Annotated in this window: 56 protein-coding genes and 1 pseudogene (1 of these 57 running past the window's edge); 29 read left to right on the forward strand and 28 right to left on the reverse strand. The window is 68.9% G+C overall.

The features are described from left to right. The 7 genes from ACIBX3_RS09720 to ACIBX3_RS09750 all read right to left on the reverse strand — a co-directional run. The coding region (locus ACIBX3_RS09720; RefSeq protein ID WP_397116360.1) for a helix-turn-helix domain-containing protein at window positions 1–164 on the reverse strand (164 nt) is incomplete at its 3' end. A 673-nt stretch (window positions 165–837) separates the two neighbouring features. Further along, window positions 838–1,488, reverse strand: coding sequence for a DinB family protein (locus ACIBX3_RS09725; protein WP_397115047.1), 651 nt, complete (start codon window positions 1,486–1,488; stop codon window positions 838–840). Window positions 1,489–1,937: 449 nt separating this feature from the next. Continuing rightward, window positions 1,938–2,537: a response regulator transcription factor gene (locus ACIBX3_RS09730; protein ID WP_397115049.1), complete on the reverse strand. Its 600-nt coding sequence runs from the start codon at window positions 2,535–2,537 to the stop codon at window positions 1,938–1,940. Further along, the gene (locus ACIBX3_RS09735; RefSeq protein ID WP_397115051.1) at window positions 2,534–3,640 is read right to left on the reverse strand and encodes a sensor histidine kinase; all 1,107 of its coding nucleotides are present in this window, start codon (window positions 3,638–3,640) and stop codon (window positions 2,534–2,536) included. The genes ACIBX3_RS09730 and ACIBX3_RS09735 overlap by 4 nt, the downstream gene beginning before the upstream one ends. Window positions 3,641–3,669: 29 nt before the next feature. Then, window positions 3,670–4,398 (reverse strand): ABC transporter permease, encoded by a 729-nt coding sequence (locus ACIBX3_RS09740; protein WP_397115053.1) that lies wholly within the window; start codon window positions 4,396–4,398, stop codon window positions 3,670–3,672. Beyond that, entirely contained in the window at window positions 4,395–5,321 is a 927-nt protein-coding gene (locus ACIBX3_RS09745) for an ATP-binding cassette domain-containing protein (protein WP_397115055.1), read from the reverse strand. Before ACIBX3_RS09745 ends, ACIBX3_RS09740 begins: the two co-directional genes overlap by 4 nt. Beyond that, complete coding sequence (locus tag ACIBX3_RS09750; RefSeq protein ID WP_397115057.1) at window positions 5,321–5,755, reverse strand: hypothetical protein; 435 nt, start codon at window positions 5,753–5,755, stop codon at window positions 5,321–5,323. The genes ACIBX3_RS09745 and ACIBX3_RS09750 overlap by 1 nt, the downstream gene beginning before the upstream one ends. Before the next feature lie 44 nt (window positions 5,756–5,799). Here ACIBX3_RS09750 and ACIBX3_RS09755 point away from each other — a divergent pair, with 44 nt between their 5' ends. Then, complete coding sequence (locus ACIBX3_RS09755; RefSeq protein WP_397115059.1) at window positions 5,800–6,063, forward strand: hypothetical protein; 264 nt, start codon at window positions 5,800–5,802, stop codon at window positions 6,061–6,063. A gap of 22 nt (window positions 6,064–6,085) precedes the next feature. Continuing rightward, window positions 6,086–6,304, forward strand: a complete 219-nt coding sequence (locus ACIBX3_RS09760) for a hypothetical protein (RefSeq protein WP_397115061.1) — start codon at window positions 6,086–6,088, stop codon at window positions 6,302–6,304. A gap of 716 nt (window positions 6,305–7,020) precedes the next feature. Here the strand turns inward: ACIBX3_RS09760 and ACIBX3_RS09765 are convergent. Then, window positions 7,021–8,142: a hypothetical protein gene (locus tag ACIBX3_RS09765; protein ID WP_397115063.1), complete on the reverse strand. Its 1,122-nt coding sequence runs from the start codon at window positions 8,140–8,142 to the stop codon at window positions 7,021–7,023. Between the two features lie 114 nt (window positions 8,143–8,256). Between ACIBX3_RS09765 and ACIBX3_RS09770 the strand changes: the two genes are divergently transcribed. The 4 genes from ACIBX3_RS09770 to ACIBX3_RS09785 all read left to right on the forward strand — a co-directional run bounded on the left by ACIBX3_RS09770 (window position 8,257) and on the right by ACIBX3_RS09785 (window position 12,360). Continuing rightward, a complete protein-coding gene (locus ACIBX3_RS09770; RefSeq protein ID WP_397115065.1) occupies window positions 8,257–8,655 on the forward strand; it encodes a hypothetical protein in 399 nt (132 codons plus the stop codon). Between the two features lie 248 nt (window positions 8,656–8,903). After that, a complete protein-coding gene (locus ACIBX3_RS09775; RefSeq protein WP_397115067.1) occupies window positions 8,904–10,046 on the forward strand; it encodes a hypothetical protein in 1,143 nt (380 codons plus the stop codon). Between the two features lie 160 nt (window positions 10,047–10,206). Further along, window positions 10,207–11,493, forward strand: a complete 1,287-nt coding sequence (locus tag ACIBX3_RS09780; protein ID WP_397115069.1) for a hypothetical protein — start codon at window positions 10,207–10,209, stop codon at window positions 11,491–11,493. 135 nt (window positions 11,494–11,628) lie between these two features. Next, the gene (locus tag ACIBX3_RS09785; RefSeq protein ID WP_397115071.1) at window positions 11,629–12,360 is read left to right on the forward strand and encodes a hypothetical protein; all 732 of its coding nucleotides are present in this window, start codon (window positions 11,629–11,631) and stop codon (window positions 12,358–12,360) included. A gap of 412 nt (window positions 12,361–12,772) precedes the next feature. On the opposite strand, the gene ACIBX3_RS09790 is transcribed toward ACIBX3_RS09785, so the two are convergent. Continuing rightward, the gene (locus tag ACIBX3_RS09790; protein WP_397115073.1) at window positions 12,773–14,422 is read right to left on the reverse strand and encodes a WD40 repeat domain-containing protein; all 1,650 of its coding nucleotides are present in this window, start codon (window positions 14,420–14,422) and stop codon (window positions 12,773–12,775) included. A 550-nt stretch (window positions 14,423–14,972) separates the two neighbouring features. Here ACIBX3_RS09790 and ACIBX3_RS09795 point away from each other — a divergent pair. The 9 genes from ACIBX3_RS09795 (at window position 14,973) to ACIBX3_RS09835 (ending at window position 25,566) form a co-directional block, all read left to right on the forward strand. Beyond that, on the forward strand, window positions 14,973–15,422 hold the full coding sequence (locus ACIBX3_RS09795) for a hypothetical protein (protein ID WP_397115075.1): 450 nt from the start codon (window positions 14,973–14,975) through the stop codon (window positions 15,420–15,422). 73 nt (window positions 15,423–15,495) lie between these two features. Then, the gene (locus tag ACIBX3_RS09800) at window positions 15,496–18,981 is read left to right on the forward strand and encodes a protein kinase (RefSeq protein ID WP_397115077.1); all 3,486 of its coding nucleotides are present in this window, start codon (window positions 15,496–15,498) and stop codon (window positions 18,979–18,981) included. A gap of 120 nt (window positions 18,982–19,101) precedes the next feature. Continuing rightward, window positions 19,102–20,385 (forward strand): BTAD domain-containing putative transcriptional regulator, encoded by a 1,284-nt coding sequence (locus ACIBX3_RS09805; protein WP_397115079.1) that lies wholly within the window; start codon window positions 19,102–19,104, stop codon window positions 20,383–20,385. A 575-nt stretch (window positions 20,386–20,960) separates the two neighbouring features. Further along, a complete protein-coding gene (locus ACIBX3_RS09810; protein WP_397115081.1) occupies window positions 20,961–21,539 on the forward strand; it encodes a PadR family transcriptional regulator in 579 nt (192 codons plus the stop codon). Then, entirely contained in the window at window positions 21,532–22,458 is a 927-nt protein-coding gene (locus ACIBX3_RS09815; RefSeq protein ID WP_397115083.1) for a TIGR01777 family oxidoreductase, read from the forward strand. The genes ACIBX3_RS09810 and ACIBX3_RS09815 overlap by 8 nt, the downstream gene beginning before the upstream one ends. Before the next feature lie 232 nt (window positions 22,459–22,690). After that, window positions 22,691–22,837: a hypothetical protein gene (locus ACIBX3_RS09820; protein ID WP_397115085.1), complete on the forward strand. Its 147-nt coding sequence runs from the start codon at window positions 22,691–22,693 to the stop codon at window positions 22,835–22,837. Then, window positions 22,834–24,237, forward strand: a complete 1,404-nt coding sequence (locus ACIBX3_RS09825; RefSeq protein WP_397115087.1) for an ISL3 family transposase — start codon at window positions 22,834–22,836, stop codon at window positions 24,235–24,237. Before ACIBX3_RS09820 ends, ACIBX3_RS09825 begins: the two co-directional genes overlap by 4 nt. Before the next feature lie 177 nt (window positions 24,238–24,414). After that, window positions 24,415–25,197, forward strand: coding sequence for a hypothetical protein (locus ACIBX3_RS09830; protein ID WP_397115089.1), 783 nt, complete (start codon window positions 24,415–24,417; stop codon window positions 25,195–25,197). A gap of 87 nt (window positions 25,198–25,284) precedes the next feature. Next, window positions 25,285–25,566: a hypothetical protein gene (locus tag ACIBX3_RS09835; protein ID WP_397115091.1), complete on the forward strand. Its 282-nt coding sequence runs from the start codon at window positions 25,285–25,287 to the stop codon at window positions 25,564–25,566. Between the two features lie 220 nt (window positions 25,567–25,786). Here ACIBX3_RS09835 and ACIBX3_RS09840 read toward each other — a convergent pair whose 3' ends face one another. The 3 genes from ACIBX3_RS09840 to ACIBX3_RS09850 all read right to left on the reverse strand — a co-directional run bounded on the left by ACIBX3_RS09840 (window position 25,787) and on the right by ACIBX3_RS09850 (window position 28,196). After that, window positions 25,787–25,993, reverse strand: coding sequence for a hypothetical protein (locus tag ACIBX3_RS09840; protein WP_397115093.1), 207 nt, complete (start codon window positions 25,991–25,993; stop codon window positions 25,787–25,789). Window positions 25,994–26,333: 340 nt separating this feature from the next. Beyond that, a complete protein-coding gene (locus tag ACIBX3_RS09845) occupies window positions 26,334–27,062 on the reverse strand; it encodes a hypothetical protein (protein WP_397115095.1) in 729 nt (242 codons plus the stop codon). 738 nt (window positions 27,063–27,800) lie between these two features. Further along, the gene (locus tag ACIBX3_RS09850; protein WP_397115097.1) at window positions 27,801–28,196 is read right to left on the reverse strand and encodes a hypothetical protein; all 396 of its coding nucleotides are present in this window, start codon (window positions 28,194–28,196) and stop codon (window positions 27,801–27,803) included. A gap of 459 nt (window positions 28,197–28,655) precedes the next feature. On the opposite strand from ACIBX3_RS09850, the gene ACIBX3_RS09855 reads away from it, so the two are divergent. Further along, the gene (locus ACIBX3_RS09855) at window positions 28,656–29,279 is read left to right on the forward strand and encodes a TetR/AcrR family transcriptional regulator (RefSeq protein ID WP_397115099.1); all 624 of its coding nucleotides are present in this window, start codon (window positions 28,656–28,658) and stop codon (window positions 29,277–29,279) included. Next, entirely contained in the window at window positions 29,267–30,184 is a 918-nt protein-coding gene (locus tag ACIBX3_RS09860) for a hypothetical protein (protein ID WP_397115101.1), read from the forward strand. The genes ACIBX3_RS09855 and ACIBX3_RS09860 overlap by 13 nt, the downstream gene beginning before the upstream one ends. 196 nt (window positions 30,185–30,380) lie before the next feature. On the opposite strand, the gene ACIBX3_RS09865 is transcribed toward ACIBX3_RS09860, so the two are convergent. After that, a complete protein-coding gene (locus ACIBX3_RS09865) occupies window positions 30,381–31,295 on the reverse strand; it encodes an NAD(P)-dependent oxidoreductase (RefSeq protein ID WP_397115103.1) in 915 nt (304 codons plus the stop codon). A 38-nt stretch (window positions 31,296–31,333) separates the two neighbouring features. On the opposite strand from ACIBX3_RS09865, the gene ACIBX3_RS09870 reads away from it, so the two are divergent. The 3 genes from ACIBX3_RS09870 (at window position 31,334) to ACIBX3_RS09880 (ending at window position 32,454) form a co-directional block, all read left to right on the forward strand. Further along, on the forward strand, window positions 31,334–31,912 hold the full coding sequence (locus ACIBX3_RS09870) for a TetR/AcrR family transcriptional regulator (protein WP_397115105.1): 579 nt from the start codon (window positions 31,334–31,336) through the stop codon (window positions 31,910–31,912). A gap of 171 nt (window positions 31,913–32,083) precedes the next feature. Continuing rightward, entirely contained in the window at window positions 32,084–32,305 is a 222-nt protein-coding gene (locus tag ACIBX3_RS09875; RefSeq protein ID WP_397115107.1) for a molybdopterin cofactor-binding domain-containing protein, read from the forward strand. Further along, the gene (locus ACIBX3_RS09880) at window positions 32,293–32,454 is read left to right on the forward strand and encodes a hypothetical protein (RefSeq protein WP_397115109.1); all 162 of its coding nucleotides are present in this window, start codon (window positions 32,293–32,295) and stop codon (window positions 32,452–32,454) included. Before ACIBX3_RS09875 ends, ACIBX3_RS09880 begins: the two co-directional genes overlap by 13 nt. 28 nt (window positions 32,455–32,482) lie before the next feature. Here ACIBX3_RS09880 and ACIBX3_RS09885 read toward each other — a convergent pair whose 3' ends face one another. Beyond that, entirely contained in the window at window positions 32,483–32,629 is a 147-nt protein-coding gene (locus ACIBX3_RS09885; protein WP_397115111.1) for a hypothetical protein, read from the reverse strand. A gap of 15 nt (window positions 32,630–32,644) precedes the next feature. Here ACIBX3_RS09885 and ACIBX3_RS09890 point away from each other — a divergent pair, with 15 nt between their 5' ends. From ACIBX3_RS09890 to ACIBX3_RS09900, 3 genes are all read left to right on the forward strand, one after another. Further along, the gene (locus ACIBX3_RS09890; RefSeq protein WP_397115113.1) at window positions 32,645–32,959 is read left to right on the forward strand and encodes a helix-turn-helix transcriptional regulator; all 315 of its coding nucleotides are present in this window, start codon (window positions 32,645–32,647) and stop codon (window positions 32,957–32,959) included. Window positions 32,960–33,089: 130 nt separating this feature from the next. Further along, on the forward strand, window positions 33,090–33,524 hold the full coding sequence (locus ACIBX3_RS09895) for a hypothetical protein (protein WP_397115115.1): 435 nt from the start codon (window positions 33,090–33,092) through the stop codon (window positions 33,522–33,524). Window positions 33,525–34,593: 1,069 nt separating this feature from the next. Beyond that, on the forward strand, window positions 34,594–35,100 hold the full coding sequence (locus ACIBX3_RS09900) for a DUF2690 domain-containing protein (RefSeq protein ID WP_397115117.1): 507 nt from the start codon (window positions 34,594–34,596) through the stop codon (window positions 35,098–35,100). Between the two features lie 500 nt (window positions 35,101–35,600). Here the strand turns inward: ACIBX3_RS09900 and ACIBX3_RS09905 are convergent, their stop codons facing one another. Beyond that, window positions 35,601–36,791, reverse strand: coding sequence for a cytochrome P450 (locus tag ACIBX3_RS09905; RefSeq protein WP_397115119.1), 1,191 nt, complete (start codon window positions 36,789–36,791; stop codon window positions 35,601–35,603). A 109-nt stretch (window positions 36,792–36,900) separates the two neighbouring features. On the opposite strand from ACIBX3_RS09905, the gene ACIBX3_RS09910 reads away from it, so the two are divergent. Next, window positions 36,901–37,545 carry a TetR/AcrR family transcriptional regulator gene (locus ACIBX3_RS09910; RefSeq protein ID WP_397115121.1) on the forward strand — a complete coding sequence of 215 codons (645 nt, stop codon included), beginning with the start codon at window positions 36,901–36,903 and terminating at the stop codon, window positions 37,543–37,545. A 129-nt stretch (window positions 37,546–37,674) separates the two neighbouring features. Here the strand turns inward: ACIBX3_RS09910 and ACIBX3_RS09915 are convergent. From ACIBX3_RS09915 to ACIBX3_RS09945, 7 genes and pseudogenes are all read right to left on the reverse strand, one after another. Beyond that, window positions 37,675–38,193 (reverse strand): annotated as a pseudogene (locus ACIBX3_RS09915) (integrase core domain-containing protein); the annotation flags it as partial. 567 nt (window positions 38,194–38,760) lie between these two features. Next, window positions 38,761–40,731 carry an FAD-dependent oxidoreductase gene (locus ACIBX3_RS09920; RefSeq protein WP_397115123.1) on the reverse strand — a complete coding sequence of 657 codons (1,971 nt, stop codon included), beginning with the start codon at window positions 40,729–40,731 and terminating at the stop codon, window positions 38,761–38,763. 13 nt (window positions 40,732–40,744) lie between these two features. Continuing rightward, a complete protein-coding gene (locus tag ACIBX3_RS09925) occupies window positions 40,745–41,284 on the reverse strand; it encodes a nuclear transport factor 2 family protein (protein ID WP_397115125.1) in 540 nt (179 codons plus the stop codon). A gap of 20 nt (window positions 41,285–41,304) precedes the next feature. Beyond that, window positions 41,305–42,801: an aldehyde dehydrogenase family protein gene (locus tag ACIBX3_RS09930; RefSeq protein WP_397115127.1), complete on the reverse strand. Its 1,497-nt coding sequence runs from the start codon at window positions 42,799–42,801 to the stop codon at window positions 41,305–41,307. Between the two features lie 15 nt (window positions 42,802–42,816). After that, window positions 42,817–43,917: an ABC transporter permease gene (locus ACIBX3_RS09935; protein WP_397115129.1), complete on the reverse strand. Its 1,101-nt coding sequence runs from the start codon at window positions 43,915–43,917 to the stop codon at window positions 42,817–42,819. Further along, window positions 43,914–45,440 carry a sugar ABC transporter ATP-binding protein gene (locus tag ACIBX3_RS09940; protein ID WP_397115131.1) on the reverse strand — a complete coding sequence of 509 codons (1,527 nt, stop codon included), beginning with the start codon at window positions 45,438–45,440 and terminating at the stop codon, window positions 43,914–43,916. The genes ACIBX3_RS09935 and ACIBX3_RS09940 overlap by 4 nt, the downstream gene beginning before the upstream one ends. Then, complete coding sequence (locus tag ACIBX3_RS09945; RefSeq protein ID WP_397115133.1) at window positions 45,441–46,586, reverse strand: sugar ABC transporter substrate-binding protein; 1,146 nt, start codon at window positions 46,584–46,586, stop codon at window positions 45,441–45,443. A 236-nt stretch (window positions 46,587–46,822) separates the two neighbouring features. Here ACIBX3_RS09945 and ACIBX3_RS09950 point away from each other — a divergent pair, with 236 nt between their 5' ends. Genes ACIBX3_RS09950 through ACIBX3_RS09960 form a run of 3 tightly spaced genes read left to right on the forward strand, consistent with a single transcriptional unit; the run spans window position 46,823 to window position 47,982 of the window. Continuing rightward, window positions 46,823–46,954, forward strand: coding sequence for a hypothetical protein (locus ACIBX3_RS09950; protein WP_397115135.1), 132 nt, complete (start codon window positions 46,823–46,825; stop codon window positions 46,952–46,954). 33 nt (window positions 46,955–46,987) lie between these two features. Then, window positions 46,988–47,791, forward strand: a complete 804-nt coding sequence (locus ACIBX3_RS09955; RefSeq protein WP_397115137.1) for a FadR/GntR family transcriptional regulator — start codon at window positions 46,988–46,990, stop codon at window positions 47,789–47,791. After that, window positions 47,782–47,982 carry a hypothetical protein gene (locus ACIBX3_RS09960; RefSeq protein WP_397115139.1) on the forward strand — a complete coding sequence of 67 codons (201 nt, stop codon included), beginning with the start codon at window positions 47,782–47,784 and terminating at the stop codon, window positions 47,980–47,982. The genes ACIBX3_RS09955 and ACIBX3_RS09960 overlap by 10 nt, the downstream gene beginning before the upstream one ends. Here the strand turns inward: ACIBX3_RS09960 and ACIBX3_RS09965 are convergent. After that, window positions 47,961–48,998 (reverse strand): Gfo/Idh/MocA family protein, encoded by a 1,038-nt coding sequence (locus ACIBX3_RS09965; protein WP_397115141.1) that lies wholly within the window; start codon window positions 48,996–48,998, stop codon window positions 47,961–47,963. The two genes, ACIBX3_RS09960 and ACIBX3_RS09965, sit on opposite strands and share 22 nt — an antisense overlap. Before the next feature lie 811 nt (window positions 48,999–49,809). After that, window positions 49,810–50,178: a nuclear transport factor 2 family protein gene (locus ACIBX3_RS09970; RefSeq protein WP_397115143.1), complete on the reverse strand. Its 369-nt coding sequence runs from the start codon at window positions 50,176–50,178 to the stop codon at window positions 49,810–49,812. A 122-nt stretch (window positions 50,179–50,300) separates the two neighbouring features. Between ACIBX3_RS09970 and ACIBX3_RS09975 the strand changes: the two genes are divergently transcribed. Beyond that, a complete protein-coding gene (locus ACIBX3_RS09975; RefSeq protein ID WP_397115145.1) occupies window positions 50,301–51,446 on the forward strand; it encodes an AAA family ATPase in 1,146 nt (381 codons plus the stop codon). Window positions 51,447–51,628: 182 nt separating this feature from the next. On the opposite strand, the gene ACIBX3_RS09980 is transcribed toward ACIBX3_RS09975, so the two are convergent. From ACIBX3_RS09980 to ACIBX3_RS09990, 3 genes are all read right to left on the reverse strand, one after another. Further along, window positions 51,629–51,769, reverse strand: a complete 141-nt coding sequence (locus tag ACIBX3_RS09980; RefSeq protein WP_397115147.1) for a hypothetical protein — start codon at window positions 51,767–51,769, stop codon at window positions 51,629–51,631. Between the two features lie 184 nt (window positions 51,770–51,953). Then, on the reverse strand, window positions 51,954–53,120 hold the full coding sequence (locus ACIBX3_RS09985) for a serine hydrolase domain-containing protein (RefSeq protein WP_397115149.1): 1,167 nt from the start codon (window positions 53,118–53,120) through the stop codon (window positions 51,954–51,956). 45 nt (window positions 53,121–53,165) lie between these two features. Beyond that, complete coding sequence (locus ACIBX3_RS09990; RefSeq protein ID WP_397115151.1) at window positions 53,166–54,281, reverse strand: serine hydrolase domain-containing protein; 1,116 nt, start codon at window positions 54,279–54,281, stop codon at window positions 53,166–53,168. Window positions 54,282–54,578: 297 nt separating this feature from the next. Between ACIBX3_RS09990 and ACIBX3_RS09995 the strand changes: the two genes are divergently transcribed. Further along, entirely contained in the window at window positions 54,579–55,307 is a 729-nt protein-coding gene (locus ACIBX3_RS09995; protein WP_397115153.1) for a helix-turn-helix domain-containing protein, read from the forward strand. A gap of 647 nt (window positions 55,308–55,954) precedes the next feature. On the opposite strand, the gene ACIBX3_RS10000 is transcribed toward ACIBX3_RS09995, so the two are convergent. Continuing rightward, a protein-coding gene (locus tag ACIBX3_RS10000; RefSeq protein ID WP_397115155.1) for a HoxN/HupN/NixA family nickel/cobalt transporter crosses the window boundary here: on the reverse strand, window positions 55,955–56,495 show its final stretch. It continues 551 nt past the right edge of the window; the window shows 541 of its 1,092 coding nt (coding positions 552–1,092); the start codon falls outside the window, past its right edge — the gene reads right to left on this strand; the stop codon is at window positions 55,955–55,957.

Here is a 56,495-nt window from a genome sequence, read left to right on the forward strand (position 1 = left end):
ATCGACCCCTTACCCGGCCGCTGATACTTCGGCGGCTCCTCGGCCGCCAATGCCCTTCGCACCGTGTTCCTGGCGACGCCCAGATGCCGCGCGATTGCCTTGATCGGCATGCCCTCGGCCCGGTGCAGCCGACGGATCTCCGCCCAGTCCTCCACCTTGATCACCCTCCAGAGAGTGGAGGGGTCAACATTCAGCCGTCGCCTGGGGGTCAGTATTCACGCGTCGTCGACAGCGGGCGCGGTCGGGCAGTTCGCCGAGCTGCCCGCGCGCCTCGCGGATGCCCAGTTCCCGCCCAGGTGGCTGGCCGCCCGCCTCGGGTGGCGCGGCCGCGCTGGCGGCCGGGTCGCTGTCGCTGTGAGCCATAGGGCATAGGTGTACACAATGCACACCTTGTGTCGCAGGCGTTTCCGCCAGGGCGCGGCCGTCGCGGTGCTTGTCTGCGGGATGTCCACGGCGATGTGCAGGTGGATGTCCACGGGTACGTCGGGTGGACATCCACCCCCACGCGTACGTGCGTGCCGGGTGGAGGCGGGGGCGGAGGGGCGCCTGCAGCAGGCAGGAGACTCATTGGCGGTGCGCAGACGGCAGGCCTTATCTAGGGTTGGAGGACCCTTCCAGCGGGTCAGAGGACGATGATCTCTTCTTTCACGTAGGCCAAGTTGACCGAACGCAGCCCGGACCCAAGAAGAACCGAGCGTGCGGAGAGCGCCTCGAGGTCGTTAAGGGCGCGTCGCAGCACTCCGACATGTGGCGTTTAAGTGATCTTGCTGGTGGGGGCGGAGGCGAACCGTGGCCCCGCAAAGGGCGCGGCCACGGTGGCGCGATTGTGGTTAAGCCTTAATTGGTGCGGGCCGCCCTGGCGGCCTGCTCGATCTTCGCGCAGTAGGCTGCACGGGCTTCCTCGTCGATCTGCTTCTCGTATTCGCGCAACCCGGTCCGGCCGTCGAGGCCCTCGCGCAGGATATCCGCGTGCCCGGCATGCCGGGTGGACTCGCCGAGGACATGGACCATGATGGCGAACAGGTTCGTGTGCCAGGCCGGCGTTGACTCCGGCCACCATGGCACGTGGCCGGGGGCGTCGAGGGGAAGCTCGTTGATCGTCGCGTCCGAGTGTTCCCACGTGCGCCGGTAGAACCCGATGATCTGATCGCGGGTCTCGTCCTCGGTCGCCCACAGATCGCTGCCGTCGGAGTCCTGCCAACGGGGCAGCGGTTCCAGGGAAGGGCGGTCGAAGACCTCGCCGAAGTACCTGGCCTCGACGGTGGCCACGTGTTTGACCAGGCCGAGGAGGTTGGTCCCGGTCGCTGTCAAAGGTCGGCGGGCGTCGTATTCGGACAAGCCGTCGAGTTTCCAGAGCAGCGCCTTGCGGTCCCGCCGCAGTCTCTCGTGCAGGTTGTCTTTCGCGAAATCCAGCTTGATCCCGCCGTCCTGCAGGACCGCATCGACCTGAATGTGTGCCGGCAAGACCGGCTCGACGGAATCTTTCACGAGTACTCACATGCCGCTTGACCTGCATGGACGTAGTTTTCAGCAGCGCAGAAGTCTGTGTGGAAGGCGTCGCTGCCGGTCGCAACCCGCGGCTGAGCTGCAACCGCGGCCTCATCCCGGAAAGCCGGCAACGCCTCAAAAGGCCACAGCAGCGCACTGGCAGCCAGGACGACACCGGCGAGACGGTACCGGACCAATCCCGAACGGGGAAGAGGGACGCTGGCGATCTTCGCGGAGGAGGACAGTCAGGCAAGAACTGGGTTACCAGCCCCAAAGCAACCATACGCAATCAGGAGCTCCCAATCGAGACTCTTTGCCTCCTGGCATGGTCGACCGGCTCCGGATTTTGGAGCTTCGGCGGTGACTGCGAGACTACACGGCTTGACCAAGCCCGCCGATTGAGTGGTCTGGCCGACCGCTCATTTCAGGGGCCGTGATCGGCGAGCTTGTCACAGCCAGCCGTGCTCCGTGGCCAGCCGCACGGCCTCCGCCCTGGTCCGTGCGCCTGTCTTGCCCATGGCGGAGGATAAGTGGTTACGCACGGTGCCTTCGGACAGGCGAAGACGCCGCGCGATGTCAGCGACCGTGCCACCGTCCGCGGCGGCGTTCATGACCTCCACCTCGCGGACGGTGAGAGGACTGATGCCGGTGCTCAGCGATGTGGCGGCCAGGTCCGGGTCCACGACGCGCAACCCGGCGTGAACCTTGCGTACGGTGTCGGCCAGGTGCTCGGGTTTGGTGTCCTTCACGACGAAGCCGGCCGCGCCGGCGGCCATCGCGCGGGCCAGGTAGCCGGGACGGGCGAACGTGGTCAGCATGATCACTCGGCAGCCCAGGCCGCGGAGTGCCGCGGCCGCGGACAGCCCGTCGCCGCCCGCCATCTGAATGTCCAGCAGGACGACGTCGGGCCGGGCGGCGCGGGCGGCGTCGATCGCCTCCGGGGCGGAGCCTGCCTGGCCGACCACCTCGATGTCGCGTTCCAGGCTCAGCAGCGCGGCCAGGGCACCACGCACCAGCGCCTGGTCGTCGACGAGCAGCACCCTGATCATCGCGGGCACTCGGCGCGCAGGCGGTAGCCGCCACCGGGCAGGGCGCCTGCTTCCAGAGTGCCTCCGATGTCACGCAGCCGCCTGGCCAGCCCTGCCAGCCCGTGGCCGCCACCGTCGCTGGTGCCGGCGCCACCGCCGGTGCCGGTGCCGTCGCCGTCGTCGGTGATGTCGATGAAGGTGGGACCGAGCCGTACCTGGCAGTGGCGTGCCCGGCTGTGCTTGACCACGTTGGTCACTCCTTCTCGCACCACGTAGGCGAAGACGCTTCGGTAACGGTCGGCCACCTGGTCGGCTCCTGTGGGGAGGCTGGCCTGGATGCCCGCCGCGTGCAGCACGGCGGCGGCGTCGGCGAGCGCGGTGTCCATCGACAGGTGGTGTGTGGCGGTGACAGCCGCCCGGACGTCGGCCAGTGCCTGCCTGCCCAGCACCTCGATGTCTGTCACCTCGGCGTGGACCGGCTCGTCGGCGTGGCTTTCCAGCAGCCGCCTGGCCAGGCCCGCCTTGACGGTGATCGTGGTCAGGGTGGAGCCGATCACGTCATGCAGGTCTCTGGACATGCGCTCGCGGTCGCGCAGGACGGCCAGTTCGGCGATCGTGGCGTTGGCGTCGACCAGCGCACGGTTGGAACGCCACAACGCGGCGAGCGCGACCGAGGAGAGCACCACGAGGAGGAAGATCATCGTGGTCGACCTGCCGTCCGACGCCGACAGCACCCCTGTGACGATCATCAGCACGATGGCCGCGGCGGCCAGGCCGAAGGCGGCCGTCCATGGCAACATGAAACCGACGATGGCCAGCGCATAGCTGAGATTCCACACGTGCTGGCCGTAGACCAGGACTAGCGGAGCCGACACGGCGGCGGCCAGCGCACACAGAGCCAGCCGCCACACCAGCGGCCTGTCGATCGTCAGGCCGATGCCCGCCACGTAGCAGGCGACGTAGACCGCGATCAGCAGGGCATGGCCGATCTCGCCCACCGACAGCGCCTTTACCAGGTCGAGCCAGAGCACGGCGGTGAACAGCAGGGCGAAGATCCACCACGTTCGGGGGTGTCGAAACGGCCAACTGGTCGAGGAGGGCCGGACAGAAGGGGGCGCGGACATCAGGGGACAGCGTAGTGCCCGCGCCTGGCTCAGATCCGAGCGGCCTGTCGCCGGTAGAGGCTGATCACCACACCGCCCACGGCCACCAGCCACGTGACGGCCACAGCGATGCCCAGCGGCTGGATGGCTGTGCCGGTGAGCTGAATCCTGGCGTTCTCCGCCAGCCAGTAACTCGGCAGCACCTTGGCGAGGCCGGCCATGAAGCCGGGCAAGGCCTCGACGGGGACCCACAGGCCACCGAGCATGGCCATCGGCAGGTAGACGGCCACGCCGGCACCGCTGGCCGCATCAGGCGCGACGGCCAGGCCGATGGCCAGGCCGATCACGCCAAAGGGCAGCGCGCCCAGCCAGGCCGCGGCAACCAGCGCCACCCACTGCCCGGCGGGCAGCTCGACTCCCTTGATCACCAGCCCGGCGACAAAGACCAGGATGATCGCCGGTAGCGCCATCGCCATGGCCACCACCACCTTGGCGACCAGATACGACCAGCCGGGCATCGGCGTGAGCCGCAGCTGCCTGTGCCACCCGGCCTGCCGCTCCAGGCCCACCCGGGTGCCGACCGCGATCGACACCGAGATGGCGGCGAACGCCGCCATGCTCACCATCATGTAGCGCGGCATGTCCAGGCCGCCCGTGCCCAGTCCGCCGAACACCTCGGACATGACCAGGAAGAACACCACTGGGAAGCCGATAGTGATCGCCAGGAAGGTGACGCTACGCGCCAGGACCTTCAACTCGGCGGTGACGAGGCTGATCATGACACTTTCTCCTCGGCGGTGAGTACGGCGAAGGCGTCCTCCAGCGACATCGGCGTCACCGAGATGTCGCACGCGGACGGAACCTCCGCCAACAGGGCGCGCAGCGCGGCATCGGAATCGGAGCAATGCAGTTCCACCACATCGCCGCGCCGCTTGACCGCGCTGACGCCCGGCAACAGGGCGAACGAGTGCTCGCCTGCGGCCCTTGCCATGATGGTCCTGGTGTCGATGGCCGCGCACACCTGGCTGACCGAGCCGTCGGCCACGATCGCGCCCTGGCGCATCAGCACGACACGATCGGCGAAGTCCTGCGCCTCGGCCAGGTAGTGGGTGGCGAACACCACCGTGCGCCCGCTGCCGGTGAACTCCCGCATCGCCGTCCAGAACTCCTGGCGGCCCCGCACGTCCATCGCCACCGTCGGCTCATCCAGCACGAGCAGGTCGGGATCGCACACCAGGGCGGCGGCGAACCGGACCCGCTGTTGCTGCCCGCCCGACAAGTCGCCGTACCTGCGCTTGGCGAACGCGGACACGCCCGCCCTGTCCAGGGCGTCGCCCACCTTCAGCGGCCTCGGGTATTGCGCCGCGATCACCTTGACGATCTCCCTGGGCGTCATCTCCCTCAGGAAACCGCCTGCCTGGAGCATCGCGCCGACGAGCCCTTCGGCCACCGCGCGCGCTGGCACGCGGCCGAACAACGCCACCTGACCCGCATCAGGCGTGGTCAGACCGAGCAGCATCTCCATCATGGTCGTCTTGCCCGCACCGTTGGGCCCGAGCAGCGCCACCACTTCACCGGGCGCGATGAGCAGGTCCACATCGCCGACCGCCTGCACTTCGCCGAACGCCTTGCGCAAGCCACGCAGGCTCACCGCGGCGCCAGCCGTCACCAGATCCTTCATGACGCCGACTCTTCCGGTCATCACCTGGGCATACATCGCTCGTCTGTCACGAGTTGACCATGACAGATGTCATGGTGCGCGCGTCTTGGGGTCCCGGACTGGAGCAATGAAGAAATATCCGTGCGCCCAGCAGAACGGAGGTGAAGGCGTGACGTCGCGGTGGATCTTGTCGCCGTACGCTCGTCGTCGCTTGCCGGTGGAAGTCCGGCCCGCTTGGCCAGGCGGCAGAACAGCTCATAGGCCGTCCCGTACGACATGGCCTTGCCCACCGGCGCATGGAACAGGTTCACGAACACCATGTCCCCGGAGTCCCCGGAGTCCCCGGAGTCCCCGGAGTCCCCGGAGTCCCCGGAGTCCCCGGCGATCTCGGCCCGCTCGAACTGGTAGCGCGCATAGAGCTCGATCGTGACCTCGTCCACCGGGATCGCCCGGGGCTGCCGGGCCTTGGCGAACACCCCGTTGGCGTTGACTCGCCACCGGACATGAACATCGGCCCTTCGTGCCGGCAGCCCAGCACGCGAGAATCGGGCAGCAGGTGCATGTCCTCGCGGCGCGGCCCGAGCGCTTCGCCAATCCGCATGCCGGTCTGCGAAGGAAGCTGGATGAGGAATTTGTCGCGCTCGTGCCGGGCCAGGCCGAGCAGCACGTCGATCTCCGCATCCGTCAGCCACTCATAGCCCGGGATCACGACCCTGTACTTGATCGCGCGGGCCTTGATCGTGCGGTGCTGACCGTCCTCGCCCGGATCGAACCCCGCCGGTAGGTAGCGCAGGAACTTCGGCTGAGTGAGCGTGTTGACCACCGTCGGCGGCACCCAGCCCTGCAGGCTGCACCACGACAGGAACTCCCCGACGGTCCCCATGATCGCGTTCGCGGTGCCTTCGCTGCGATACCGCACCGGAGCTCCCGGTTTGCGTGATCGCGCCGGCATCGGCTCGTCCACCAGCCAGCGCATCATCGCCATCAGCTGCGGAAGGCTCGGGCTTGACCAGTCCACGCCATGACCTCGGCAGTACGACAAGTACAAGGCGATCCGGCCCGCGTAGGTCTTCTCGGTGTTGAACGCCCGGCCCGCCCCGCCAGGTACGCGCACGCCTCGACATGCAGCCCGAGATCCTCGTCGACAACCACCCACGACACCGACTCGTCGGCGGCCACCGCTCGTTCAGCCCGGTAATGCCGACCGGCCGCTGACCTGCCCAACATGCCGTACGAACCCCCAGATACTGTGCGTCAAGCAGCCGCCCACGCTACTTGAAGTACTTGCTGCACGACTGAGAGTCACCAAAGATAACGTACGAAGCAGTCCCACGCTCGTGACTCGTCGAGTATCACCCTGCCTGGGGCGAGCCTGCCCTTCGCGGGCAGGTCAGCCGCCTGTGGCTGACCTGCAAGGCGCGGAGCCGGCCGATCAGCCTGGCGATGCGGCGTTCACCCATGACGAGAACCTCGACCCGCTGGAGCCGGACGACCCCACGAGCCATAGCGCCATCGCCATCGCGAGCGCGTTCTTGGAGTCCGGGGGCCGGATCTCAGCTCGAGGTCACTCTCGACGATTGGTTTCCTTCCGAAAGATTGACCTGCACCAACGCTCCACTTTGGGGCACATCGCAGTTACCCGAGCGCAGGGCCTGGTCCGGAGGAGGCATCCAGCTCGGAAACGGCGTAGAAGGCCCCTGGTTCCAGGAGCTGGCGACGTCGATTCTCCATGCTGCGCACGTCAGCGGCTCAGGCCGGGTCCGTGGTCGACGCTGCGGCCGGGTGATGGCCGATTGGGCTGCTGACGTTCTCGTTCACGCTCCAGCTCAGGTGTCGACCGGACTGGGCCGCCCTGCCGGATGGCCACCTCGCGCTGGCGCTGGGCGTGCTCGGCGCGGGCGGCGCGCTCGATGTCGCGCCGGTCCGGTGGCAGGTCGACGCGGCGTGTTTCCTCTTCCTTGAGGGTGGCGAGCTCCTGCTGGAGTCCGGCTTGGGCGGCCCGAGCCTCCTGGGCGCGCAGGGCGGCTTCGGTGACGTCGCGGCTTCGAGCGCCGCGCTGGGCTGAGTCGAAGTCGCGTTCCAGGTCGGCGTGGCGGCTCCGTACCAGCGGCCAGGTGACTTGTGCTGGGGCGTGTTCGGCGGCCTGGCGGGCCGTCTGCTGCCGTTCCGTGCCGAGTTCGAGGACCTCGTTGAGGCGTTCTTGCTGGCGGGCCTGGCGGTCGCGGACCGCCGACAGCTCGGTGTCCAGTTCGCGGCGGCGCGCTCGGTTCCAGGGGCGCAGGGTGTCGAGCTCGCTGGTGATGGACTGCTCGCGCTGGCGCAGTGCCTCTAGCTGCTGGCGGGTCTCGGTGATGCTCTGGCGGGCCTGCCTGAGCTGGCCGGCTGCCTGGGCTGCGGCTTCGGCCAGCCGCACCTGCTCGGCCAACCGCTCGCGTTTGGCCAGCAGTTCCCGTTCGGCTCGGCCGCCGCCCTCGCGGGCGAAGCGGTCCTTGTCCTGTTCGGCGGCCTGAGCTTTGGCGGCCGCGGTGGCGATCTGCTCGGTCAGTTCCCGCATCCGCGCTATCAGCTCAGCATCCGAGAGCAGGCCCACGCCGTAGCGGGACTGCGACAGCGTGAGCAGGGCGGTCGCGCGGCGCACGGAGGTCAGCGCCTCCTGCTCGGCCTCGACCGAATCCGCCCGCGGGGTGTCACCTGGTGGGCTGGGGGCGCCCGTGGCGAGCCTCTGATCGAGAAGATCGAGATGCTGCAGGTGCAGGCGACACATCAGCGCGTGAGGCTCATCGAAGCGGCCTTCCAAGACCATCGACAGGTCACCGATCTTGGCGCGCATCCGGCCCAGCGCCAGCTCGGGCCAGGGCCGCACCGTGTCGTTCCCCAGCGATGCTCCCCGCGCTCTCAACGAATACTCAACAAGTTCTCAACACCGCCTGGCGCACCATGTGGATCGCCCGTTGATCAACAGGACAAAGGGGGCAAGATGCGATTCGGGATCAAGGCGGTAGGAATGCTGGTTGCGACCGGCGCGATCATGGCGGCGACACTCGTGAACGGGCCGGCCGCGTCGGCCACCCCGTCTCCGTGTTCCGTGTACGACTCTTCCATCTCTAACCTGGACGGCGGCTACGGCGTGATGAAGGGCTCCTACAACCTCAAGAAGGGGCCCTATGCGGACCGGTGCGGGAACGTGACCAGGCTCGGCAGGGGCCGGGTCATCTACCTTCACTGCTGGGTTCGGAACGGGCGTGGCCACCTCTGGGTCTATGGCCGGGTGAAGGGGACGGGGACGTACGGCTGGATGTCCGTCGACAACTTCAGTTCCATCCGTCATTCGAACTACGAGACGTGCAGGCCGGATGCCGATCGCGACCACTCGTAGAAGTACTCCTTGGGAGAATCAGGAACCAGCGGCCATCACCTCCATCCTGGCGGCGGGTCTGCTCACCCCCGGACCAGGAATGCTTGGGCTTGCGGCAAGGCGGAAAGCGGCGCAGGTGCGCCTTTCCGACCGACGCCGCAACCTCGGCCTTGTCGCGGACCAGTCGCTTTCATCGGCGAGTTGATGAGGTGACGGCGCGTCAGAGCCCTTTGTGCGAAGCGGGCCGGAATTGGATAGGGGACAGACGAATGGTTGACACGCCGAGAGCAACGGCGTCCCTTCTCGGGCTGGTCTTGGCAGCAAGCCTCGCTGCCTGTTCATCAGACGGAGACCAGCCCGGGGCGGGAGCGGACGCCGGCCACAGGTCTTCGGAGACTGGCACCAGTGGAGACTTCACCCAGCAGAACATGATCATTACGGCTGTCTGCTCGCGGGGGAACGGCAGCGGCGGAGTCATCAACGTCGATGGCTGGAACCCGCAAAGCTGGAAGCACCTGGCGCATGCGGAGTTCCAACTGCCGGACACGGCGATTGTCGAGTACGACAGGCCCGAGCCCAACACCGCCGTGAGGCAACTGTGCGAGCCCGATGAGCTGCCCGCTGATGCCGAGGATGTGACAGCCATCAGATCGCTCTTCGACCAGGACTTCACGAAGATGGCCGTGGTCACCCAGGACCCGCAGATCGCGGCGACTCATGTCGGCTACGTCGACCGTGCGGGCAAGTTCACCGACCTGACCGGGAACGGGGACTTCGGCAACACTCCGCACGAGCACAACGCGGCCTTCTCCCGGGACGGGAGCGCGGTCTGGTTCACGTACGAGGTGACCGACCAGCCGGGGATCTCAACCAAGGACCGGGTCGCGAGCCGAGCGCTTGCCGGAGACCACAAGGCGGTCGACCAGTTGGAGGTCAGGACTGCCCAAGAGCTCATCATGGTGGGGAGAACTCCGAGCAGGGCCGTGGTGGCCAGCAGCGCCTTCCTCTCGCCGGACGGCAAACGCCTTCTGGCGAGAGGTTACGTCCTGGACGTCCCGGCGGAGGGCCAAGGGGTGAGCCCGGACCTCGTGGAGAAGGGCAGATACATCTCTTGTGGTGGTGGCTGGCTCGACAACGACACGGTGCTGTGCAGCGCGGACGGCAGGTTCGCCGCGCTCGACATCGCCTCGGGGGCGAAGCCTGGAGCGCCCATACTCCCCAGCAACGACCACGACAACCACGCCATGGTGATCTCCCCTGACGGTCAGAGATTCGCGTTTCTCTCCCAGAAGGGGGCCGCGATGGATTACTACCTCTGCGACACCAAGCCGGGATCCACGCCTCAGAAGGTCGAGCGAACCGGGAAGTTCTCCGCGCTCGGCGACACTGCCGCATTCATCGAATGGCGCTGAAGCACGTGCCTCCAGCGGGGACCGTCACCATGATCAATAACGTCACCGTGGCCCGTGCGTGGCAGTGGGCACTGGGTGAGAGCAACCGCGCCGGATCGGAACCTTGCGGCGATCTCGGCAGCCGAACCGACCGACGCGTTCTGCTGAATGGAGGATTCGTGTGAATCGGCCCAGGTGCGTACTCGTGGCGGTGGTGGCCGCTGGCCTTCTCACTTCCTGCGGAGGAGGCGCGGGAAGCGATGACTCGGGAGGGTCGCATGGATCTCGGACCGGCACGGCTACGCCGTCCTCGTCCGCCTCGCCTGAGCATGTCGCGCCCAGAACACAGCTGTCGGTCCCCAGCCTCTATGACACGTCCCGCGGCTGGGAGTCAGATCTGCCGGGGGACCAGCTCACCCTGCCGCACTCCGGGGCGGTCGCCGTCTTCCGGCAGGGCGGCAAGAACGACGGCACCTTCACCGTGCTCGATGTGACCAGCGGCAAAAGCCTGTGGAAGGCCGAGGTGAAGGGCCCCGGACTGATGTCAGCGTTCTCGGTCACCGTGCAGGGAAAGGACTACCTGGTCGCCTCAGCGTCCGGCTTTCAGGGCACCGACGTGGTCAGCAAGGGCCGACAGGTCACGACGATCGACATCTTCCCCGCCCGTGCCGCTGGAGACGGCGTCAAGTCGGCTCACCATCTCGAACTGGACGGCGAGGGCGCGGTCAGCAACGGCGGTGGCGGACTGCTGGTGGAGCTGGACAACGACGTGGTGGTGACCGTGGATCCGGCCACCGGCGCGACGAAGACGTACGACCTCAAGAAGATGGAACCCCCAGCCAGCGAGTGCAAGCTGTGTTTCGCTTCGACCGAGGCCGTAGCGGTCACGTCGCGCGGGCCGCTGCTGGCCACCAACACCCAGCCGCGCCGCCACTACTGGGTGCCGGGAGCCTGGTCAGGCGGAACTCTCACCACCAACAGCGAGCACAAGATCTTCATCGCCCCGGTCAAGGACTCCCTCGTCGCACAGTGGCGCGACGAAGGTGCGCCCAACGACACGTGGGCCGTCCTGGACCCCGCCACGGGAAAGGCCCGCGCCAAGGTCGACTGCGCACCGGATCAGCGCGTGACGGCCGACGACTCCAAGGGAGCCTCCCTGTCCGCCAACGGACGCTATCTCGTCCGCAGCCACACGGCCTTCGACCTGGACAAAGGCACCGGCCACTGCTTCGAGGAGACCGACCAAGACAAGCCGGTCCATCTCACCGGTGTGACCGATGCCGGCGTCGCCTTCGGTATCGGCGCCTCGACCGCCGACCAGGCCGACCCGCGGGTCACCATCGACCTCGCCACAGGCCAGGTCCAGCTCGGCGACTACATCGTGGCTCCCTTCGGCGACTACTCCGGATACGGTCTGTTCTGGGACGACTCCACAGACACCATGGTCGCCTATCCACACGCCAAGTGACCTCATGCGTAAGAGCCCGATCGCGCTCAGCGGTACAGCCGGCACAGGCCCCTGGATGCGCCGTACCTGATGCTGGGGCGAACCGAGAGAAGACCGGAACCTGCGTGAAGGCCGCTGCATGCGAAGGATCAGGCCGTGAACGAACTATTTGACGTCATCGCCACATGGTTCGACGGCCGTTCGACCACGAGCATGGTGGTGTGGGGGTGGCCCATGCTGGTGTGGGGCCGCGTCGGGAAGGTCATGTTGTACTTCGCCGCGCTGTCCATCGTGTTGGACCTTCTCGACCCCCACAAGCTGCGAATGCGGGGCGGCGAATTGAAGGTCCGCGCTACCGGCGCTCTCGCTTGTGCCCGGCTCAGGCTGTCTCAAGCCGGCGTGGCCCGCCTCAACACGAATGTCCGGGAGCAGTTCATGCACGGACACGCCTATGATCAGTGGGGCATTACCTACTACGCATTGGCTGAACGTAGCCGTCCGGGCTACGTTCCCCGCGCACTGGGCTGCTCGCTTGAGGAGTACCAGGCCTTCCATCAGAGCGTCATCGCAGAGCTGCCCCGCGTCCACGCGGGGGACGACGGCAATCCATGCGACCGCGAGCACGACGCTCTGTGCGCCGGACAGCGTCGTCACATTTCTCTGCGGATCGACGCGTTCCTGACGGAACATGTGCCCGCTGATCGGCAGCGGTTCTTGGATGGAGGCTGGAGCTGGCTGCTCGCCAAGGCAGCGTGGTGGGCTGTGAGGGGCGCTTTCGAGCTGCTTCTCGGCGCGCTCCTGTATCGCACTCGGCCGCTGCATCTGTTCCGCTGGGCGGCGTTCGCCCTGGTGCTTGTCGGCGGACCGCTCGACACGCTCGCCGCATGACTGCCGGTAAGGAAAATCAGCCTCATGCCCACCGAACCGGACTGGTGATCATCGCACGGTGAGCGCTTTCCCGCGCCCGCATCACTTTCACCGAGTCGCATCGGCCGACCCTGCGTGGTCGGCCCGGGCCGAGTCGGCCGCCCTGCGCCGCCTGGTGGCCGACGGCGTATCGGTCGCCGAAGCCGCCCGCACGCTCAAAATCCGGCCGCTCCACCACCTACACGGCACTCACAGAACACTGACCAGCCATTACCTCAGCCCGCGGCCGTTTCTGCCGCCAGTTTGGCACCCCACATGAGGAGTGAGCTGGGAGCGGGTCATGCTTGTCGCCGGGCGACAGATGTTCAACGCCAGGAGCAGCAGGACCGTTGCGGCCGGCCTGATCGCTGTCCACCGTGTCACCTGATCTCCCTCAACGCGGTCCATGGGACGTCGAAGGCGGGCGAACGCGCGCCAGGTCGCTGCCGAACCCAGCGATCAGATCTCCGTCGCCGGTCACTACGAGAGCGATCGGTCTGGTCGGCAGGATTATCGGGTGGCAGAGATCGTGTCCCGTCTCCAGGTCGGTCAGTGAGATGGTGCCGTCCGCGCGGCCGACGTAGACGGCCGGCCACGCCCGTTCCGTCGCCGTGGTGACTTCTGTCGTGCCCCGGATGTCCGGGCCGATCCGGGTGCCGGAGACACTCCAGACGCGGACCGTGTCCGGCCTGCCATGTCCCGGGACGGTGTGCGCGGCGACGACGCCGGGGCCAGCAAAAGCGAGAACAACGTCGTCGTCGGCGTCAGGGATGGTGATCGACGGGGCGGTCAGGTCGTCGAGGGCGTGCAGGGTCATGGGCCGGCCGTAGCCGGACAGCGCCGCGAACGGCCTGCCGTCGATGACGCCGGTCGCGAACCCGGTGATCCTGGTAATGACCGCGGTCTGGGCTTCGTCAAGGAGTATGCCGTCGGTAGGGTGCCAGATCTTGATCCGGCCGTCCCGGCCGAACGTGACGATGACTTCCCGCCCTCGCAGCACGATGTGGGAGAGGCCGTGCACAGACGTGGGATGCGCGAAGATCGGCGCCCCGAGGGGGAGGTGGCTGCTCAGATTCCAGCGTCGCAGGTTGCCGTCCTTGAGGTAGCGCGAACCGGCGCCCGTGGCCACGATGGCGTCATCGCCGTCGAGCCAGACCGCGGCCGCGCGAGTGCCATCGACACCGCTTTTCAGCGGCGCGGCCAACGGCCGCCCGTCCAGGCTGTGGCGCACCACGATCGTTCCGCCCTCGTCGACGCTCGCCACTACGTCCGCGGATTCGGCCGAGGAGACGGCGCTGATGCGCTCGTCGTGTCCGGGTTCGGGGTCAACCGGCCGGTCGAGGTCCCACAGCGCCACCACTCCTTCGTAGGCCGAGCTGGTGAGCAGCAGGTCACGATCCTGCCACCGCACGGCGCGCACGGCTGCGCGCGAGGCCGGCCACGCGAGCGGTGGGTCCTGCTGCTGCGAGGTGCTGAGATCCCATAGGCGCACCCGCCAGGGCGTGGGCACCGCGAGCCTCCCTGACATCGTCGCTAGCCTCGGATAAGGATACGAATCTGACCACATGTCCATCAGCCCATGCGGGTGGCGGTTGAGATGGGCGGTGATGTCGACACTCGTCCGGGCGCCGGTCGCTGGATCGAAGGTGACGATGGAACCGCGCTCTTCGATCACGGTGACGAGGTCGCGACCGTCCGTCGTGGACAACAGGGTCCGTCGCACTGTCCCCAGGTCAGGCGGAATCCTCATACTCAGCCGCCCACCGCCGTCCAGATCCCAGAGCGACAGATCGCCACCGTCGGTCAGCAGGACATGCCTCCCGTCGGCCAGCCTGCCCCCGTACATCGAGTACGTGCGGGACGCGCTGAAGTCGGTCACGTGGCGACCGATCGGGAGCGACCAACCGCTGACGCGGCCTTCCAGATCTTGAGTCACCATCCGCCCGGCAGGGCCGGAATCCACCACGTGCAGATCGAGTAGGTCCGCGTCACCGATCCTCAGCGTGTGCCGCAGCGACGCGTCCGCGACGTCCCAGATGCCCACCAGCCCCGATCGTGACCGGAGACGAGCAGGGGGTACTCACCGGCCGTTGAGAACGCCAGGCACCGGACGGGTTCCGCGCACGGCAGCAGACTTGACTGACCGGACGGCACATCCCACACTCGCAGCCGGTACCGCCCCTCGGTCTCACGCCTGTCCTTGGCGCAGACGGCTAGCGACGGACGATCCCCCAAGATCCCCCAGGCCACGCTGGTCACCGGCCCGACATGCAGCTTCAGGACGAGCCGCGGATCGAGATCGGTGCCGCTCGCCCAAGAGACCCGCCACAACTCGGCGCCACCGCGCACCCGAGCGCGAGCTGGGTCATGCAAGCGATCAGGAACCTGGTGATGGATCTGGACGATCCGGTTCACCCCCGGGGCGTCACCCGAGCAGAGGCGTTCGCAGAAGTTGGCATCGGTTGGTGCCCGTGGCACGATCGACCCCTGTCAGGGCGATCGTGGCGGTCGGGTTCGGGAGGGGGATGAGCGAGTTATCGGCGGGGCCACGTGGCCATCAGAGCGGGGCCCATCGTGCGGCCCGCGTTGGGCTGGTGGCGGGGCTGTCCGCTGTGGTCGTTTCGGGATTGCTGCCCTGGGTCGCGCTGGCTCGGTCGGGAACGGCCGTACAAGCCGAGGGATTCGTTCCGGGTTTCGGCCAAGCCGTGGCCGGCCATCTGGGACTGTCCTATCTGGACGTTCATCGCGCTGTTCCGGTGATGATCCTGGTGACGTTCGCGTTCGCGGGTGGCGCGATCATCGCGTCGTCGCTGGCGGCGATCGCCCTGATCCGGCCGTCAGGTGGCGTTCATGTGCTGGGCGCCGCACTCGCTGCAGCGGACGTTGTCGCGTGCGGTGCGGCCATCCTGCCGTCTCATCCCGATTTAGTCCCCAGTATTGGGCCTGTGGCGGGCTCGATCGGATTCTTCGCGCTCGCGACCTGCCAGGCCGTGCTGGCGCGGGGGGCTCCACGCCGATGTTCAGCATCCGGCAGATGCCCTTGACCTTCAGCCCATCCGGAGTTTCCCCGAAATGGCACGCTCAATGCTTCCTCTCACCCCATCCGATCCGCGGCGTTTGGGTCGTTACTGGCTGGCCGGCCGGCTGGGCGCGGGCGGCCAGGGCGTCGTCTACGAGGGCTACGGGGAGACAGGAGAGCGGGTCGCGATCAAGATCCCCCGGTACGACAGCGCCGAATCACGCGCCACACTCGCGAAGGAGGCGGCGGCGGCCCAGCGGGTGGCCTCGTTCTGCACCGCCAAGGTGATCGAGGCACAGGTCGATTCGGCGCCGCTGTACATCGTCAGCGAGTTCGTGCCAGGGCCGAGCCTGAGGCGGGTGGTGGCGGAGTCGGGGTCATATGAGAAGGACGCGCTGCGCCGGCTGGCGATCGGGGTGGCGACCGCGCTGACCGCCATCCACCAGGGCGGGATCGTGCATCGCGATCTCAAGCCGGACAACATCATCATGGGGCCGGACGGGCCGCGCGTGATCGATTTCGGTGTGGCCCGTGAGGTGGGGCCGACGACGAGCGGGCCGATCATGGGCACGCCCGGATACATGCCGCCGGAGGTGTTCTCGGGGCGGGGCGTGAGTGAGGCGGCCGACCTGTGGGCGTGGGCGATGGTGGTGCTGTTCGCGGCCCGGGGCAAGGACGTGATTGAGGCGGGGGATCCGGCCGCCGTCATTGGGCGGGTGATGGAGTTCGAGCCGGACGTGTGCGGCCTGCCTGAACCCCTGGATGCGTTGGTGGCCGCAGCGCTTGCCCGGGATCCCATGGAGCGGCCGGCCGCCGGGGAGGTGCTGCTGCGGCTGGTGGGCCATGGCGGCGAGGCGCTGCTCCGCCGCGGCGATGACCTGCTCGAACGCGGCCTTACGCAGGCGGGTGCTCTGACCGGACGGCCCGAGCCCGACCTGGGTGCGATCGCGGAGGAGCTCTACTGCGAGCTGACCGAGGCCGAGCGGGCGACCGTGCCCGAGGTGTTCCTGCGGATGATCGACGGCGACGAACTCCGGCTCGTCAGCAGAGACGAGTTGCCGGACTCGCAGGCCGTGGACGCGATGCTCACCGTGTTCGGCGCCGCGGGCCTGGTCACGCGGTCCGGTGCCGCGTACGAACTGGCCACGCCCGGCCTCCTGCACGCCTGGCCCCGGCTGCGCGACTGGGTGGCGGGCAACCGCGAAGGGCTGCCCGTCCACCGGCGACTCGCCGAGGCGGCCGCGCTGTGGAATGAGCATGGCAGAAGACCGGCCGACCTGCTGCACGGCTCGGCACTCGACCGGACGCTGCAGTGGGCCGCCACCGCGCACAAGGACCTCACGCTGGGACGGCGCGAACGCGAGTTCCTCGACGAGGCGGTGAGCCTGGCCCGTAGGAGGGCGAGGAGACGCCGTCTGGTCGCGGCGGCCCTGGCCGTACTCCTCGTGGTCGCGCTCGGCGGGCTCGGCGCTGCGGAGTACCTGCGCAGGGAGTCGAGCCGCCAGCGCGACGACGCGCTGGCGCGGGAGCTCGCGCTGCGAGCCGCCGACCTGCGGCAGAGCGATCCTCAGGTCGCGAAGCTGCTGAGCGTGGCCGGTTGGCGGCTGAGCCCGGAACTGCCCGAGACCCGCGGCGCGCTCTACGACTCGCTCTCTCAGACCACGACCTCCGTCTTCCTCGACCCCGACTACACGGCCGCGACCGTGCAGAACCTCGGCCAGGACGGCCGCGTGCTCGTGTCCCTGGACGGCGGGACAGCCAGGATCTGGGACATCACCGGCCAACGGCGGATCGGCGTGCTGTCCGGGGTGAGCGCGGAGGTGTCCCAAGCCGCGCTCACCCCCGACGGGCACACCCTGGCCCTCCTCGACCGCGAGGGGGTACGGCTGTGGGACACGCGCACCGGAAGACCGCTCGGCGCCCCCATCGCCCGTCAAGGCAGGCAATCGGCGGGCGGCACACTCAGCTTCGACGGCTCCGGGCGCTACCTCGCCATCCCCTGGGGAGCGAAAGCCCTGCCCGAATGGTGGGACGTCGCCAAGCGCAAGCAGCTCACCGCTCCCTCGGGAGCCGCGCTCAACGCGATCAGCCGGGACGGCCGCTTCGGCTACGTGGTGAAAGGCCATGAAGCGGAGTTGTGGGACCTGCGCCGGGGCAAGAGGACGCCGATCCCGCCGACCGAGCGGGACAAGGGCGTCATCAACCAGACCACCTTCAGCGACGACGGCAAGATGATGATGACCACGGAGCTTGTGCATTCGAAAGAGACGAGCAGGATCCGTATGTTCGAGCTGCCGTCCGGTGAGGAGGTAATGACCCAGGAGGGCGGGGTGGGCCCGGGGGGCGGAGTGGGCCCGGAGGCCGGTTTCGTCTTCGGCGACGCTTTCATCGCCAACTGGGGCAGCCGGGAGCGACTGACCTTGCAGCGGCGCTCCACCCCTGACACGGTGTCCAACCAGGCCCTGCCCGCCTTCTACAACACGGTGTACAGCCAGGCCCTGCCCGCCTTCGTCGGCGGGCTCCGCTTCGACCTCGCCGGCCGGGCCGTCCGCTATCTGGACGGACACGGCGCTGTCCACACCGAGGATGTCTCGATGGTGTTCGACCCGCCGGGCGGCGGCGGCAGCGAGAGCGGGAACGTACGGCTGGCCCCCTCCACGCGCGTGCTGGCCGCGATCTGGGAGGATCGGATAGAGGTCAGGGACGCGGCGACGGGCCGCGCTTTGATGAAACTGATCAGCCGGTCGGGCGGTGGCGGCGCGACTGCCTTCAGTCCCGACGACCGCCGGCTCGCCTTGGCCGCCGACGACACGGTCCACATCGTGGATCTGACCGGGTTTAAGGTGTCGGCCCGGCTCAAGCTGGGGGGCGGCGTCGAGCAGGGCGCCCAGGCGCTGGCGTTCAGTCCGGACGGACGCACGCTGGCCGTGTCGCGCTACGGGCAGCACGGTCGCGTCGAACTGTGGGACCTCGAACGCGGATCTCAACGAGCGGAGACCGGGACGGGCGCGAACGACCTCGCCTTCCGCCCCGACGGACGGCTGCTCGTGACCGTAAACCCGCTCCAGCTCATCGATCCGGAAAAGGGCGCCACCCGGCCTCCCGAACAGGGCACCGGGCAGCTCGCCGGCGCCTTAGCCTTCAGCCCGGACGGCCGGCAGGTGGCCTTCTCCGGGCCCGGCCGACTCACCCTGTGGGACGGCGACATCAGGACCAAAATCGCCGAGTTCCCCGCGGTGCCGGGCAGCGAGGCCGCCAGGCTGGCCTGGTCGCCTGATGGGCGCACGATCGCGACGTACGAGCAGGGCTCGCGCGTACGTCTCTGGGACGTGCCGAGCCGGCGACCTCTGGGCCTCGTCTTCGACGGCAAGCAGGCGGCGGACAGCGCCCACAGCGGGTGGGTGGCATTCTCTGCGGACGGCACGAAACTCCACACCGCCGCCCCCGACGGCACGATCCGTGTGTTCGACGTGGACGAGCGGCACGTGGCCGCGACCCTGTGCGTGCGCGCCGGTCGTACGCTCACCGCCGGTGAATGGTCCCGCCACCTGCCTGGCATCGAACCGTTCACGATGTGTCCCTAGCCAGTACGGCCTTGGTGAATACCGGAGCAACCAGTGAGAAAGCTCCATCCTGTTTTCGCACGTAGATGTGGCTGGTGTGGTGGCGATCAGGTGTGAACGTCGTGGTGGCGGGGCGAGATCATGGAAGTGGATCGTCTGTCAGCGGGTGACTTCGAGGCGGGTGAGCACCAGCAGGCGGTGGATGCAGTGTCGGCGTACCTGCCTGGGCTGAAGGTCGTGGCTGCCCTGGATGACGCCATCGACTACTTGGAAGAGCAGTTCGTGGCCCGTCGGCGGATCCTGCGCGACTCGGATGCCGACGACATCCCCGGTCTCCGCGGCAGCCATCCCGGCGAGCCGTTGCCGGCGCTCTTGCTGGTCGCTCGCCTGGACGAGAGCGACCACTCCTATCTGGAGACGCTCATGGGACTGGCACACAGGTACGGGATAGGGGCGTTGCTGGCGGGGGAGTGGCCGTGCGGGACCAGTTGTGACGTGAACGCCGATGGGGTGGTGGCGACAGATTCCGGTGAGCTGGCGGATGTCACCTTGTTCCACGTGCCTGTGGCTAACGCCGAGAGCCTGCTCCGGACGCTCGCTGCCGGAAAGGGATTCGTCGAGGACGTGCCACAGCGCGAACCGGACCTGGCCGCGCCACCACCCAGTAAGGCGGAGGTGCCGGTTCGATTCGGCATCGTTGGGAAGCCAGTCCTCGAAGTCGAGGGCAAGGTGGTGGGCATCTCGGGACGGACCAAGTCCCAGGAGTTGTTCGTCCTTCTCGCCTTGCATCCTCAAGGGCTCGATCGAGAGAAGATCTGCGCGCACCTTTGGCCCGACGTGGAGGAACCCCAGGCGGGATACCGCTTTCACGCCGCGCTCAAGGATCTCAGAGCCACGTTGCGCGAAGCGACTGGGAGAACGGACAAGGAGGCCGCCTTCGTCGAGGCCGACGGCAAGATCTACCGCATCGAGACGCGGAACGTGGCCGTCGATCTGTGGACCTACCGCCGCAGCCTCGACGCTGCTCGCACTGCCGCTGACGCGGAAACCAAACTGGTCGCGTTGGAGGGCGTCGCGGCACTTTGCCGAGGGCAATTGGCAGAAGGTGCGGACTATTGGTGGATTGAGCAAGACCATCGGTGGCCTCTCACCGTGACCAGCATCCGGGCCCTACTCCAACTAGGAGCGGTACACGAGCAGAGAGGACGGCTCGAACGGGCAGTGGAGGTCTTCGAGCAGGTGTGTGCCCTGGACCCGGATGTTGAGAGTGCGGCCGTGGGCACTGTCCGGCTTCTCCTCAAACTCGGCCGTCGTGATGAGGCGATGCTACGCGGCCGCCATCTCAAGAAACGCCTCGATGCGTTGGGGGTAACACCGTCCGCGGAAGCGCAGGCCGTATTTGGTCGCCTCAACCATCGGACCTAGTCACCGGCTGACTACGAGTAGCTCAAATCGGCTGATCCCCGGCACGAAGACATCCCGAAGGGGGGCACGCCAGCGAGCTCCTTATGCGCTGGCGATCGACTCGCCCCTTGCACCGCCGCCCTGGAAGCCAGGTGTCGGGCGTGTCGATTCGGGAGAGTGTGCTGCGTGCCGGGGGGGCGACGTCCACGACGACCACGCCTGTGGTGTGCTCGTTTGTTGAGGTCGTCGACATTAGCCATGTGCGATCGGCTCAGGTTGTCCACATGGAACTTGCCTGCCCAAGCTGGCAAGCCGCTCTACTTTGGGCCCATCTCCTCGATGCGGTGTTGCCAATCTCCCACGACCGTTTTGATGGCGAGAGCTAGCCCGAGGGCCACCCCGGCGACGATGGCGGTGATGATGACCCATTCGGGCTCTTCGAAGTTAGGCGGGGTTGAGGTCCCTGCGGTTCTTGCGGGTTGTGGTGGCGCAGCGCGTGCGGAGCCGCTGACTCCTCAGCGGTCCGGCGGGATCCGTCGTCCACGTTCAAGGCATGGCTGTTGCTCATGTACAACTACTCGTGTTTGACTAGTCTCGTGAGTTCGATCAGATTGTTCATTCTCGGCGAGCTGGCCCGCAAAGGCCCGATGCACGGCCACCAGATCCGCCGGGCGGCGCAGCTCGACCACATCGACGTGTGGACCGACGTCAAGCCCGGCTCCCTGTACGGCGGGCTGCGGCGGATGACGGCTGAAGGGCTGGTACGGCAAGTGCGTACCGAGCGTCCGGGAGGACACCCCGAGCGCACCGTGTACGAGATCACCCAGGAGGGCCGTCACGAGCTGGAAATCCATCGATCCGCGGCGCTTCGCGACGCCCGGCTTCGTCCCGACCCGGTCGATCTCGCGCTGACGCACGCGCAGGACATGCCCGCCGACTCTGTACTCGCCGCGGTACAGGAACGCCGAGACTCGCTGGAACACCAGCGGCAATCACAACTGCGCCTGCGCGATCAGGCCGAGCCCTATCTCACCGACCTCGAACGGCTGATATTCGACCACAGTCTGCGGCGCCTGGGTGCCGAGTTGGACTGGCACGACCAGTTGCTCAGCCACCTCCCCAAGGTGCTCGCCACCGGCGATCAGGAAGCGAACGATGGAAGCCGTCATGAGTGACCGCATCGCTGTCACCGGCGCGACCGGGCTGGTCGGGCGCGCGGTTGTCGCGGACTTGATCACGCGCCACCATGAGGTCGTGGTGCTGGCCCGTGACCCCGGCCGTGCCCGCAACGCCATCCCCGGCGCCGCCGATTACGTGGCCTACCAGCAGGAGCACGTGGGCGACTGGGCACGCTCACTGACATCGGTCGACGCCGTGGTGAACCTCGCCGGCGCACCGCTGTTCCGCCCCTTCACCGGACGCAGATACTTCCGAAAGGTAACCCGTCAGCGGGTGGAGGGAACCCGTCACCTGGCCGCGGTCCTGCGCTCGGCCGCACGACCGCCCCGCCTGCTCATCAATGCCTCATCTGTCGGTGTCTACGGATTCGGCCCACCCTCAGACGAGGTGGTCGAGGAGGACACGGCACCACTGCCGGGCCGGCACGCACCGGGGTCGCTGGCGTGGGAAGCCGAGGCATCGCAGGTCGCACCTTCCACCCGGGTGGTGCTCCTGCGGATGGGGTACGTGCTGTCCGCGGACGGCGGCGGACTTCCGTACCAGCTTCAGCAGGCGCGCAATGGCAAGGCCGCCTACTTCGCGCCCGGGACGCAATGGCTGCCGTGGATCCATCTGGCCGATGTCGTGAACTTCGTCGCCCACGCCCTAGCTGAAGAACACTGGCGCGGCGCCTACAACCTGGTCGCGCCCCAGGAAGTACGGAGCCGGCAGTTCGCCGAGACACTGGCCGGGGTAGCGCAGGCGGATCCGCCGAGGCCGACGCCGGCCGTGCTGGCGCGCTTGTTCGTCGGAGCCGGCGCCGACATCATCCTGGGCGGCCGACGGGTCGTCCCCGCACGGCTGACCCAGGCCGGATATGAGTTCATCCATCCGGACCTGCACGGCGCCGTGCAAGCCTGCGCCCACGCCGGGTAGCAAAGTCCCGCGTGCGCGGAGAGCATCCTCCGGTCAACGTGTGGAGCTCTCACAGCCACGTCGCCCCCGCCTGCCTGAGATCGTCCACACGAGAGGCGCACCCCATTCGGGCTCTTCGAACTTGATCAGGGTTTGAGGTCCCGCCGGGCCCAGGAGGCTTGAGAGAGCTCGTGGCTCTCAGTGATTCTTCTTGTTGTCGAGGCAAGAAGATCACAACAGAGAAGCCACGAGCATGGTCAACGATACGACGCTGCTGCTCGGCCTGGACGGGGTGACCGTCACCAGGGTCGTCGCCGCAGGCGAGGAGCCACAGGATGAGCCGGTGGTGCACCTGGCCACCGACGATGAACGGGCCAGATTCTGCCCGCAGTCCGGATGAAGGAATGGGTGACCACCCGCCCGCGTGACCTGCCGGTCGGCGGGCGGCGGTGTGCGTTGCGCTGGCGTAAGCGTCGCTGGTGCTGTGACCAGGCGTCTTGCCCGCGCCAGACATTCACCGAACAGGTGCCGCAGATCCCCGCACGCTCCCGGCTGACCCGGCGATTACGCCAAGCCGGCGGTGCCGCCGTGGGAGATGGCGGGCGAACGGTGATCCAATCGGCGCGGGATCACGGGGTGTCCTGGCCGATCGTCTCGGCCGCTTTCACCGAGCACGCTCATCGGGTCCTGCCCGCCCAGCCCGAGCTCGTCACCGTGCTGGGCATCGATGAAGTCCGCCGCGGCCGGCCGCGCTGGATGCTGGACGAGGCCGCCGGCACGTGGACGACGGCGGTGGATCGCTGGCACACCGGGTTCGTGGATCTGTCCGGCGAGCAGGGCCTGCTCGGCCAGGTCGAGGGCCGCACCATCGCCGCCGTGACCGGCTGGCTCAACCAGCGTGACCCGGCCTGGCGGCAGCAAGTGGCCTTCGTCGCGATCGATATGTGCACCATCTTCAAAGCCGCCGTACGCGCCGTGCTACCGCAGGCCACGCTGGTGGTCGACCACTTCCACATCGTGCAGTTGGCCAACCAGGCCCTCACCGAGGTCCGCCGCCGCGTCACCGTCCAGATCCGCGGCCGGCGCGGGCGCAAAGGCAACCGCGAGTGGGAACTGCGCAACCGGCTCACCCGCTCCGCAGCCCGGATGCACGGCTCTCAACTGGATCCGATGGTCGATGACCTGCATGCCCTGCCCGCACGACTGGGCAGACCGATTCTGACCGCGTGGAACGCCAAGGAAGACCTTCTGGACCTGCTCGCCCTGGCCCGCACTCACCCCGACCGGAGCGTCATCGCCGACCGGCTGTATCGCTTCTACAACCGCTGCGCCGCCTCCGGCCTGCCCGAACTCGAACGCCTGGCCACCACCGTCGAGAGCTGGTGGCCCGAGATCCTGGCCTTCATCCAGACCGGCATCACCAACGCCGGCTCCGAAGGCACCAACCGCGTCATCAAGACCACCGCCCGAGACGCCTACGGCTTCCGCAATCCCGAGAATCAGCGTCTACGCACCCGATGCGCCACCACCCGACGCGGCCGTGGATATCTCAACCCCGCTCAACTTCGAAGAACCGGCATGGTGACTATCCTCAGCCACCACCCTTGGGGCATCACGGTCAAGATCCAGGGATATGACAAGGTCGGCGCGTCCTTGGACATTATCCGGCGTGGCAGTGAACCCGAAGTCCGCCGACTGGCCCAAGATCTTCCGCCAGCGGGAACCACAATCGAACTACTCGTCGGCGAGGTGAGGATATGGCACCAGGATCCCGGGATCTGGGTGGACCTCACCGCCTGAACAGAGAGTCCAGAGCACTCACACGTGCCAACTCACGACACGTCGATACGCGATGGCGTCAGTACGTCGGCGATGTGACCTTGAGCTGAAGGCGACCGCCGGAGACTGGCCTGCCTACCGGCATCGCCTTGTGCTGGATGGCTGGTCGTCGTGACGCTGGTGGCGCATCGTTGAGGGATGACGATGTCTCCGCTGCTGCCGCGTCACTCTCTCCTGCCCGACCTGCAGCATTCCCGAGCGGTGCTGGTCGGCTGTGGCGATTACGCGCCCGGCTCACCTGGATCCTGGCGCCCAGAAGAGATGGCCCGCGACCTTGCCGGGGCACTCACCTCGCCCGACGCGGGCATGGCATTCGACGCCGCGCACACCTGCGTGCTGGTGAACCCTGAACGTCCTGCCGAGGTGTGCGACGCCGTCCGGATGGCGGCCGGGGAGGCGTCCGACACCCTGCTGTTCTACTATGCCGGGACCGGTTCACGGCACCAGGGGTTCAATGCCGCCGGGGCCGCCGGTCTGGATGGGCTGGAAGTGGTCGCCGGGCTCCTGGGCACCAGCCGGGCGGAGCGGTCCGTCGTCATCCTTGACGGTGCGGACGTGTACCGGTTCAAGGAACTCACCCCCACCTCGTTCATTCTCGCCGGTTCGAGCTTCGGGTCGGGCGATCAGCTGGTTCCGTTCACGCCGACGCTTGTTCACGCCTTGTGGCATGGCGTCTTTGACGGCCCGCAACTGCTGGACCTGGTGACACTCCGGTACGCGATCGAGGCGTCCTTCTACGAGGCGCGGTACTTCATCGAAGACCATTGGGTCCTGGGACCGGCCAGCCTGACGATGCGTCACCCGCACCGGTTCCGCATGGTGGCCCTGGGGATCAACCCGTCCTTCGGCGTCACCGACCGCGCCGGCACGGGCGCGCTGCCGCGCGACGAGGCCGCCCTTCACGAGGAGTACGGATGGTGACGAGGTCAACACCGTTGCCAGCGTCGGCATCGCGAACGTCGGTAGGCCCATCTTCGGCGGGGGTCGGCTTCGGCAAGGACGGCGTCTATGTGCCGTCTCCCTGGGGGCGGCGTCTTCGAGCCGGCGACGTTGCGGCCGGCCAAATTCGGCGTCAACTCCGGTCTCGGCACGTTCGGGTTCTTCTCCAGGGACGTCAACGCCGACAACCGCAGCGACGTGATCGGGATCAGCGAAGGCCGGGTCGTGATTCCCTTCCCGCAGCGGCGGCGACGGCGGCTTCCACGCGCCGTAGGCAGCGACCTGGCAGTACACGTACACCCAGCATTCCTCTGTCCGGGTCGTCGACGTGACGGGGGGCGGGCGCGCTGAGATTCTCGCGGAAACCAGCCACGGTGTGGTCAGGTCCACCCGGATAGGCATCGACGTACTGCTGCTGCCCGGTGGATCCGTTCCTTGTGATGCCAGAAACATTAGCGGCCACATGCGCGAATATCTGCCACAGCGAATGCAGATTTTCGGTTCCGGGAACGGTAGCCTTCGGCCCGCGCCGTACCTGCGCGGACGCTCACTCCGTGCATGAGCGCCGCGATCAGGGCAGCATGGGCCAGACTCGCCGCGCACCCGTCGCCAGCTGCCGCAGGCCACCGGCAGCGCCGTCTGGGTGGCGACGCAGGAAGTCTGGGTGGCGACGCAGGAAGGCGCCAAGCTCTGCGACGGCCCAGCCGGGCAGGACCAGGGCCAGCACGGCTTCCATGACGCAGCCAGCCACGAGCGCGAAGACAATGGAAGTGATCACTGCGACGGCTCCGTGCGCCGTCGACCAGGCGTTATCGATGGGTTCACTGTCCCGAGCCTAGATTCGTCCCTCGCGCCGAGCTGGCCGTGCACCGCTGAGCAGAGCGGATCTTTGCCGTGCTCGCCACGATCCTTTGTCCGGCGCGGGTTTAACCGGCGATGGGCCGCGAAGGCAGGGCAGTCCCGTCCCGCAGCAACCCAGAATGGAATATCTCCGGCCGATGCCTCATCTCAAGGCATCGATTTGCCCTCGTGCGGCACGTCGGTGACCGGCAGCCGACGCTTGGCGGCGCCGGGTCTCAGCCGCTGGCCGCGGTGTGCTGGAGCCGGGATCATGGTCCCTATCGCAAGGCGGTTTCGGCTGCCGGGGAGGGGAGCGCACTCGGCGGCGGCTGTTCAGAGGTCGCCACGGTGGAGGGTGTGGCTGTCGGCTGTTCGGGGCTGGTGGTCGCTGGAGGGCTGCCTGTGGGTGCAGGCGTGACGGACGCCGTGCCGCTGCTCAGGTCAGGGGTGGGAGTGGCTTGCGTACCGGTCGCAGACGGCGTGGGCGACGGGGAGGCCGATGGAGAACCGGATGGCGTCGGCGTGGCCGAGCGGGGCTGCTGCCAGCGCACGGCGGGCTCCGCACGACGCTCCTTGGGGCCGTGCCGTTTGCCCGGCCCGGCCTTCTTGCCGATCGTGCCGTTCACCTGGTCGGCCACGGTATGACCGGCCAGAACCTGATAGATCAGGATGCCGCCGAAGCTGATCATGAACACCAGTGCGGCGGCCGCGCCCAAGGAAAGCCGGCCCAGCCGTCCGCGCGGCGCGTGCGGCACAGCGGCGGGCGCACCGTCCATCTGTTCTGCCACCTCGGGCCTGGTCGGGCGCTGCCGTCGGCCGGTTGGGGTGTGCTGCTTGACCTTGGCGCTGGTGCGCCGCAGGTAGTGGGTGTAGATGTCGGTGCCGACCGTGGTGGCCACGCTCATCACCGCCGCACCGATCACCGTTCCCGCCACCCCGAGAGAGGAGGCCGCGATCGCGGCGGTGAGCGCGGCCAGGGCCCCGCCTGCGATCTGAACAACGCTCAACCGCACACCGCTCGCCTTCCCGCCCACATTCCTGCGGTTGCTGTTGCTGGTGCTCCTGCTTTTGGCCGGGGTCTGTTGCCTGCCGGTCATGCCTACGCTGGCCAGCCTTTCCTGGTATCGGGCGCGGTGCGCCGCTGCGCGTTTCGTGGTGCTGGCGCCCGCCCATGGAAGATCCATCGAGGGTCCGGAACCCGGGCCGGAGCCAGATCATCGGCGTGATGGACGGCGCGGCGACCAGGCCAGTGACGGCTGCCGATGACGGCCGAGCGACGGTCTGCGGGGGCGCTGGTGGAACGGCCACGATGACATACCAGGGCAAAGTCGCCGACACCGACGCGCCTGATGATGCCAGACCCTGATCAGGACGTTGCCATCTGCGGACATTCGTCGCTCCCGGCTGATTGAGCCCGGCGATCGAACTCGTCCCGGGTGCTGTCGCTGTCCGGGTGCCTACCGGCCCGGGGGCTGAATGCTGCCCGCGGCTGCCTTGTCCATGGGCGTGTGCTACTCATGTGTGCCGTACCCGTACGGAGACAGCCAGAGGGAACAGCGCACTCCAAGTCTTCGGCAAGGCCACATCGCGCACCCGCAGTGCTATGGAACGGAATCCGGCGTTGACCATCTTGGAAGAGGCGAGCGAGAAGGCTCACTGACCAGCGGGAACCGCGTTAATGCCGGATTCCGTTCCAAATCTCTCTGGCCCCGACGTCCTGGCCGAACCCGAGTGGGCCGCCCTGCTCACCCCTCCGGAGCGCTCGGGGCGAGGGCGGCGACTCGGCGTTTCGCTGCCGGCGTTGCTGATGAGGTTGCTCTGGCGAGCGGAACGAACCCGATGGTGGCCGTGCTGCTCCGGCTGGCCGCGTTCGGCGCGCAGATGCTCGCGGCCTGGTACTCACCCACAGGCCGCCGGTCATGGACCGGGTCCATCTCGGGCTGGCCCAGCAGAACGGCATCACCGCGATGATCCTGGCCTTCGAACGGGACTTCCCCGGTTTCGTAGCGATAATCGCCCCGGCGATCCTTAACCAGCAGCTCAGCGACGACCGTCGCGGTCGCCAAGTCGAGGTTGGAGCACGGGTGGGCGTTGCCCAGCGCGCGGGCGATCGCGGCGCGCTGCTGCTCTCCGCTGGGCAACGCCGTGGCAGTTCTCCGGCGTGCGCGGCGATCCCGACCCTTCCAGTAGCTCCATCGTCTTAAGGCGTGTCCTGTGGATCTTTATCGGGGATTCTTCGTAGATCATCCGTGTGGATGAAGAGCGTCTGAAGCATCACGGTCTGGCCCATGGGCACTGGGAACGGCTGTTGCCGCTGCTGCCGGTCAACCGCGGCAGGGCGATCGATGGGCCGGTCAGCGGATGGTGATCAACGGTGTGCTTCCGGACGTGGCCGTTTCTCATCGCAAGTGCCCTGTTCTGCAGGGTGTGTTGGGCGCGGGATGGCCGGCCCACCCTTGGCGCCGATCCCATCGGGCCCCGGCTCGGCCTGAGCCGCACCGCCAGCCTGCCCGGTCTCCGGCACGTCCGTCTCGTTCATCTCGGCTCCTGGCATTGCGCCGCCGGTAGCACTTATTGCTCACGTGAGCAATAGTGGAGACATGGCACCCCGTGTGCGGCTCACCGCCGAGGCCCGGCGAGCCCAGATCCTGCACAGCGCGATCGAGGTCATCGCCGAGGAGGGCTACGGCGCGGCGACGTTCGCCCGGATCGCCCGGCACGCCGGGCTCTCCAGCAGCGGGCTGATCTCGTATCACTTTGCGGAGAAGGCGGACCTCATGCGCGCCGTCGTGACGGCGGTGTTCGGCATGGCATACGACGCGATCCGCCCGCGGATGGACGCGCAGCACTCGCCCTCCGCGGTCCTGCGCGAGTTCATCCTGGCCAGCGTCGAGTTCTACGCCGCGCATCCGCATGCGACCGCCGCGCTCACCGCCGTACGCGGCAACCTGCGCCGGCCCGACGGCCGCCCCGAGTTCGGACCGGAGATCCACGAACCGGAGCTCGCCGAACTGGCGGGCTACCTGCACGACGCCCAGCGGGCCGGGGAGATGGTCGCGTTCGACACCCGTGTCGTCGCGGTCAGCCTGCGCGCCGCCCTCGACGGCGCGGCACTGGAGATGTCCCGGCCTGGACACCCAGATCCCGCCCACTACGGCCGCGAGCTCGTGCGGCTCTTCGCCGCCGCGACCGGCCGCCAGACGGAGGAGACATGCCCGCCCTGATCCTGTTCATGCTGGCCCCGCTGCTCTCGGAGTACCTGCTCGGCAACATCCCCCTGGACAGCGTCGGCTCGCTGGCGGCCTACCCCGCGCTCGCCCTGCTCTACGGCGGCGGCGCGCTGCTGATCCGCGAGATCGCGGTCCGCCGCGGCCGCGGCTGGCCGGTGACCGTGCTGCTCGCCGTCGCCTACGGCATCGTCGAGGAAGGGCTCATCACCCAGTCGCTGTTCAACCCCACCTATGTGGGCCTCGACCTCGCCGGGTACCGCGTGTCGTGGCTGGTGTTCGCTTTGACCATCCACTCGGTGTGGAGCATCGTCATCCCGATCGCCGTGACACACGCGCTGTTCCCCACTCGGCGGCGCACCCCCTGGCTCGGGCGCGGCGGCCTGGCCCTGACGACGGTGCTGTACCTGGCCGGCGCCGTCGTCCTCGCCGCCGGCACCTACCTGGAGGAGAGATTCCTGGCGCGACCTGTGGAACTGGCCGCAGCGGCGGTGGCGGCGGCCGTCGTCGCGGCGTGCGCGCTGGCCTACCGGCGCCGGGAGCTTGCCCTGCGCACGTGGTCGCCGCCGCTGCTGGTGGCGGTCGCACTGACCGCGGGAACCATCTTCTTCCTGCTGTACGAGTTCGGCGTGAGCCGGCGGATGCTGCCCTCGGCCGTCCACGTCGCCGCGACGCTCGCGCTGATCATCGTCATCGTGATGGTGGCGGCACCCCGGCCAGGGTGGGCGGCCGTGCACAGCTACGCACTGGTCACCGGTGCCGTGCTCACCTACTGCTGGGCCGGCGTGCTGGTCCAGTCCAGCCAGTACGGCTACCGCCCGGTCACCGCGGTCGTCCAGGCCACGCTGATCCTCGGGGCGCTCGCCCTCCTGATCCTCACCCGCCGCCGGATCCGCTCCTGAGGCCTCCCGGATCACGGAACGGCAGCATCTGACGGGGTTGCGGAGCCAGCCCTGACCGAGGCCACATCGATGGTGCCTTGATAGATCTGCTCACGCTTGCCGGTGCGCAGAGCGACCGCCCGGAATGCCTTTAGCCTGTTCACACACCGCTCGACGGTGTTGCGCTCTTTGCAGCTTTCGATTGGCCGTCGCCCGCCTACCGGAGCGTGGCCCGAATCGTCGCCGCCGTACGCTCCTCGATCGCGCGGATTACCGCCACCATATCGGTGCCGCCGAGCCCCAAGGCGGCGCTTTCGCCGAACAGGGCGTGGCAGACGTCAAGCAGCGGCGAGGCGATCCCGGCCGCGCGCGCCGCCTCAGCGATCCGCCGGCAGTTGTTATCCAGGACGTCGGAGATCGCGGCCTGCACGGCGAAGTCCCGGTCGACCAGCTTGGCCGCCTTCACCTGGGACACGCTGCTCGCCATAGGCCCTGCGTCGAGCACGCTCACGAACCGCCGCAGGTCCAGGCCATGACGGTCGGCGAAATGGGCCGCCTCGGCCAGGCCGGTGACCATGGTGATCAGGAACAGGTTGACCGAAAGCTTCATGAGCAGCGCGTTCGGGACCGGCCCGCACACAATCGTCTCATGGCACATCGAACGGAGCAGCGGGAGTACGTCCTCCGTGCCCGGCGGCTCGCCGGCCACCATCGCCACGAGCCGCCCGGCCTCGGCCGGCTTACGCGAGCCCGAGACCGGCGCCTCGACATAGGCACCGCCGGCGGCGCGGATGTCGGCTTCCAGCCCGCGTGAGTATTCCGGCGACGTTGTCCCCATGTGGACGATTGCGTGCCGCGCGACGTACGTCTCGAACACAGGGGTGCCCCGGCCCAGGACGGCGTCGATCGCCGTGTCGTTGGCCAGCATGAGGATCACGGTACGCGCCTGCTCGAACACCTCGGTGGGGTGCGCCGCCACCTTCGCGCCTGCCGCGCGCAGCGGCTCGCTCCTGGCCGCCGAACGGTTCCAGACGACGATCTTCATCCCTGCGCGCGCCAGGTTGAGCGCCATGGGCTGCCCCATGACGCCGAGGCCGATGAAACCCGCGTCCATGACCACCTCCCCGGCCATCGTACTATGACAAGCGTCATATAGGGAAAGGTGGTCAGATGGCGCGCGGTCCGAGAGAGCGCATGGTCTACAGCGCGGCGCAGCTGCTGCGGACGCGGGGGGTGACAGGGACCGGCATCCGTGACGTGGTCGAGCGCGCGGGCGCGCCGCGGGGGTCATTCCAGCACTACTTTCCCGGCGGCAAGGACCAGCTCGTGGGCGAGGCGCTGCTCTGGGCCGGGGACTTCGCCGCCGAGCGGGTCGCCTCCTACGCGCGCATCGCTGCCGACCCGTCACCTGCCGGGCTCTTCGCCCACATGGTGGAGCAGTGGAAGGCCGAGTTCTCGGTGCGGGGCTACGAGCGCGGCTGCCCTGTGATGGCCACGGTCGCCGACCTGGCGGGCGGGGAGTCCGCGGTCAACGAGCAGGTACGTGCCGCGCTCGGGCGATGGGAGCGCGCGGTGGCCGCCGAGCTGGTGCGGCTGGGCGTGCCCGGGGAGCGCGCGGGCGCGGTGGCGACGCTGATGATCGGGGCTCTGGAAGGCGCGATCATGTTCGCCAGGGTCCGTAGGAACGTCGGTCCGCTGGACGCCGTGGTCGCTGAACTGTCGCCCTTGCTGGACTCGTACCAGACCTGATGGCGGGGCCCTCCCAACGGCACCCGCGAGGCTGTCCGGCGCTCCAATGCACGGTTCACTCCTTGCCCCGCGGGAGCTCCGCCGGCAACCGCACCCGCCGGCCAGCGAGGGCGGCGTGGGTGATGCTCGCCGGCGCGGGCCGGCTCGCGTCTCAGTTCGGTGATGCGGGCGGTGAGCTGCTTGCCTTGGCGGCTCCCCGCCGGCTCGGCCAACCTGCGCGTGAGCAGGAAGGTCGTCACGCTGGACGTCCCGGTCACGACCATCATGCGCGCGCCCGGGGAGTCCAACGGCTCCTTCGCGTTGGAGGGTGCCATGGACGAGCTGGCCGACGAGCTCGGCATGGACCCGCTCGACTGCGCAGGAAGAACGGCCCAACAGATGTGGAGTTCCTGAATTATCCGGACACACTGCTGAGCGACCTCAGAGCCCGCGACATCGGCGAGCTCAGCATCGTCGGAGCGGCGGCGTCCGTGGCGAACGCCGTCCACAACGCGACCGGCAAGCGCGTCCGCGCCCCCATTACCCTGGACAAGCTTCTGTGACGTCGTACCAGGCTCAAACGCGAGGCTGCTAGCCGAGGCCTGGTCTCCGGGAGAAGATCACCGTACGGCGACCGCCACGCTGGAACGGACCCAGGCCGCGCTCGAACACGCCCGCGCCCTCATCGACCTGGGCGCCGCACTCCGCCGCGCCGGTCAGCGCACCGACTGCAAGCAACCGCTCCAGCAGGGAATGGCGCTGGCCGAACGCCTGCACGCCCGCCCGCTCGCCGAACGCGCCCACTCCGAGCTGCGCACCATTGGGTTACGGCCCCGGCGCGCCGCCATCATCGGCATCAACGCCCTGACCCCGGCCGAACGCCGGGTCGCCATGCTGGCTCTCAACGGGCAGAGCAACAGCCAGATCGCCCAGACCCTGTTCATCACCACCAAGACCGTGGAGACCCACCTCGCGCGGGCGTACCGCAAGCTGGCCATCACCGGCCGACAGCAACTGCCCGACGCCTTCACCCCCGCGCCAGAGAAAACATCAGGGTGGTCACCCTGACGTACGCCATCCCGTACAGGCGCGAAACTTCCCTGGTGAGCCGCCATTCACGAAATGACGTTGGACGGGCGCCCTCGACCGAACGCCGAACCCCGGACGGCGCCCAGCCCTTCACAAGGAGAAGATGTACATGCATCGTGCCATTCACGCCCTGATCGGCATCGCCGCGGCCACCGCCGTCATCACGGCAGCCGCGCCCGCCGCGTCCGCCACCTCAGGGGACGGCATATGGGGACGGTACTACTCGAAGTACTCCGGGGATACGCGGGCCTACGCCGAGGGCAAGGTCTATCTCGACGACAACGGCAGGCTCGTCGTCGGCGGCAAGCTCTACGCCAAGCGGGCGCGGCCTGGCCTCTGCGGCTACGTGCAGGTCGCCTACGAGGACTTCGAACCGGAAGACCGCGGGACCGAGTTCTACTCGGCCAAGTACTGCGACCCGCAGGGGTTCCGGCGGTTCCGCTTCGCCGAGTTCGGAGCCGGCACGGCCCGGCTGCGCGTCTGCTATACCGACTCCATGCGAGGCAGGCACGCATGCAACAAGTGGCACTACATCTACGAATGATCACAGGTAGCCGATGACCGACCGTGCCCCGGCGGATCCGCCTGGGACACGGGTCTCACTGTTGGACAGCCAGGCGCGGGACATGCGCCGCGGCGATGGCCGGCTCGATCCCCAGGAGTGCGAGAGCTACCTGTACCGTGTCAAAACGCAGCCACGATGGCTCTGACCTGTGGTTTGACGGGGTCCGTGCCCGCAGACAAGATCGCGTCTTGTGCTTGTCTCGCCTGCTCTATGATCGCGCTCCGGTGTTCGGCCGGCGGATACCAAGGCTCGCTTCCAAGCGACGTGGCTCTCCCTGTCTGCCCACCCCGGCCGGGGTAGGCAGACAAGGAGAGCCACGTCTGGCGGTACACGCCGCGTCCGACCGTTCAAAGTCGTCGTAGGTCGTGGCAGCGTTGTCGGGCGCGTTGCGGCACATATGGGCGGTGATCATCGTACGGATGGTCGACTCCGCATACCGAGTCCCACGCCGCCGCAGCCCGGTGACGATCTCCGGCACGGTGAAGCTGTCGCGCCCGTTTCTCGCCATGACCCTTTGGGCAGCGGCGAGGATCTCCCGGCGTGCGGATGGCGCGATGTCCATCTCCACGTCTCCCGGCCGCGTGTAGGCGCCGTTCTCGTCCCTACGGACGCCATGCCGCAAGGTCCCCCCTCGGAGGGTCTGTACGGTCACTGACTGGACACACCCGCCGGCCTACAAGATCGACGTCCCTCCTGGGCGGTGTGGCGGCAGGCGGGCTTTCCCGCGTCCGCCGGAGCCCCAGGCAATGCATTCACCATTTGTTCTCGAATGACTATCCATAGGCATGAGGGTGGGCGGCTGGCTGCTGGAGGCCTCCCGCTGAGGCAGGGTCACCCGTCGGATTCGCGCCGACGTCCCCAGCGCCGGCCGTCGGCTGCATTTCCGGCCTGTCAAAAAGTTCCGCCAGTGTGCACATCGACACAGACTCGGGAGCCTGACTGCCGCAAGAGTGGACCGTGAAAGGCCAGACGCCCGAACGGCGGAACAACGGGCCGGGCGATGCACTCTGACAAGCAGGCCCGCCGTCCCTTTATGAGTCACGGCACCATGACATCGATCTCCAGGAAGATGGCCGCCTTCGGCACGGGCGCCGCCCTTGCCGGTGGTCTCATGGCCACCGGTCTGACGAGCGGCGCGGCCCACGCCGCCTCCCTCTCTGCCGAGAGGACCGCAGGGCCGGAGAGCGCTCACCCGTATGACGGAAAGGATCCATACCGGAGCGGGTGCGCCAAGACCAAGGTGAACACCGGGAAGAAGGCCTCGCTGAAGAACGAAGTCGGAGACCACCTGGGCACGATCCGGTTGTTCTACTCCCGTCACTGCGGCACCAACTGGGGCGAGGTGTCGGTCGCCAGGAGCGCTTCCGGCACCATCACGGTCTACACCAGCACCAAGAGCCGATCCTTCACCTACCGGCCCGGGAACGGCGGCCACCACTGGGGCAACATGCTCTACGCCCCCAGCGGCGTCTGCGCCAAAGCCACGGGCACGGTGACGGCCGGGACCGGCCGCGCCAACAAGGGCAGTGGCACCACAGCGAAGGCCTGCGACTAGCCACGCGGGCGCTCCGCGTAGGCGCGCGGGTCCCGGGAAGGCCGATGGCCCGGCTCTGCCCCATGCTGGGCCGGGCCGTCGCGGGCCCGCCCTCTATCTGCCGGTTCGACGAACAGGCTTCGACAGTTTGGATCGGGATCTGCCCACCTTTCGACATGTGGGCGGATCCCTCCACGGGTACGACCGTGGGCGTTAGCGCACGCGGGCCTGATCCCGGGCCTGATCCCGGGCCGCCGTGGACGCGGTAGGCAACTCTAGGAGGGGGATTCCGGGCGGCGGCCCGTACGTAGCTCGACCCGGTGCGTTGCCTGCCGCGATCGGTGACCAGGCCGGCTTGCTTCATCGGCTCCAGCAGCTGATCAGCCCGGTCCCCGGCCAGAATCCGGTCGCGGAAGTCAGTCAGGACGCTGTGATGGAAGCCCGGCTCGTCGAGCTCCAGAGCCAGGGCGTACGTGAAGTCGCGGGCAAGCGTCGACGCCACCTGCGGCGAGTGGAGCCGGTCACCAGGTGACAGGCAGCTCGTGCATGCCGTACACGGTGGCCTCGTCCTTGAACGTGAGCTGGTCGGCGGGGACGGCCAGTCGCAGGTTCGGGATGCGCCGGAACAGGGTGTTGAAGACGATCTCCAGCTCCACCCGGGCGAGGTTCTGGCCCAGGCACTGGTGGGCGCCGTAGCCGAAGGCCAGGTGGTTGCGGGCGCCGCGATCGATGTCGAACCGCTGGCCGTCCTCGAACACCTCCGGGTCGCGATTGCCGGCGTTGGCCAGCATGAGCACGCCGGATCCGGCGGGGATCACCGTCCCGCCGAGTTCCACGTCCTCCAGGGTCACCCGGGCCATGGCGAACTCGGCGATGGTGAAGTAACGCAGCAGTTCCTCGACGGCGTTCGCCGCCTTGTCCGGGTCTTCGCGCAGTGCGGCCAGCGCCTCGGGCTGTTGCAGCAGCATGTACGTGCCCAGCGAGATCATGTTCGCGGTGGTCTCGTGCCCGGCGATCAGCAGCAGGAACGCGAGGCCGAGCAGTGCGGAATGGTCTACCTCGCCGTTGTCGCGCTGCTTGGCGATCTGGCGGCCGAGCAGGTCGTCGGTGGGCTCCTGCTCCTTGGCCTTGATCAGCTTGTCCAGGTAGATGGCCAGTTCCAGGGCCGCGTGCTGGCGCTCCTGCTCGGTGGCGCGGCGGTTGAGCAACTGCGCCGAGTGCGTCTGGAAGAAGTCGTGCTCGTCGTACGGCACCCCGAGCAGCTCGCAGATCACCAGGGAGGGCACCGGCAGGGCCAGTGCGCGCACCAGGTCGGCCGGGCGGGGGCCGTCGAGCATGGCGTCGAGGTGCTCGTCCACGATCTGCTGGATGCGCGGCCGCAGTGCCCCGATGCGCCGGACGGTGAACTCACCGACCACCGCGCGGCGTGCCGGGCCGTGCTCGGGCGGGTCCATCTCCAGCATCATCTTGGGCAGCGGCGACTCGGCCATCCCGCCCGCGCTGTCCTCGGTCAGCCGCGGCACGCTGGGGTGGCGGCGGTCGGCGCTGAAACGCGGGTCGCTCAGGACCGTCCGGATGTCCTCATAGCGGGCAGCCACCCAGGCGTCGCTTCCTGTCGGCAATGTGATCTTGGCGACCGGCTGTTCGCGGAGGAGCCGCAGGTGTTGCTCCGGTGGGGCGAACGGGCAGCTGCGGGCGGTCTCGAGCGTCACAGCGGGGTCAATCGTCAAAGCTCTCCCCATTCGGTGTGGTGTCCGACTGCACAGATAAGCTACGCCTGTACGGTAACAGACTACTGTCCGGGACAGTACACTGGCGGCCGTGGCAACCATCAGAGACCGCGGAGCAGAACAGGGCGACCGCCGGATGCGACGCACCCAGGCGGCCCTGCGGCGCACGCTGATCGAGCTCGCCCGGCAACGGAGCCTGTCGCAGATCAGCGTCGCCGACGTCGCCGAGCAAGCCAACGTGGGCCGCTCCACCTTCTATGACCACTACCGTGACGTTCACGAGCTGGCCGAGGCCGCCTGCACCGCGATGATCGACGAGCTCATCGACGCCATACCCCGCCACGCCGTCGCGGCCGACGGCTCGTCCGAAGCGCCGCCCGACAATCTGCTGATCTTCTTCACTCACTTCGCCGAGCACGCCGACCTCTACCGCAGCCTGCTGGGCCCCCAGGGCAGCGCCCGCCTCATCGACCACGTACGCCGGTGCGCCACCGTGGCCACATACATCAGCGCCCATCAGGCCGCCGGCGGCGACGGCCCAGACCACACCACGGACATCCCGCACGACGTGCCGTCCGCCTTCACCGCGGGCGCGCTCCTCGGCGTCGCCATCGACTGGCTCCAGCGCGGCTGCCCGCGGCCCCCGGACGAGATGGCCACTATGACCCGGCCGCTCCTCATGGCCCTCTACCAGAGCGACGACCGCGCGTCTCCGAGTGCCCGTGTCACCACCTGAGCTGCCAGCCGACACCTGAGTACGGGCGCCCGGAAACGACATGGACGACACCGACCTACTGGCAGCCCCTTGCTCAATCCGATCTTCCATCGGCACCGCCCCAGGCTCATCGTGATCAGGTGGTCGCTGCCCACGAGCCTGATGCGGCCGATGCGCGTTGTAGTGATCGAGATACTCGTTCAGGACCGAGTGAAGGTGACGTTCGCCGTAGATCAGCATGCGGTCGGTGCACTCGGCGCGCACCGTCCGGATCCGGCGCTCGGCATAGCAGTTCGCCCTCGGGGTCCGCGGCGGAGTCTTCAGCACCGTGACGCCCGCAGTGGCGAACACCTCGTCGAAGCCGGTCGTGAACTTGGCGTCCCGATCGCGGATGAGGAAGCGAAACGACCCTGTCCGCTCGCCGAGGTCGATCAGGAGACTGCGGGCCGGTTGAAGAGTCCATGCGCTGGTCGGACGGCTGGTCACGCCAAGGACGTGCACGTGTCGCGTGCGGACCTCCATCACGAACAACACGTACAAGCGCTTCAGAAAGATCGTGTCAATGTGGAAGAAGTCGCAGGCTAGGAGCCCTTTGGCCGGTGACTGTAAGAAGACTCGCCAGGAGGTGCCGAGGTCTCGGGGCGCCGGGCGGAAACGGTAGGAGCGCATGACGCGCCGCACGGTCGCCTCGCTGACCTGGAGGCCAAGCCGCACCAGTTCCCCCGTGCACCCGGCGATGGCCCCACGCCGGGTTCTCCCGCGCCAGGCGGGTAATCAGGTCCCGCATCTCTGGAGTCGTTCTTGGACGCCCGGGCCGCTGCGGGTGGGTCCAGGCCTGTCGCAACAAGCGACGATGCCATGCCGGCAACGTTGCCGGGGTGACCAGCCGATGAGCGCGCAGCACCGCCGGCAACCACCGGGCCAGCGCCGCGAGAACGGCCCGATCGGCCCAGTCCGGCTTCGGCTGTCCGACCTGACGCCGCAGCACCGCCATCTCATGACGCAACACCATGATCTCTGCGTCCTTCGACGCCTGGTCGCGGCCCAGCAACGTCAGCCGGCCGAACACCCGAAGCATGATCAGATAGAGCAGGCGAACAGGCACAAGACGCGATCTTTCCTGCGGGTACGAACCCCGTAAAGCCACAGGTCAGAGCCGTCGTGGTCGCGTTGTGACGTGGTACAGCCGGCTCCGTTCGGGGCGCCCCGCCTGACGTTCCCCTCCTGCGCTGGGAATCACCGGTGAAGGGCGCGCGCGACCGGGCGGGCGACCAGCGTCATGGCCGTGGCACGTCCCTCCGCCACCGCGTGCGACATCCGGCGGGGCACCACGCAGTCGCCGATCGCCACCACGGTCCGCCCGTCCGCCGGGACGGGCCACGGAGCGCGCGCGATCCGTTCGCCGACGACGACGAGCAGGTCGGCCTCGACCCGGCGCGCCCTGCCGCTGAGCACGTCGCGTGTCTCGATGGCGGCGGTCAGGGTGGCCGTCACCGTGGTGAACGGCATGACCCGCAGCGGCGCGCCCTTCAGCCTGTGCAGCAGCTGCGCCCTGTTCTCCACCGACACGCCCATGGCGAAGCCCGCTCCGGGAGTGAGCAGGACGACCTCGGCCGCCTCCCGCTCGATCGCGGCCTGCACCGCGCCGATGCCGGACCACCATCCGAAGCCGTCGTCGAGCACGGCGATGCGGCTGGCCCGCGCGGCGAGCCCGGGATCGCCGAGGAACTCCGTGCTGGACACGACCGGCAGATCACCGGGCAGCTCCGGGGCCTCCTCGACGGCCCCCGTCGCCACCACCACGGCGCCGTACTCACGCAGATCGGCGGCCGACGGCGGCGCGCCCGTGCGTACGCACACGCCAAGGTCGGTGAGCTGCGCGTACTGGTAGTCGACGAACCGCTGCCAGCCGCCGCGCTGCGGCGCGAGACTCGCCAGCGCCGCCTGCCCGCCGACTGACGGCTCCGACTCGAACACCGTCACGGCCACTCCGTGCCGGGCCAGCGTCAGCGCGCACTCCATGCCCGCGGGCCCCGCCCCGACCACCGCCACCGGCCCCGACCCGCCGGCCCGTGTTCCTTGACGGCCGTCACCCTGGAGAAGGACGAGCGGCGCCGCGGGCCGGCGGGTCTCGCCGGGGGGCGCGAGCTCCGGATTGACCGCGCACAGGCCCGTCGGCTCGAACGTGCGGCAGTCCTCGTTGCAGGAGGTGCACGGCCGGACGCCCCGCTCGTCGCCGGACAGCAGCTTGTTCGCCACGTCGGGGTCGGCCATGAACGGCCGCGCCATGCCGACCAGGTCCGCGCCCAGCCGCAGCGCCCGCCCGATGTCGGCGGCCGTCCGGAACGACTGGCTCACCAGCAGCGGGACGGAGACCGCCCGGCGCAGCGCGGCGACCGACTCCAGCAGGGGCGGCCCGGTGGTGGCCATACCGGGCACGTAGGTGTTGCGCACGCCCGTGGTGACGTTGAGGTAGTCGAACGGGGACGCGGCGGACACCCGCCGGGCGATGTCGAGCAGGTCGTCGAGCTCCAGCTCGGGCTCGGCGCCGTTCGCGATCGACAGGCGCACCCCGATCGGCCGCCCGCCGATCTCGGCGCGGACCGCGTCGATGACCTCGCACAGCAGCGCCGCGCGCCGGTCGGCGTCCCCTCCGTAGGCGTCGTCGCGGCCGTTGGTGACCGGCGACAGGAACTGGGCGAGCAGGTACCCGTGCGCCGCGTGCAGCTCGACGCCGTGGTAACCGGCCTCGACGCAGTTGCCCGCCGAGACGCGGAACCCCTCCACCACGCCGCGCACCTCGTCCACGGTCAGCGGGCGCGGGGCAGTCGGCTCCCGCGGGGAGCGTACGCCGCTCGCGGACACGGGGTGGAAGTGGTTGCCGGCGCCGAGGGTCTCCCGGCCCAGGTGGACGAGCTGGGAGATCGCCACTGCGCCCTCGCCCGTGATGGCCTCGGCGCGGCGCCGCAGCGCCTCGCGGATCGGTGGCCGGTACGCCTCGGTCAGGTAGCGTTGCCGCAGCGTCGACTCCCTGGCCACGACCGTGCCGCCGGTGATGACCATGGCCGCGCCTCCCGAGGCGAGCCGCCGCCAGTAGGCGGCGTCGGTCTCGGTCGGGGCGCCGTCGCGCACGTCCGCCAGTCCGTGCGCGACCGCCACCAGCCGGTTGCGCAGCCGCAGCCCGGCGAGATCGAGCGGGTCCCTCATGCCGCCGGCCATGTCAGAGCCGCACATCCTCGTGGCCGGCTCCCGCCGCCGCGGGGGCGTCCGCCTGGGCCTGGTGTCCCAGCTCGGGCCCTCGGCCGCCGACCGCGGCCAGGTAGCCGGTCGTGTCCGTGCGCCGCTCGCCCCACAAAATCTCCAGTACCAGACTGCTGATCCGCCAGCCGTCCGCCTCCCGGCGCAGCCGGTTGTGGTACCGGCCGACCAGGACGTGAGCCGTGTCCGGGGCGGCGGCGAAGCACTGGTGCGAGGTGTGGTAGACCAGCGCGCTCGCCTCGTCCCCGGCGACGTCCACGTGGTAGACGCTGAGCAGGTGGTGCTGCCACAGGCAGTCCCGGGTGGCCTCGTCGATCCACCGCGCGACGGCGTCGCCGCCGGTGACGGGTTCCGCGTTGCCGTACTGCGCCCGCAGGTCGTCGGCGAACGTGGCCCGCAGCCCGCCGAGGTCCCTTCTGTCGATGCACGAGGCGTACCGGTACAGCACGTCGGTCACCTCGGCCCGGTCCAGCGTCGCCGCCACCTCTGACTGGGTCCTCATGGTCGCTCCCTCCACGTTCGTCAGCCGACCTTCATCCACACGCTCTTGACCTGGGTCAGGTCGTCCAGCGACGCCGCGCCCAGGTTGCGGCCGTGCCCGGACAGCTTCACGCCGCCGTAGGCCACCGTCGGATAGACCATCTGGTAGGTGTTCACCCACACGGTTCCGGCGCGCAGCGCCCGGCCGGCACGGTGGGCCCGGCCGAGGTCGTTCGTCCAGACGCCGGCGGCCAGGCCGTAGTCGGTGTCGTTGGCGATCGTGTACGCCTCCTCCTCCGAGCCGAACTCCAGCACCGACATCACCGGCCCGAAGATCTCCTCCTGCGCGATGCGCATGTCGTTGCGCACCGAGGTGAAGACGGTCGGCTGGTGGAAGTAGCCGACGTCGCCGTGCCGATCGCCGCCGAGCACCAGCTCGGCGCCGTCCTCCAGGCCGTAGCCGACGTAACGGCGCACGCGCTCCAGCTGCTGCGCGGACACCAGCGGGCCGAGCTGGCTGCCGGGGTCGAAGCCCGAGCCGATCCGCAGGTCGCGCGAGCCCTCGACGATCCTGCTCACCAGTTCCTCGCGCACGTCGCGGTGGACGAGCACCCGGCTGCCGGCGGTGCACACCTGGCCGGACGCGCCCCACACGCCCATCATCGCCGCCGCCGCCGCGGCCTCCAGGTCCGCGTCCGGGAAGACGATCAGCGCGCTCTTGCCGCCCAGTTCGAGGCCCACCCGCTTGACCCGGGCGGCGGCCGCCGCCTGGATCGCCGATCCGGTGGCCACCGAGCCGGTGAAGGAGACGGCGTCCACGTACGGTGACGTGACGAGCGCGGCGCCCGCCGACTCGCCGGGCCCTTGCAGCACGTTGAACACGCCGGGCGGGATGCCGGCCTCCAGCGCCAGCTCGGCCATGAGCACCGCGGACATCGGGGTCTGCTCGGCGGGCTTGAGCACGACGCTGTTGCCGGCGGCGAGCACCGCGGCCACGAAGGCCAGCACCGAGGTCGGCCCGTTCCACGGGGTGATGAGGCCGATCACGCCGATCGGCTCGCGGTGCTGGTAGACGACCAGGTCGGACGGCACCGACGGGATCGTTCCCTCCAGCTTCGTCGGCCAGCCCGCGTAGTAGTCGATGCCGTCGACGGCGAACTGCACGATGAAGCTCTCGTACCACCGCAGCAGTCCCGAGTCGATCACGTCGAGCTCGGTGAAGACGTCGGCCCGCTCCGCGAGCAGGGAGGACAGGCGGCGCAGCCGCCGCTCCCGCTCCAGCGGCGCGAGGAAGCGCCACCGGCCGTCGTCGAACGCGGCCCGCGCCGACCGCGCGGCCCGTTCGGCGTCCGCGGCAGAGCCGGCGGCCGCGACGGCCACCTGCCGTTCCGTCGCCGGGTCGACGACCGGCATGGTCGCGCCGTCGGCGGACGGGACCACCTCGCCGTCGATCACGTGACCGAACAGCGGGCGGGACAGCTCGCGGACGGTGTCCGCCGAGATCGGGTAGACAGAGGGGTCGGTCAACGTGCTGCTCATCCGGCAACACTCCTTTCAGGTGGCGGACGCATCGTCGGGGCCGGTCCGGCGTGCCTGTGCCCGCCGGCTGCGCCGGGTGTGGGTGATCTGTCTGCTCGCCAGGGCCACCGCGATCAGCAGCGCCGCGCCCTGGAACAGCGGCTGGATCCAGAAGGTGCCCGGCCCGAACGACAGCTGCAGGCCCTTGACGCCGAACGCCAGGGCGAAGTACGCGATCAACGTGCCCCAGACGTTCGGGCGGCGGGAGAACTGCGACGCGCCGAAGAACACCGCCGCCAGCGCCGGGAAGAGCAGCCCCGGCCCGGCGTCCGCGGTGTAACTGCCGACGCGCATCGCGAAGACGACCCCGGCGATCCCGGCCACCGCCGCCGAGGCGATCAGCGACCCGTACACGAGCCGGGTGGTGGACAGCCCGGCCAGCCTGGCGGCGTCCGGGTTGCTGCCGACGGCGAACAGGTAGCGCCCCGACGGCGTGTGCTCCAGCACGAACCACACGGCGGCCGCCAGCAGGAGCAGGTACAGCACCACGAAGGGGATGCCGAGGACGTCGCCGCTGCCCAGGTCGGCGAAGCCAGGGGAGAACTCGCCGATGACCTGACGGTTCTCCGACACCTTCAGCGCCACCGCGGACAGCAGCTGGCTCACCCCGAGTGTCGCGATCAGCGAGTTGACCCGGAACCGGACCACCAACACCCCGCTGATCAGGCCGACGAGGCAGCACAGCAGCACGCTGCCGAGGCAGATCAGGAAGATCGGGATATCGGTGTTCACCGAGAACCAGGTGATCATCACCAGCGACAGCCCCATCATGGCGCCGATCGACAGGTCGTATACCCCCGCGGCCAGCGGGATCAGGAAGGCCAGGGCCAGCACCGCGGTCACCACGCCTTCGGCGAAGGTGATGCGGAACGTGCCGGCGGTCAGGAACAGCTCGGGCCGCAGCGTGCCGAACACGATGAGGAAGGCCGCGAACAGGAACACCGCGCTGTAGCGGCCCAGGATCGTGCCGATCGGGGTGTGCGGCGCCTCCTGCGGGGCGCCGTCCCCGCCGGCGACGCCGCCGGCGACGCCATCGGGGGCGCTCCTTGCGGGGGAGCGGGTGGAGAACAGGTTCAATGCGTACCTCCTGCGGAGACCTGAGCGTGGTCGATGGCCTCCGGGGACAGGTCGGCGCCCCTGCGCAAGACGCGCACGACCCTGCCGTGGCTGAGGACCAGGACCCGGTCGGACAGGCGGGCCAGTTCGTCGCTGTCGGTGGACACCAGCAGGACCGCGAGCCCCTGGCGGGTGCTGCGCTCGATGATGGTGTGCACCGCGTCGCGCGCCTTGACGTCGATGCCGGCCGTGGGATCGTCGAGCACCAGCGCCTTCGGCGCCAGGCGCAGCGCGCGGGCCACCAGGACCTTCTGCTGGTTGCCGCCGGACAGGCTGGTGATGGGGGCGTCGGCGCTCCGGGTGACGATGCCGAAGTCGTCGATCCAGCCGTGCACCTCGCGGCGCTCGGAACGGGCGTCGATGTAGCCGCGCCGCAGGTGCCGGCGGAGTGAGCCCATGGTCAGGTTCTGCCGTACGGACAGGGCGGGGAAGGTGCCGTACCGCGCGCGCTCGCCCGGCACGAAGGCGAGGCCGGCCGCGAGGGCGGCGGCGGGGTCGCCCGGCGGCACGGTGGTGCCGGCCACGCGCACGCCGCCGGACCGGTCCAGCCTGCCAGAGAGCATCGGCCCGATCGCCTCCCGGCCCGAGCCGGACAGACCGGCGACGCCCACGATCTGGCCGTGGTGGACGGCGAGGGAGACGTCGGCGACGGTCCCTCCCGAGATCCCGCCGAGCTCCAGGGCCGCCGGGCCGGCCGGCTCGGCGAGGTCGTCGCGCTTGTGGCGCCCGGCCGACAGGTCGAGGTCGTGGCCGATCATGAGCCGGCCGAGGTCGTTGTGGTTCATCACGGAGGCGTCGACCGCGGCGACCTTCCTGCCGTCGCGCAGGACGGTGATCCGGTCGGCGATGTCGAGGATCTCGTCCAGGTGATGCGAGACGATCAGCACGCTGTGCCCGGCGCCGCGCAGCCGCCTGATCGTGGCCAGCAACCGCTCGACGTCGTCCGCCGGCAGCGCCGCGGTCGGCTCGTCGAGCACCAGGACGGCTTTGCCCTGGCCGGCCTCCGGCAGCGCCCGGGCGATGGCCACCCCGGTGCGGTCCGCCAGGCTGAGCTCGCCCACAGGCCGGTCCACGTCCACCTCCAGCCCGACCCGGGCCAGCCGCTCGCCCGCCTTCAGCCGGGCCTCCCACCAGTCGATCCGGCCGGGGAACACGCGCGGATAGGGCACGCTGAGCATGACGTTCTCCATCACGCTCAGGTCGAGGGCGAGCGCCAGGTCCTGATGGACGAAGCGGATGCCCGCCTCGTGCGCCGCGACCGGCGAGCCGAGCTGCAGGGGCAGACCGCGCGCGGTGGCGACGGCCCCGGGATCGGGGCGGTGGTAGCCGGCCAGGATCTTGATCAGCGTGGACTTGCCGGAGCCGTTCTGCCCGACGAGGGCGTGCACCTGCCCTTCCACGAGGGTGAGGTCCACCCGGTCGAGCACGACCTGGCCGGAGAACGTCTTCGAGACCGTGTGGAGATCCAGTGCGGGGCCGCTCACCTAGACGCCCCACAGCTTCTTGAACGTGTCCTTGAACCCGGAGGGGCCGGGCCAGCCGTCCTTCTCTCCCTCGATCTCCTTCGCCGCCTCCGGCGTGGTGACCAGGTAGAACGGCGGGATCGCGGTCTTGCGCTCGTCCCCCAGAGACCATGCATCGGCCGAGAGACGGGCCATCTGGTCCGCCATCGTCCACATGGCCAGCTCCTGGGACAGGGCCGTCCACGCCTGAGAGGTGCCGTTGACCATGCCGGCCATCTGCGCCTGGCCGCCCTGCGTGCCGACCAGCTTCACCCGCTCCAGGAGCCCGGCGGACTTGAGCGCGGGGTGAACGCCGGTCTCCAGGCCGTTGTAGGTGAAGAACAGGTGGTCGACGTCGGGGTCGGTCTGCAGGTACGAGCTGATGCGCTGGGGCACGGCGCCGCCGGCGAGGTCGTTCACACTCACCTCGAGGAGGTTGAGCTCGCACCCGGGGCAGTTCTTGGCCAGCTGCTCGCGCATCGCGTCGGTCTGCGCGTTGAGGATCGGGTACGACGGGATGGTCACCGCCAGGATGTTGGCCGTGCCGCCGGAGTCGACGGCGAGGTGGTCGGCCATGGCGTGGGCGTAGGCCTCGGCGGCGGTGGCGTCGTTGCAGTCGGAGTACAGGTTGTTCTCCGGGCCCTTCGGCACGTCGGTGGAGTAGCAGAGGAACATCGGGATGCCCCTGGACTTGGCCTCGGCCATCTGCACCTTGAACAGATCCGTGGGGTAGCCGGTGGTGGAGATGTAGTCCACGCCGGCGTCGATCGCCTGCTGGACGGCGGCGCCCGGGTCCGTGGCCGTGGCGCTCACCGTGACCAGTTCCCAGCCGAGGGACTTGACGGCCTCGTCGAGGTATCCGGCCAGGATGGCGCAGCTCGGGTCCGCGCACTGGACGAAGGCGACCTTCTTCTTGGGCGGCGCCGACTTCAGCGGCGTCGACTGCACGATGCTCGTCGGCTGCTTCAGATACTTGGTCTGGTTCTCCTTGGCCGCGGCCAGGGCCACGGCTGGAGCGGACGCCTGTCCGGCCGCCTGCGGGGCCGGCTCCGAAGTCGTCCCGCACGCCGCCAGGGCGGTCGCGAGCACGCCAGTGGCGAGGAGCGTCAGGGTCTTGGTGCCATACATGTGACTACCCGTCGTAGTGATCAATTGGGGGTGGTCGAACGGGTCTATCGGGAGTGGCGGCCGGAGCGGCTCGTCGCACCGGGGCGTGCCTCGGACCATAAATGTCATGAGGATTAACCGCAAGTACCAGAATCCTTGTTGTTATTCCTCATGAGGATTATGGTTCGGTACATGCTCGAAACAACAGTCCGGCCCGGTCCACGCCTGTGCCACGTGAGGGAGAGGAGGAGGCGGACGTGAAGACGCGCGCGGCCTTGACCCTGTGCGACGACCGCGCTGTTGCGCTGGTCGGCACGATGGACGAGATCGGCCAGGCCTACGAGGACATGCGCGCCTGGCACGGCATCCGGGGCGTCATCCGGTTCTGATCCCGAGTCTTACTCAACGGTAGCCTTGATGCCATGTCCACCAGGCGTGACAGCGCTGAGACCCCCGCCATGAGCCGCGTCGCGATCGGACGTGGCGACGGCCTGATGCGTGTCCTCAAGACGTCCGAGAGCATGGCCCGCGATCTCGTACGCGACATCATCGCATCCGGACGGCAATCCGGTGACGCGCTGCCGTCCGAGGCGGCCATGCTGGCCGAGTACGGCGTCAGCCGCGAGTCGCTGCGGGAGGGCCTGCGCCTGCTGGAGGTCCAAGGGCTCATCTCCATCCGCCGGGGGCCCGGCGGCGGCCCCGTGGTCGGCATGGTGGACCCGGCCAACCTGGGCCGCACCGCGACGCTCTACTACCAGATGGCCGGCGCCACGTACGAGGAGCTGTTCGAGGCATGGGTGTTCGCCGAGTGCGAGCTGGCCGCGCGCGCGGCGCGCCACCCCCTGCGCGACGCGCGGTTGGCCGCGATGGCGCCCTTCCTCGACTCCGATGACTGTGCCGATGACGAGCAGCAGGCAGGGGTGGAGGACTTCGTGGCGCAACACTCGTCCTTCCACGCCACCATCGCCTCGCTGGCCCGCAACCGCGTCCTGGAATTGACGTTGCAGACCATGGGACAGGTCGTCACGCACCACGTCGCGGTGAACGAGGACCCCAGAGTGATCCGCGACCTCATCGCCACCAGCCACCGGCGCCTGGCCAAGGCGATCGTCGCCGGCCACGGCACGCTGGCCCGTACCCTCATGCAGCAGCACATCGAGGACATCAGCAACTATCACCGCGACCAGAGCAGCGTCCAGATGGACGAGGTCATCGAATGGCAGTGAGCCCGGAGCGCACGGCGATCCGGGAAGCCGAGGCTGCGCCGCCGCCCGCCGCCCGCCGCCCGCCGCCCGCCGCCCGCCGCCCGCCGCCCGCCGCCCGGCGCCCGGCGCCCGGCGCACCGCGGCAGCCGCCGCACGCGCCGCGCGGAGACGCAGGCGGCCGGGACCCCCGCTACGGCAGGCGCACGATCTGACCGCTCGCCGCGCCGGCGCGCGCGGCGTCCAGAACGGTGGCGGTAGCCACCGCGTCCCACGGGTCGACGGGAACCGGCCGGGTGCCGCGGACCGCGCCCGCGAACGCCGGGTAGAACGTGTCCCACGCACCACGCGCGGAGGGCACGGGCTCGACGCGGTCGCCGCGCAGCACCCTGCCCCATCGTTCCTCCGGCTCGGCTCCCCAGCGGTCACCCAGTGACGCGGGCGTCGCCCCGCTGATCAGCAGGCCCTCCTGCCCGTCCATGGGGCCGTCGACGACGTACGTGCCGGAGGTCCCCGCCGCGCGGAATCGGGGGCCCGGCGCGCCCTGCCGCCAGCTCCCCCAGATGTGGGACCGGGCGCCGTTGCGGTGCGTCAGCGCGACGAAGACGTCGTCGTCGAGCCCATCCTCGCCGTCGCGGTGGTGCATCTCCGCGTAGACCTGTTCGACCGGTCCTGACAGCACCAGCGCCTGGTCGACCAGGTGGCTGCCGAAGTCGCGCAGGGTGCCGCCGCCGGCGGCCGGCGGGCCGGGTTCGGGGGCGAACCTCTCGAACCGGGACTCGAAGCGCGTGAGCGTGCCGAGCGCCCCGGAGTCGATCAGCTTCCGCAGCGTCAGGAAGTCGGAGTCCCAACGCCGGTTCTGGTAGACCGTCAGCGTCACGCCGAGCCGCTCGGCCAGCTCCACGGTCTCCCGTGCGGCGGCGGCGTCGAGCGCGAACGGCTTGTCGCACACCACCGCGAGTCCGAGGCCGAGGGCTTGGCGCACCAACGGCATGTGGGTGTCCGCCGGCGTCGAGATCGCCACCGCCTCGGCGCCGGCCGCGGCCAGTTCCTCGAGCGAGGCGTACGTCGGCAGGCCGAGCTCCTTGCCGACCTGTTCGCGGCGCTCGGGCGAGTTCCTGGTGACCACGCCCAGGAACTCGCACTCCGGGGCGGAGGCGAGCAGCGGCGCGTGGAAGTACCGGCCACCGAAGCCGTAGCCCACCAGTCCCATGCGCAACGGTGTGATCACGAGTTGTCTTCCTCTCAGCCGCCGTCCGGGGCCGGTCACGCTGTCACCGGCGTTGCCATCCTTCCGGGCAGAGGCGCCAACCGCTACCAGGCCGCGGACGCGATCACCCGGCGAGCGCCTTTCGCGCGTGCGGTCGTCGCCGGCGGGGTAGGAAGGCGGTTCTTCGAGGACGGCCCACTGATGGACGTGATGATTCTTCGCCCATGGTCCCCAACACAGCCGGTCACCGTTCACCCATCTCAAGCTCCGAGTCAGCGCGCTGAGATTCTGCCACCAGCAGGCCGCGCTGATCCGGCGAGACCCGCCCCCGGCTCCATCCACTACACCCTGCCGGGCGTTCATTAGGTCAAGGGGATGTCGGGAATGGATCTGTCGGGTTCGCCTCGTCTCGTCGAGATGACATCCGATCTAATTAGTAGATGCTGGGAAGGGCATGGACGTGAGCGGTTGGGCAACCAGATCGGTCAGATCGCGGCGCGGCGGCGCCTGCCCCACCGACGGCTGAGGCCCTCGAACAGGTCCTGGCCTGTCAACGGCCGCGGCCTTGACGTCCAGCTGAACATGGCGGGCAGTGGTACTCACAGGCATCCGTCAGGCCGTGAGCGGAGCCGCCCCGGCCTGCACGACGCAGGCCGGGGCAGCAGCATCTTGCTCCGAACGATGACGCGGTCGCATCGACCAGGCCGGCGAGCACGGCAGAGCCTGACAGGCAGCGTCATTCCGGGCGACGAAGTGATCCTGGCGGTGCGGCGAGGACGCGTTCGTTGCCGACGCCAGTCGGTCTCACCCGGCCAGGCCGAATTGTCCGGGATCACACTGTGGCGGGGACCTTGTCCAGGAAGCCGTGCACCGTGGTTATGCGGCCGTCGGCATCCAGCACTGCGACGTCGAACCCGATGACCAGGGCCTCGCCGCCGGCCTGCCCGAGAGCCCAGGTGAGGCGGGCGATGTCGTGGTGGGCGTCCACCGGTCCGGCAAGGGTGAAGGTCAGGCCCTGGAATTGGGCCTGGACGGCCGCGATGGTCGCGTCGATGGCGTCACGGCCTTCGGCGACGCCGATCGGGTCGGTGTAGGTGCCGTTTTCGGCCCACAGTTCGGCGATGGCGGCGCGGCGGGTGGTCTGGTCGGTCTCGTTCCAGGTAGCGATGTAGCGGTCGATGAGGTTGCTGACGTCGTTCATGGCGTCCTCCATATTCTGGCTGCGTTCGGTCACAACCTTAAGAAGGACGGCGTTTCGGCGAATCTGTCGCGCTTAGGCATTTTCGTTCGGACTGGTTGACGCGCATCGGTAGCGTCATGGTCATGCTGTACGGGCGGGAAGCGGAGATATCGGCCATTGACCGGCTTCTGGCCGGCCTCCGCGGGGGCGGCAGTGGCGCGCTGGTGCTGCGTGGCGAACCTGGCATCGGCAAGACGACGTTGCTGGAGCACGCCGCCGCTCACGGGCACGGGCTGCAGGTCATCCGGCGGGTAGCGGTCCCGACCGAGCAGGATCTGGCGTTCGCGGGGCTGCATCTGCTGCTGCATCCCGTACTGGACAGGCTGGACGCGTTGCCCGAGCCGCAGCGGCAGGCGCTGTCGGGGGCGCTCGGCCTGGCCCCGTCGGCCGCGGGCACCGACCGGCTGCTGGTCGGGCTGGCGGTGCTGTCGCTGCTGGCGGAGGCGGCCGAGGAACGCCCGGTGCTCTGCCTGGTCGACGACGCGCACTGGCTGGATCGTTCCTCGCTGGATGCGCTGGCGTTCGCCGCCCGGCGCCTGGATTCCGAGGCCGTCGTCCTGCTCGTGGCCACCCGCGGTGACGAAGAATTGCCCGGCCTTCCCGAGCTGCGGCTGAGCGGCCTGAGCGCCCCCGCCGCGGCGGCCCTGCTGGACGGGACCGTGCACAACGGCGCACGTCCGGACACGGGGACGGAACCGGCCCCGGCGCTGCGGTACCGGGTGCTCGCCGAGGCACGGGGGAACCCGCTCGCATTGATCGAACTCCCGGCGGCGCTGCGCGACGAAGCCGTCGGCGAGGACGCCGCGCGTGGCGGACGCCTGGATGCGCTTCCGCTGAGCAGCCGTCTCCAGGCGGCTTTCGCCGGGCAGGTGGACCACCTGCCCGAGTCGACCCGGATCTTGCTGCTGATCGCCGCGACCGCCGACGGGCTCGGCGAGGTGCTGACGGCGGCCGGCCGGTTCGGGGCGGGCGCGGCCGACCTGCTGCCCGCGGAGAAGGCCGGATTGGTCAAGGTGGACGAGGAAGCCGTGATCTTCCGGCACCCGCTGATCCGAGAGGCAGTGTACCGCCGCGCCCCGATCGGCCTTCGCCTGGCCGTTCACGCCGCGCTAGCCGACGTGGTGCCCATCAGGACGACGGTGAGGGCTCTTGAGAACAACCGTCAGCCTGCGGCCGCCTTCTGGGTGGCTGAAGCCTCCGCCCGGGCCCGGGTCTGCGCCAACCGGTAGGAGTGGGTGCCGGTCTCGATCCGGGTCGGGATCGACGGTCAAGTACGCCATGGTCAACGCGCCGGGCGCGTCCACGACCTCCAGACTCACCCCGCAGGGGTCGCTTCAGGTGATCAAAGTGCCGCCTTCGCCGTGTTCCAGCACCTTGGCGGCGGCCTCGCTGGCCGCGCGTCACAGATCGGTCAGCCCCGGTCGGCCAGGCCGGCACCGGTGCCGAAGGCCCGCACGGCCGCCCGCGGCGTGACGAGGTCGTCCGTGATCGGCCATTCCAACCGGAACCCCGAGGTCACGTTGATCGCCACCTTCCGCCGCCAACGCGCCATCGTTGGGAAAACTCCTGCCCCGCTGGCAATGTGACACAAACCCGGCCGGTGACCTGCGGCGATACCGATGGGCGACGAGATCGTGGAGCTCATCGGTGCCGTCACCGTGCGAGGGGCCAGATACGAGGCGGCCCCGGCCGATGTCGTTCGGCCGGGGATGACGGGTCCGGGGCGTTGTGCGGTGTCAGCGGGATGGGGGCGGGCAGAACTCGGCCTCGACCGCCTTGGTGAGGGCGGCGATCGGGTTGTTCCAGTCGCCGTTCATGTTGGTGACGACGGTGTGCTTGCCGTCGCGGCTCCCCATGGCGTAGGTGTAGGAGCCGTTGATGGCGCCGCCCATGCCCCAGACGGTCTCACCGCAGGACAGTTGCTGCTGCCAGGTGCCCATGCCGTACCGTGTGCCGGGGATCCAGCCCGCCCCTTCGGTCGAGACGCTGGTGTTCCAGATCTCCTTCTGCTGGGCCGGCGGCAGCAGCGTGCCGTCGTGCAGTGCGGCCAGGAAGCGGCTCAGGTCCCCGGTGGTGGAGACGACGCCGCCGGCCGCCCAGGCGTAGGAGGCGTTCTGCTCAGTGACGTCGTAGGTCTTGGCGTCGGGGTCGGCTGACCACAGCCGGGAGTAGTGTCGCGGGTGCGGTCCGCGGATCCTGGTCTCGTTGCCCGGCAGGTAGGTCCCGGACAGGCCGAGCGGGCGGGCGATCCGTCGGGCGAGTTGGTCGGCGTAGGGTTTGCCGGTCGCCTTCTCGACGATCATTCCGGCGAGGTCGTAGTTGGCGTTGGAGTAGCGGAAGGCGGTGCCGGGCTCGAAGTACGGCGGGTAGGCCATCGCGACCGCGATGAGTTCTTCAGGGTTGACCTTGTCGAAGCGATGCTCGAGGAAGCCCGGCCCCGAGTACTTGTAGAGCATCTTCTCGTCCAGATACATGTTGTAGAGCCCGCTGGTCTGGTTGAGCAGTTGCCTGATGGTGATCTTGCTGCCGTCGTTGCCGTTGCCTTTGACCAGGCCGGGCAGCCACTGCTCCACCGTGTCGTTCAGGCTCAGCTTGCGCTCGGCGGCCAGTTGCAGCACCAACGTGGCGGTGAACGCCTTGGTGATGCTGCCGACGCGGAAGCGTTCCTGCGGCGTGCGTGGGCGGCCGGTGGTGGTGTCGGCCACTCCCGCGGCGGCGAACCTACGCCTGCCGCGGTCACGCACCTCGGCGACCATGCCCGGAATGCCGGCGGCCACCGTCTCGTCCAGCACAGTCTGGACCGCCGAACGAGTTACGGCGCTCGCCGGGGCGGCCGCCACGGCGGTGGCTCCTGCCAACGTCACCGCGGTGACGAGCGTGCGCAAGGTCATCAAAGAGGGCATCAGGAACTCCTAGTGATCGAAAGGGGTGTCAAGGAGCGCGGCAGGTCAGGCGGCGGGGCGGAAGGCGGCGTCGAGGATGTCGATGAACAGGCCCACGGGCGGCATGCCCCAGTCGCCGTTGACGTTCTGGACGGTGACCAGGTCGCCGTCGCGGGTGCCGTACAGGTAGGACCAGGTGCCGGTGATCATGCCGCCGTGTCCGTAGACGGTAATGCCGCTGGGCAGGGTGACCGAGGAGATGCCCAGGCCGTAGCTGTAGCCGTCGAGCCACTTGCCGTCCGGGACCGGCGTCATGGTGAACATCTCCTCCATCTGGGCTGCGGGCAGCAGGCAGCCCTTGAGCAGGGCGGCGAGGAAGAGGTTGAGGTCGGCGGCGGTGGAGACGAGTTCGCCGACGCCGAAGGCCCAGGCCGGGCTCTGCTCGGTGACGTCATGCACGGGGGCGTCGGCGTCGGGAATCATGAGCCGGGAGTAGGCGCTGCCGTGTGGGCCGCGGAAGCCTGTCTCGGTGCCGGGGGCGTAGGTGCCGGACAGGTTGAGCGGGCGGGCGATGCGGCGGTCGATGGCCTCGGCGAAGGAGACACCGTCCGCCTTTTCGACGATCATGGCGGCGAGGACGAAGTTGGTGTTGGAGTAGCCCCAGCTCTGGCCCGGCTCGAAGTCGGCCGGGTTCGACACGGCGATCTTTACCAGGTCCTCGGGAGTGGGGTTGTCGAAGCGGTGCTCCAGCAGCTTGGGGCTCCAGTAGCGCTCCAGCATGCCGGAGTCGAGGGTGTAGGCGAAGATGCCGCTGGTGTGGTTGAGCAACTGCCTGATGGTGATCTTGCTACCGTCGTGGCCGTTGCCCTGGACCAGGCCGGGCAGCCACTGCTCGACGGTGTCGTCCAGGCTCAGCTTGTGCTCGGCGGCCAGCTGCAGCACCAAAGTCGCGGTGAAGGTCTTGGTGATGCTGCCGACGCGGAACTGCTCATCGGCGGTACGCGTGCTGCCGGTGGCGGTGTCGGCCACGCCCTCGGCGGCGAACCACTGCTGAGTACCGTCACCGACACCGAGGATCACACCGGGGTAGCCCTGCTCGGTCACAGCGTCCTGCAGCAGGTGCTGAACGTCGGCCTGGCCGGGAACGATCAGGTTCGCGGGGGTACTGGCGGGAGTATTCATTGGTGAGGTCTCCTTCGGGGGCTGGCGGGGGCTGGCGGGGGCTGATCGCCCCCGCTCCGTCATCGATCTTCGCGACGAAGGAAAAGTTACGTTGCATGCGACGAATCGTCAATCATAAATACGCGAAGCAACATGATTTGCGCAGTTCAAAGGCGCATATTTGTTGCATGAAGGTTGTCGGTTAATGCAACATAGGGCGCTGCGAGTTGCATGTCATCGCGGTCGGATGCACACTGTCCGTCAACCGAGATCCGCTCAGCCGCACGCGCGCGGTCGAGCCATCAGGAGGCGGACGCCATGCCCGGAGACAGGCTCACCCAGCAGGACCGCCGTCAGATCGCCGACGGACTGGCCGACGGTCTCACCTACGCCGAGATCGCCCGCCGCCTCAATCGGCCTACCTCGACCGTCACCCGCGAGGTGATGCGCAATGGAGGCCCCGGCGCCTACCGTGCCGACCAAGCCCAGCGCGCCGCCGACCGGCGCGTCCACCGCCGCAGGACCATCACCCCGGCGGCCGCGCGCGGCGATGCCGACGCCGACGGACGCGACCTGCAAACCGTGCGCGAGGTGGCCGACCAGCTCACCGACCTGCTGATGCAGAGCGGGATCCCACAGATGATGGCCAAAGTGCTGGCCGCCCTGTACACCACCGACAGCGGCAGCCTCACCTCCGCCGAACTCGTCCAGCGCCTGCAGGTCAGCCCTGCCTCGATCTCCAAAGCCGTCGGCTACCTCCAAGCCCAGGAACTCATCCGCCGCGAACGCGACCCCCGGCGCCGGGCCGAGCGATACGTCATCGACGACGACGTCTGGTATCAGGCCATGGTGGCCAGCGCCCGCGCCAACGCCCTGCTCGCCGACACCGCCCGGCAAAGCGCCCGCACCCTCGGCCTGGCCACCCCGGCCGGCGTCCGGCTGGAGAACATGAGCCAGTTCCTCACCCGCGTCGGCGACGACCTGGTCCGTTCGGCCGAGCACTGGCGCCAGGTCTACGCCACACCGCAGACGAGCGAGCAAGGGTAGCCGGCGTTGAAGACGTCTTCGGCAAGATCCCGCCCATCCTCGACGTGCCCAGAGTGAAACTCTTCCGCTGGGAGGCAAGGAGGCCAGGATGCGCGTGCGGGTGCGGCGCTGCGGCCAGGTCGTGCGCGACCGTGAGACCACGCGCTCGGAGGCCGTCGCGCCTTCTGGGTGCTCGCGCTTTCGTCGTCCGGGCCGGCGAGCTGACCGGGCACGGCGACGACCTGTTCTATCTCAACCTGGAAGAACTGCTCGACCTCCTGCGCGAAACGAAGCCCGGCTGGAGAAGGCCCTCCCTGCCATTCCCGCGGTCGGCCTGCGGCTCAGTGCGGTGCGTGACGGCGAGGGCTGGGTCCTGAACGGCGGTTCTGAGTCACCAACGTCGGGCGATGCGGCCACGTGGGTTGGCGTTCTCGCCGCAGATCAGCGCACCGAGGCTCCCCAAGGGCGTGGGGACGACCCGGAGTCCGTGCCCGTCGACGCCTCGATCATCCCCATGATCCCACGGGCCACCACCAACCTGCCGGTCGTCGCTCTCGCCGAACATCTTGTACGGGGTCTGGTTTGAGCAGCGTGCTGGCGATCTCGAGTCCCCGATCCTCTGTCAGAGCCGCAGACTCTTGGCCGCGAGCCGGCACCGGAACTCAGGATCACTGGGTTACTTCGTCTGCGGCACCTTGCGGGTCGCCGTACTTCTCGGCGAGTCCGCGGTAGCGCCAGATGGCGGCGGCGGAGAGCCAGGAGGCCGCGAAGACGGCGACGACGACGTAGCCGAGCAGTTCGAAGTGGTCGGCCAGGGAGGCGTAGGCGGTGAGGAGTCCTCCGGCTCCGGTGGCGTCGGCGACGAGCCCCGCGAGGTAGACACTGGCGATGAACGCGGCGACGGCCACGGTCATGCCGGTCATGGCGATGTTGTAGTAGAGCCTGCGGGCGGGACTGCGGTACGCCCACGAGTACAGGCGTGTCATCAGCATGCTGTCGGCGGTGTCGAAGGCACTCATTCCCGCGGCGAAGAGCAGCGGGAGGGAGAGGACAGCGAGGGTGGGCAGGCCGGACCCGTGGACGGCGGCGCTGGCGGACAGGGTGAGCAGGGTGATCTCACTGGCGGTCTCCAGGCCGAGGCCGAAGAGGATGCCGACCGGGTACATGTGCCATGAGGAACGGATCAGCGCGCGGGCGCGGCGGCCGAGG

It is taken from the genome of Nonomuraea sp. NPDC049480 (assembly GCF_044465905.1).
Classification (GTDB): Bacteria; Actinomycetota; Actinomycetes; order Streptosporangiales; family Streptosporangiaceae; genus Nonomuraea.

Bases quoted from the DNA above. Each gene is read 5' to 3' on its own strand.
- ACIBX3_RS09730 (WP_397115049.1), bottom strand. From the start codon at position 2,537: ATGATCAGGGTGCTGCTCGTCGACGACCAGGCGCTGGTGCGTGGTGCC.
- ACIBX3_RS09735 (WP_397115051.1), bottom strand. From the start codon at position 3,640: ATGTCCGCGCCCCCTTCTGTCCGGCCCTCCTCGACCAGTTGGCCGTTT.
- ACIBX3_RS09740 (WP_397115053.1), bottom strand. From the start codon at position 4,398: ATGATCAGCCTCGTCACCGCCGAGTTGAAGGTCCTGGCGCGTAGCGTC.
- ACIBX3_RS09745 (WP_397115055.1), bottom strand. From the start codon at position 5,321: ATGACCGGAAGAGTCGGCGTCATGAAGGATCTGGTGACGGCTGGCGCC.
- ACIBX3_RS09770 (WP_397115065.1), top strand. From the start codon at position 8,257: ATGCGATTCGGGATCAAGGCGGTAGGAATGCTGGTTGCGACCGGCGCG.
- ACIBX3_RS09775 (WP_397115067.1), top strand. From the start codon at position 8,904: ATGGTTGACACGCCGAGAGCAACGGCGTCCCTTCTCGGGCTGGTCTTG.
- ACIBX3_RS09805 (WP_397115079.1), top strand. From the start codon at position 19,102: ATGGAAGTGGATCGTCTGTCAGCGGGTGACTTCGAGGCGGGTGAGCAC.
- ACIBX3_RS09815 (WP_397115083.1), top strand. From the start codon at position 21,532: ATGAGTGACCGCATCGCTGTCACCGGCGCGACCGGGCTGGTCGGGCGC.
- ACIBX3_RS09820 (WP_397115085.1), top strand. From the start codon at position 22,691: ATGGTCAACGATACGACGCTGCTGCTCGGCCTGGACGGGGTGACCGTC.
- ACIBX3_RS09825 (WP_397115087.1), top strand. From the start codon at position 22,834: ATGAAGGAATGGGTGACCACCCGCCCGCGTGACCTGCCGGTCGGCGGG.
- ACIBX3_RS09830 (WP_397115089.1), top strand. From the start codon at position 24,415: ATGACGATGTCTCCGCTGCTGCCGCGTCACTCTCTCCTGCCCGACCTG.
- ACIBX3_RS09835 (WP_397115091.1), top strand. From the start codon at position 25,285: ATGTGCCGTCTCCCTGGGGGCGGCGTCTTCGAGCCGGCGACGTTGCGG.
- ACIBX3_RS09855 (WP_397115099.1), top strand. From the start codon at position 28,656: ATGGCACCCCGTGTGCGGCTCACCGCCGAGGCCCGGCGAGCCCAGATC.
- ACIBX3_RS09860 (WP_397115101.1), top strand. From the start codon at position 29,267: ATGCCCGCCCTGATCCTGTTCATGCTGGCCCCGCTGCTCTCGGAGTAC.
- ACIBX3_RS09865 (WP_397115103.1), bottom strand. From the start codon at position 31,295: ATGGCCGGGGAGGTGGTCATGGACGCGGGTTTCATCGGCCTCGGCGTC.
- ACIBX3_RS09870 (WP_397115105.1), top strand. From the start codon at position 31,334: ATGGCGCGCGGTCCGAGAGAGCGCATGGTCTACAGCGCGGCGCAGCTG.
- ACIBX3_RS09890 (WP_397115113.1), top strand. From the start codon at position 32,645: ATGGCGCTGGCCGAACGCCTGCACGCCCGCCCGCTCGCCGAACGCGCC.
- ACIBX3_RS09895 (WP_397115115.1), top strand. From the start codon at position 33,090: ATGCATCGTGCCATTCACGCCCTGATCGGCATCGCCGCGGCCACCGCC.
- ACIBX3_RS09900 (WP_397115117.1), top strand. From the start codon at position 34,594: ATGACATCGATCTCCAGGAAGATGGCCGCCTTCGGCACGGGCGCCGCC.
- ACIBX3_RS09920 (WP_397115123.1), bottom strand. From the start codon at position 40,731: ATGAGGGACCCGCTCGATCTCGCCGGGCTGCGGCTGCGCAACCGGCTG.
- ACIBX3_RS09925 (WP_397115125.1), bottom strand. From the start codon at position 41,284: ATGAGGACCCAGTCAGAGGTGGCGGCGACGCTGGACCGGGCCGAGGTG.
- ACIBX3_RS09930 (WP_397115127.1), bottom strand. From the start codon at position 42,801: ATGAGCAGCACGTTGACCGACCCCTCTGTCTACCCGATCTCGGCGGAC.
- ACIBX3_RS09945 (WP_397115133.1), bottom strand. From the start codon at position 46,586: ATGTATGGCACCAAGACCCTGACGCTCCTCGCCACTGGCGTGCTCGCG.
- ACIBX3_RS09955 (WP_397115137.1), top strand. From the start codon at position 46,988: ATGTCCACCAGGCGTGACAGCGCTGAGACCCCCGCCATGAGCCGCGTC.
- ACIBX3_RS09960 (WP_397115139.1), top strand. From the start codon at position 47,782: ATGGCAGTGAGCCCGGAGCGCACGGCGATCCGGGAAGCCGAGGCTGCG.
- ACIBX3_RS09970 (WP_397115143.1), bottom strand. From the start codon at position 50,178: ATGAACGACGTCAGCAACCTCATCGACCGCTACATCGCTACCTGGAAC.
- ACIBX3_RS09975 (WP_397115145.1), top strand. From the start codon at position 50,301: ATGCTGTACGGGCGGGAAGCGGAGATATCGGCCATTGACCGGCTTCTG.
- ACIBX3_RS09980 (WP_397115147.1), bottom strand. From the start codon at position 51,769: ATGGCGCGTTGGCGGCGGAAGGTGGCGATCAACGTGACCTCGGGGTTC.
- ACIBX3_RS09985 (WP_397115149.1), bottom strand. From the start codon at position 53,120: ATGCCCTCTTTGATGACCTTGCGCACGCTCGTCACCGCGGTGACGTTG.
- ACIBX3_RS09990 (WP_397115151.1), bottom strand. From the start codon at position 54,281: ATGAATACTCCCGCCAGTACCCCCGCGAACCTGATCGTTCCCGGCCAG.
- ACIBX3_RS09995 (WP_397115153.1), top strand. From the start codon at position 54,579: ATGCCCGGAGACAGGCTCACCCAGCAGGACCGCCGTCAGATCGCCGAC.